Annotated in this window: 48 protein-coding genes, 3 tRNA genes and 1 pseudogene (2 of these 52 running past the window's edge); 17 read left to right on the forward strand and 35 right to left on the reverse strand. The window is 43.3% G+C overall.

Translation table 11 applies throughout. The features are described from left to right. The 6 genes in view from ACYUCY_RS07565 to ACYUCY_RS07590 are tightly spaced (at most 49 nt apart) and all read right to left on the reverse strand, a layout consistent with a single transcriptional unit that may run on beyond the window. Window positions 1-290 carry the start of an alpha/beta fold hydrolase gene (locus tag ACYUCY_RS07565; protein WP_460225862.1) on the reverse strand. Its footprint begins 562 nt before the window's first position, so only the first 290 of its 852 coding nucleotides appear in the window; the start codon lies at window positions 288-290; the stop codon falls past the left edge of the window. After that, the gene (locus tag ACYUCY_RS07570; RefSeq protein WP_460225863.1) at window positions 281-1051 is read right to left on the reverse strand and encodes a serine aminopeptidase domain-containing protein; all 771 of its coding nucleotides are present in this window, start codon (window positions 1049-1051) and stop codon (window positions 281-283) included. The genes ACYUCY_RS07565 and ACYUCY_RS07570 overlap by 10 nt, the downstream gene beginning before the upstream one ends. Window positions 1052-1087: 36 nt before the next feature. Continuing rightward, entirely contained in the window at window positions 1088-2233 is a 1146-nt protein-coding gene (locus ACYUCY_RS07575) for a DegT/DnrJ/EryC1/StrS family aminotransferase (RefSeq protein WP_460225864.1), read from the reverse strand. Then, on the reverse strand, window positions 2230-3378 hold the full coding sequence (locus ACYUCY_RS07580; protein ID WP_460225865.1) for a glycosyltransferase family 2 protein: 1149 nt from the start codon (window positions 3376-3378) through the stop codon (window positions 2230-2232). The genes ACYUCY_RS07575 and ACYUCY_RS07580 overlap by 4 nt, the downstream gene beginning before the upstream one ends. Window positions 3379-3427: 49 nt before the next feature. Then, window positions 3428-4843, reverse strand: coding sequence for a FemAB family XrtA/PEP-CTERM system-associated protein (locus ACYUCY_RS07585; protein WP_460225866.1), 1416 nt, complete (start codon window positions 4841-4843; stop codon window positions 3428-3430). A gap of 10 nt (window positions 4844-4853) precedes the next feature. Continuing rightward, window positions 4854-5750 carry an XrtA system polysaccharide deacetylase gene (locus tag ACYUCY_RS07590; RefSeq protein WP_460225867.1) on the reverse strand — a complete coding sequence of 299 codons (897 nt, stop codon included), beginning with the start codon at window positions 5748-5750 and terminating at the stop codon, window positions 4854-4856. A gap of 394 nt (window positions 5751-6144) precedes the next feature. On the opposite strand from ACYUCY_RS07590, the gene ACYUCY_RS07595 reads away from it, so the two are divergent. Next, window positions 6145-7233, forward strand: a complete 1089-nt coding sequence (locus tag ACYUCY_RS07595; RefSeq protein ID WP_460225868.1) for a glycosyltransferase family 4 protein — start codon at window positions 6145-6147, stop codon at window positions 7231-7233. 18 nt (window positions 7234-7251) lie between these two features. Here the strand turns inward: ACYUCY_RS07595 and ACYUCY_RS07600 are convergent, their stop codons facing one another. The 6 genes from ACYUCY_RS07600 to ACYUCY_RS07625 are packed head-to-tail and all read right to left on the reverse strand — an operon-like array spanning window position 7252 to window position 14143. Next, window positions 7252-8253 (reverse strand): ExeA family protein, encoded by a 1002-nt coding sequence (locus ACYUCY_RS07600; RefSeq protein ID WP_460225869.1) that lies wholly within the window; start codon window positions 8251-8253, stop codon window positions 7252-7254. A 13-nt stretch (window positions 8254-8266) separates the two neighbouring features. Continuing rightward, entirely contained in the window at window positions 8267-9619 is a 1353-nt protein-coding gene (locus tag ACYUCY_RS07605; protein WP_460225870.1) for a porin family protein, read from the reverse strand. A 16-nt stretch (window positions 9620-9635) separates the two neighbouring features. After that, window positions 9636-10469: a CpsD/CapB family tyrosine-protein kinase gene (locus ACYUCY_RS07610; protein WP_460225871.1), complete on the reverse strand. Its 834-nt coding sequence runs from the start codon at window positions 10467-10469 to the stop codon at window positions 9636-9638. A 19-nt stretch (window positions 10470-10488) separates the two neighbouring features. Then, the gene (locus ACYUCY_RS07615) at window positions 10489-12018 is read right to left on the reverse strand and encodes an XrtA system polysaccharide chain length determinant (protein ID WP_460225872.1); all 1530 of its coding nucleotides are present in this window, start codon (window positions 12016-12018) and stop codon (window positions 10489-10491) included. Window positions 12019-12024: 6 nt separating this feature from the next. Next, the gene (locus tag ACYUCY_RS07620; protein WP_460225873.1) at window positions 12025-12660 is read right to left on the reverse strand and encodes an XrtA/PEP-CTERM system exopolysaccharide export protein; all 636 of its coding nucleotides are present in this window, start codon (window positions 12658-12660) and stop codon (window positions 12025-12027) included. 49 nt (window positions 12661-12709) lie between these two features. Further along, window positions 12710-14143: a TIGR03013 family XrtA/PEP-CTERM system glycosyltransferase gene (locus ACYUCY_RS07625; RefSeq protein ID WP_460225874.1), complete on the reverse strand. Its 1434-nt coding sequence runs from the start codon at window positions 14141-14143 to the stop codon at window positions 12710-12712. A 997-nt stretch (window positions 14144-15140) separates the two neighbouring features. On the opposite strand from ACYUCY_RS07625, the gene ACYUCY_RS07630 reads away from it, so the two are divergent. Next, complete coding sequence (locus ACYUCY_RS07630) at window positions 15141-16421, forward strand: nucleotide sugar dehydrogenase (RefSeq protein ID WP_460225875.1); 1281 nt, start codon at window positions 15141-15143, stop codon at window positions 16419-16421. A 27-nt stretch (window positions 16422-16448) separates the two neighbouring features. Beyond that, on the forward strand, window positions 16449-17456 hold the full coding sequence (locus tag ACYUCY_RS07635) for an NAD-dependent epimerase (protein ID WP_460225876.1): 1008 nt from the start codon (window positions 16449-16451) through the stop codon (window positions 17454-17456). Window positions 17457-17802: 346 nt separating this feature from the next. Here the strand turns inward: ACYUCY_RS07635 and ACYUCY_RS07640 are convergent. The 8 genes from ACYUCY_RS07640 to ACYUCY_RS07675 all read right to left on the reverse strand — a co-directional run bounded on the left by ACYUCY_RS07640 (window position 17803) and on the right by ACYUCY_RS07675 (window position 24911). Beyond that, window positions 17803-17879, reverse strand: a tRNA-Arg gene (locus ACYUCY_RS07640). Window positions 17880-18004: 125 nt separating this feature from the next. Then, window positions 18005-18094: transfer RNA gene (locus tag ACYUCY_RS07645), tRNA-Ser, on the reverse strand. A gap of 310 nt (window positions 18095-18404) precedes the next feature. Beyond that, window positions 18405-18599 (reverse strand): carbon storage regulator CsrA, encoded by a 195-nt coding sequence (gene csrA / locus ACYUCY_RS07650; RefSeq protein WP_460225877.1) that lies wholly within the window; start codon window positions 18597-18599, stop codon window positions 18405-18407. Window positions 18600-18863: 264 nt separating this feature from the next. Next, window positions 18864-20087, reverse strand: a complete 1224-nt coding sequence (locus tag ACYUCY_RS07655; protein WP_460225878.1) for an aspartate kinase — start codon at window positions 20085-20087, stop codon at window positions 18864-18866. Window positions 20088-20141: 54 nt separating this feature from the next. Next, window positions 20142-22751 carry an alanine--tRNA ligase gene (gene alaS / locus ACYUCY_RS07660; RefSeq protein ID WP_460225879.1) on the reverse strand — a complete coding sequence of 870 codons (2610 nt, stop codon included), beginning with the start codon at window positions 22749-22751 and terminating at the stop codon, window positions 20142-20144. 678 nt (window positions 22752-23429) lie between these two features. After that, window positions 23430-23780, reverse strand: coding sequence for a histidine triad nucleotide-binding protein (locus tag ACYUCY_RS07665; protein WP_460225880.1), 351 nt, complete (start codon window positions 23778-23780; stop codon window positions 23430-23432). 58 nt (window positions 23781-23838) lie between these two features. Then, window positions 23839-24036 (reverse strand): Trm112 family protein, encoded by a 198-nt coding sequence (locus ACYUCY_RS07670; RefSeq protein ID WP_460225881.1) that lies wholly within the window; start codon window positions 24034-24036, stop codon window positions 23839-23841. Between the two features lie 41 nt (window positions 24037-24077). After that, complete coding sequence (locus ACYUCY_RS07675) at window positions 24078-24911, reverse strand: M23 family metallopeptidase (RefSeq protein WP_460225882.1); 834 nt, start codon at window positions 24909-24911, stop codon at window positions 24078-24080. 104 nt (window positions 24912-25015) lie between these two features. On the opposite strand from ACYUCY_RS07675, the gene ACYUCY_RS07680 reads away from it, so the two are divergent. Then, window positions 25016-26083, forward strand: a complete 1068-nt coding sequence (locus tag ACYUCY_RS07680) for a YheT family hydrolase (RefSeq protein WP_460225883.1) — start codon at window positions 25016-25018, stop codon at window positions 26081-26083. 286 nt (window positions 26084-26369) lie between these two features. Here ACYUCY_RS07680 and ACYUCY_RS07685 read toward each other — a convergent pair whose 3' ends face one another. Beyond that, window positions 26370-26675 (reverse strand): hypothetical protein, encoded by a 306-nt coding sequence (locus ACYUCY_RS07685; RefSeq protein WP_460225884.1) that lies wholly within the window; start codon window positions 26673-26675, stop codon window positions 26370-26372. A 316-nt stretch (window positions 26676-26991) separates the two neighbouring features. Between ACYUCY_RS07685 and ACYUCY_RS07690 the strand changes: the two genes are divergently transcribed. The 3 genes from ACYUCY_RS07690 to ACYUCY_RS07700 all read left to right on the forward strand — a co-directional run bounded on the left by ACYUCY_RS07690 (window position 26992) and on the right by ACYUCY_RS07700 (window position 30908). Next, window positions 26992-27549: a hypothetical protein gene (locus ACYUCY_RS07690; protein WP_460225885.1), complete on the forward strand. Its 558-nt coding sequence runs from the start codon at window positions 26992-26994 to the stop codon at window positions 27547-27549. A gap of 124 nt (window positions 27550-27673) precedes the next feature. Continuing rightward, on the forward strand, window positions 27674-28315 hold the full coding sequence (locus tag ACYUCY_RS07695) for a fimbrial biogenesis chaperone (RefSeq protein WP_460225886.1): 642 nt from the start codon (window positions 27674-27676) through the stop codon (window positions 28313-28315). Between the two features lie 16 nt (window positions 28316-28331). Continuing rightward, window positions 28332-30908: a CS1-pili formation C-terminal domain-containing protein gene (locus tag ACYUCY_RS07700; RefSeq protein ID WP_460225887.1), complete on the forward strand. Its 2577-nt coding sequence runs from the start codon at window positions 28332-28334 to the stop codon at window positions 30906-30908. A 54-nt stretch (window positions 30909-30962) separates the two neighbouring features. On the opposite strand, the gene ACYUCY_RS07705 is transcribed toward ACYUCY_RS07700, so the two are convergent. Both ACYUCY_RS07705 and msrA read right to left on the reverse strand, forming a co-directional pair. Further along, on the reverse strand, window positions 30963-31874 hold the full coding sequence (locus ACYUCY_RS07705) for a DUF4382 domain-containing protein (protein ID WP_460225888.1): 912 nt from the start codon (window positions 31872-31874) through the stop codon (window positions 30963-30965). A gap of 73 nt (window positions 31875-31947) precedes the next feature. Further along, window positions 31948-32571 (reverse strand): peptide-methionine (S)-S-oxide reductase MsrA, encoded by a 624-nt coding sequence (gene msrA / locus ACYUCY_RS07710; protein ID WP_460226226.1) that lies wholly within the window; start codon window positions 32569-32571, stop codon window positions 31948-31950. Between the two features lie 236 nt (window positions 32572-32807). Here msrA and ACYUCY_RS07715 point away from each other — a divergent pair. Beyond that, a tRNA-Pro gene (locus ACYUCY_RS07715) sits at window positions 32808-32884 on the forward strand. Between the two features lie 379 nt (window positions 32885-33263). On the opposite strand, the gene ACYUCY_RS07720 is transcribed toward ACYUCY_RS07715, so the two are convergent. The 11 genes and pseudogenes from ACYUCY_RS07720 to ACYUCY_RS07770 form a co-directional block, all read right to left on the reverse strand. Beyond that, window positions 33264-33623 (reverse strand): GFA family protein, encoded by a 360-nt coding sequence (locus ACYUCY_RS07720; protein WP_460225889.1) that lies wholly within the window; start codon window positions 33621-33623, stop codon window positions 33264-33266. 90 nt (window positions 33624-33713) lie between these two features. Next, on the reverse strand, window positions 33714-34502 hold the full coding sequence (locus ACYUCY_RS07725) for a hypothetical protein (protein WP_460225890.1): 789 nt from the start codon (window positions 34500-34502) through the stop codon (window positions 33714-33716). Between the two features lie 114 nt (window positions 34503-34616). After that, window positions 34617-35027, reverse strand: coding sequence for an ExbD/TolR family protein (locus ACYUCY_RS07730; protein WP_460225891.1), 411 nt, complete (start codon window positions 35025-35027; stop codon window positions 34617-34619). Continuing rightward, a complete protein-coding gene (locus ACYUCY_RS07735; RefSeq protein WP_460225892.1) occupies window positions 35008-35490 on the reverse strand; it encodes a hypothetical protein in 483 nt (160 codons plus the stop codon). Before ACYUCY_RS07735 ends, ACYUCY_RS07730 begins: the two co-directional genes overlap by 20 nt. A gap of 635 nt (window positions 35491-36125) precedes the next feature. Further along, a pseudogene (locus tag ACYUCY_RS07740) lies at window positions 36126-36631 on the reverse strand (cytochrome P450). 61 nt (window positions 36632-36692) lie between these two features. After that, window positions 36693-38333, reverse strand: coding sequence for a carboxylesterase/lipase family protein (locus ACYUCY_RS07745; RefSeq protein ID WP_460225893.1), 1641 nt, complete (start codon window positions 38331-38333; stop codon window positions 36693-36695). 507 nt (window positions 38334-38840) lie between these two features. Beyond that, complete coding sequence (locus tag ACYUCY_RS07750) at window positions 38841-41036, reverse strand: glycoside hydrolase family 3 C-terminal domain-containing protein (RefSeq protein WP_460225894.1); 2196 nt, start codon at window positions 41034-41036, stop codon at window positions 38841-38843. A 143-nt stretch (window positions 41037-41179) separates the two neighbouring features. Then, complete coding sequence (locus ACYUCY_RS07755) at window positions 41180-42211, reverse strand: poly(ethylene terephthalate) hydrolase family protein (RefSeq protein ID WP_460225895.1); 1032 nt, start codon at window positions 42209-42211, stop codon at window positions 41180-41182. A gap of 31 nt (window positions 42212-42242) precedes the next feature. Continuing rightward, window positions 42243-43109 carry an SGNH/GDSL hydrolase family protein gene (locus tag ACYUCY_RS07760; protein ID WP_460225896.1) on the reverse strand — a complete coding sequence of 289 codons (867 nt, stop codon included), beginning with the start codon at window positions 43107-43109 and terminating at the stop codon, window positions 42243-42245. A gap of 62 nt (window positions 43110-43171) precedes the next feature. Then, window positions 43172-44119 (reverse strand): alpha/beta hydrolase, encoded by a 948-nt coding sequence (locus ACYUCY_RS07765; protein ID WP_460225897.1) that lies wholly within the window; start codon window positions 44117-44119, stop codon window positions 43172-43174. Window positions 44120-44176: 57 nt separating this feature from the next. Further along, window positions 44177-46483: a TonB-dependent receptor gene (locus tag ACYUCY_RS07770; protein WP_460225898.1), complete on the reverse strand. Its 2307-nt coding sequence runs from the start codon at window positions 46481-46483 to the stop codon at window positions 44177-44179. Window positions 46484-46851: 368 nt separating this feature from the next. Here ACYUCY_RS07770 and ACYUCY_RS07775 point away from each other — a divergent pair, with 368 nt between their 5' ends. The 8 genes from ACYUCY_RS07775 (at window position 46852) to ACYUCY_RS07810 (ending at window position 55887) form a co-directional block, all read left to right on the forward strand. After that, window positions 46852-47745, forward strand: a complete 894-nt coding sequence (locus ACYUCY_RS07775) for a LysR family transcriptional regulator (RefSeq protein ID WP_460225899.1) — start codon at window positions 46852-46854, stop codon at window positions 47743-47745. Window positions 47746-47957: 212 nt separating this feature from the next. Further along, on the forward strand, window positions 47958-49196 hold the full coding sequence (locus ACYUCY_RS07780) for an amidohydrolase family protein (RefSeq protein WP_460225900.1): 1239 nt from the start codon (window positions 47958-47960) through the stop codon (window positions 49194-49196). Between the two features lie 13 nt (window positions 49197-49209). Further along, window positions 49210-50799: a bifunctional 3-(3-hydroxy-phenyl)propionate/3-hydroxycinnamic acid hydroxylase gene (locus tag ACYUCY_RS07785; RefSeq protein ID WP_460225901.1), complete on the forward strand. Its 1590-nt coding sequence runs from the start codon at window positions 49210-49212 to the stop codon at window positions 50797-50799. Window positions 50800-50857: 58 nt separating this feature from the next. After that, window positions 50858-51289 carry a GlcG/HbpS family heme-binding protein gene (locus ACYUCY_RS07790; RefSeq protein ID WP_460225902.1) on the forward strand — a complete coding sequence of 144 codons (432 nt, stop codon included), beginning with the start codon at window positions 50858-50860 and terminating at the stop codon, window positions 51287-51289. Then, the gene (locus ACYUCY_RS07795) at window positions 51286-52173 is read left to right on the forward strand and encodes a VOC family protein (protein ID WP_460225903.1); all 888 of its coding nucleotides are present in this window, start codon (window positions 51286-51288) and stop codon (window positions 52171-52173) included. Before ACYUCY_RS07790 ends, ACYUCY_RS07795 begins: the two co-directional genes overlap by 4 nt. A gap of 81 nt (window positions 52174-52254) precedes the next feature. Further along, window positions 52255-53088 (forward strand): fumarylacetoacetate hydrolase family protein, encoded by an 834-nt coding sequence (locus ACYUCY_RS07800; protein WP_460225904.1) that lies wholly within the window; start codon window positions 52255-52257, stop codon window positions 53086-53088. A 108-nt stretch (window positions 53089-53196) separates the two neighbouring features. After that, the gene (locus tag ACYUCY_RS07805; RefSeq protein WP_460225905.1) at window positions 53197-54060 is read left to right on the forward strand and encodes an alpha/beta hydrolase; all 864 of its coding nucleotides are present in this window, start codon (window positions 53197-53199) and stop codon (window positions 54058-54060) included. A 171-nt stretch (window positions 54061-54231) separates the two neighbouring features. Further along, complete coding sequence (locus ACYUCY_RS07810) at window positions 54232-55887, forward strand: carboxylesterase/lipase family protein (protein WP_460225906.1); 1656 nt, start codon at window positions 54232-54234, stop codon at window positions 55885-55887. 189 nt (window positions 55888-56076) lie between these two features. Here ACYUCY_RS07810 and ACYUCY_RS07815 read toward each other — a convergent pair whose 3' ends face one another. Next, complete coding sequence (locus tag ACYUCY_RS07815) at window positions 56077-57390, reverse strand: sugar MFS transporter (RefSeq protein ID WP_460225907.1); 1314 nt, start codon at window positions 57388-57390, stop codon at window positions 56077-56079. Window positions 57391-57562: 172 nt separating this feature from the next. On the opposite strand from ACYUCY_RS07815, the gene glk reads away from it, so the two are divergent. Continuing rightward, a protein-coding gene (glk, locus tag ACYUCY_RS07820) for a glucokinase (RefSeq protein WP_460225908.1) crosses the window boundary here: on the forward strand, window positions 57563-57671 show its 5' end (the start). Its footprint extends 932 nt past the window's final position; only the first 109 of its 1041 coding nucleotides appear in the window; it begins with the start codon at window positions 57563-57565; its stop codon lies beyond the right edge, outside the window.

Genomic DNA, 57671 nt, shown 5'->3' on the forward strand with positions numbered 1-57671 from the left:
ATAACTTCCTGAACAACAATGTTATCAAAGTCTACTCCTTTGCTACTTCGAGCTTCACTGTCTCCTATGCCGGAAAAGTCAAAACGAAGGCATTGTAATCCTAAATTCTGAGATATATTTCTAGCGAGGGTTACGGACAAACGGCAAGTCCCAACTTTATGCATAACGCCGGAATTCAAAAGCAAGACCGCAATATCGCTTTTCTCTAATTTTTGAGGTTCAGTTAATACCCCCAAAAGAGGCGAAGGCAATCCAATTTTAACAATACTTTCTCGCATGTCTAAATCCATTCACAAACTGCATTCAGGATATCTTGCGGCAATAATATCCCGCCGATATTATCAACATAGTTCCAGTCATTGGGGGACGGGATATTTTGAAAACTAAATTTTGTATTGACTTCCCAATACTTTTTTAACAAATCGGAATTAAGACTCTCATGTGAGACAATTTCGAGCACTCGACATTCAGGAATATTTTCGTTAAGTAAATCAATCTCAGTCAAATTTTTCTGGTAGTTCGCTGACATAGAAAAACCGTTAAAGTGAATCGTAGTATCAGCATCAATATAATTCGATGCCGATTCAGAATCTCTCGCTTCAGCAATCGACGCCTTTAGTTCGTCTAGATACGATTCACCTGAAATGATGGGATCCCAAACAACTAGACGACTTATATCTTTTCGCTCGCCAGCAACAGAGGCTGCTAATAAGGCGCCAAGTCGCAAACCAATTAAACTAACCCTTTCTACGCCGGCCAAATCCTTCAGCTCATCAATTGCGAAGTGTATATTGGCTTGCCAATCTTTGGGTGTCACTTGATTCAAATCCAATGCTGAATCGCCAGTACCGTGATAATCAAAACGCAAAACATGGAAGCCCTTTTGAGCCAACATTGACGCCAATTGGCGAATCGCCCGATGAGAACGCATGTACTCTTGCCCGAAGGGATAACACAACACCACGCCTTCAAATTTGTCTACGCTGAAGCTGGCGGGATGGTAAACTCCCCACAATGGCGAAGAAGAATCTCCAAATAAAAATGCATCCATTAATTCACAATCCAAATCAAACTTTTTTAAAGAACACTATTTATTGAATTTTTCAATAAATTTAGAAAGTCTATTTATGTACCGAATGCTCACACCGGTATGCACAGGAAAGGTAATCAGGCGCTGTGCGAAAGTAGCGGCGTTAACATAGCTTTGGCTAGCGACTGCGACCTCTTTCACGCCTTCGATCTCTAAAAGAGGTACTTGATACATTTTGGTTACTCCCAAACCTAATTCCTGAAACTTTTCGAAAAAGATATCACGTGACTTACCGTCACGACATAATATGGGGTACCTGAGCTTTTTAACATTTCGCCCATCCATATCACCAGCGATAATGTCGAAATCGGGCGCAGAGGAGAATAATTTTTCGTATTGTTCCGTCACATCGTTACTACTAAACTGAAAATATCGACGTAGATTTATTCCCAATAGCCTCTTCCGCCAACTAGGCATTTTCGTAATCTTACTCAACGGCTTGAACACTGTCGCGCCAATGTGAAGAAAGGGAATTTTAAGCAACCAATAATATATAAATGGGATCAATAATGTATTGTAGATCAGCACTTTAAAAATCATACTAATCGGAGTATTAAAACCCTCATCTTTATTTGCTTCGACATACTCTGAGTAATCTGTTTCTTGACAGTTCAAATCGTTTTTTATCAAGAGAAGCCCACCACCAAGAATACTCGCGGGTTTACCTCGTCCAAAGGAAGTAATGACAAAATCGCCATACAGGCATTGCTCGTTTGGTTCTGGATACCACTGCGCATTGTCTTCTAACAAATACGTATAGCTAGGCAACATCGCTCTAATTTCGTTAAGCCTTTCTCTAATGCCAAGGAAATTAACAGCCAACACCGCTACGGTTTGATGAGTAATTTTGGATTGAAGGTCTTCGAGATTAAAACACGGATCGTCAGGGCAAATATCGACTAAGACTGGCTGTACCTTCGCATAAGTCGCCGCCGCAATTAAATCTGGACAACCGTAAGCAGGGACCAAAACTTGTGGATTCGAAATATCCTTGCTTCTCTCTCGAATTAATATAAGCGCTAAGGCCAAAGCCGATGTTCCGGAATCGAGCCAAACAGGTGAATACGAAGAGAACTTCGGCAGAACCCCTTCTCCAAACAAAGCAATTCTATTACCCACGGGAGGTAGCATAGAAAAATTCATCTGGCTGAAGGAGTCCAGGTTGTCATTCTAGTGCCTGCTAAATATCGGCAACTTGCATCAAACAACGCGATATTAACCTGCACGAAAAAATAAATAATCTTAACCACACTATTATTTTGGAGCTTATGGTTGTAATGAGCAGCAATCGCAACTATATAAAACCCGATCTGAGCGATTAATGCTAACGCGTAAATCGAACCTTGATTTGCGACAATTGCTGTTGTCAAAAACAGAGCAATCAAAAACCAAGGGACTAGCCAACGCATCAGCTTATGGCTAATAACTTGAAATGAAAACACGCCGAAAGTAAAAGGATTAAGGACCTCTGCGTGTCTAGATAAAGCGGTAATCCCACGAATAACGGTTCTGATTTTACGCTGATATTCCTTAGCAGGATCTTTCAAATCCTGATAAAAACCTAAAACATCGGGCGCTGTCACCGCCACTAAACCTAAGCGGGCGCAATTTAGCGCAGTGTTAAAATCGCTTGGCGAATGTATATCCCATTCAGCACAGACCTCTCGCCTCGCCGCGAAAAACGAGCCGCTTAAACCTATCAAACCCGCAAGCTTCGACTCTTCCCCCCGCAACCACATTTCGTATTTTACATAAGCGCCTTCGCCCGCGACTTCCCCAGATTGACTTACGAAGCGATCCTCACTGGATACAGCGCCAATCTTGGGGTCAGCAAAATATTCCACGAGCTTAGTCAAGCCATCTTCCGGTATTTTAGTCGCTGTATCGGAGAAAACGATGACATCACCATTTGATTCTCGAATAGCGGTTAGCTGAGCATTTTCTTTACCTAAGCGCTCTTGTGCTCGAACCAAGCGAACGCCACGATCTTCAAATTGTTTAACAATCTCATCAGTTCTATCAGATGAACAATCAGAAGCAACAATTATTTCAAGTGAGCCAGAGTTGAAATCCAACTCAAGTGTGTTCTCTAGTTTCTCTGCAATTCGCTCTTCTTCATTGTAGGCAGTAATTATCAGCGTCAGCGATGTTGGCGCGTTTTTTTGAGATTCATCTTGCAGCTCTCCACTTCTCTCTCTCAACCACACCAGCAATTTTAAACACAGTGGGTAGAAAAAATAGCTGTACAAGGACAGGAAAGCTAACAACCAAAACAGAAATGTAAACATTATGTTTTCCAGATAAGTAATATTTTTATAAACACTTTTTTATAAACAATTAAGGCAAGTTCTTGACCAACATTGGCCCAAAAAAGTTAGCGATAAATAAGGGTAGTCTCTTCCATACCGCAATTGCCAACTTAAACTTAGGGTTATCAGGGCTCAAGTTTGGCAACGCTTCCCCTGCAGGCATCCAATAATACCAATGATGGTCCACAGCTATCGCACCCCACTGCTTTTTAAAGCGATAAGTTCCTGAATCTCGACTGGAACGACCAAAATCAAAATAACCAAAGTTCTTTTTGATCGCAAAGCCGAGAATCTGCCTATACATCCACATATTTATATTCATTGGGTTAACGCGGCGCAGAGTTGAAGCCCATGGAATTTCCATTAGCTCTTTATGTCCCAATAAAAACGCGCAAGCAACAGGCCGCCCATCTATCTTCACGACTACCAAGGTAGCCGCTTCTTTGAAAGTGCGTAACAGATTCAAAAAAAATGATTTACCATATACCGGAGTACCGAGATCACGCATATTTTCGCTAAACACCCGATAAAAATCGTCTAGCAACTCCGCACCACCAAACCTTACTTGAGGCATACTCGGCAGCGCTTGTTTTATCTGTGCGCGTAATTTGCTACCAATAGCCTCATCCAATTCACTTTCACTTTTCGAAAGCTTCAGGATCATTGATACTTTTTTTGATTGAGAAGGCCAATCATACTTATCTGTAGTCGTTCGTATCTCTAAATGACTCATCCCTTTATCGCGAGCAATTTCAGATGACTTTCTTAATAATGTTTCAGCAATTATTTTGCTGTCAGCCAAAGGGCCGCCATAGTTAAAAAAAGGTACCGATATACCATAGCTACCAAATATTCGGCTATTTAACCAAACTACCGGTAGAACTCCACAGATCTTATTATTTATTTTTGCCGCCAAAAAAATGCACTCGTGTCCGAATGATTTTTCAATAGCTAACTTCCATTCATAATAATGATAGATACTTGCATTCGGCTTTCCGTTGACATAATCGTCCCACTGCGTTTTCTCAGAATATTCAACGAGTCCTACGTCAATATTCTCCTCAGTCGCTTCGGAGCCGCCTTTCACTTCCAAAAATTGAGCCGGCAATAACGATTCTTTCGGAGAATCATCATGTCGATCAAAATAAGCTGAAAATATTTTTGTCTTTTCTTTATAAACACTCTCAAGTTGATTAAGTGTGCTCGACAAGGTTTTCATTTCCAACTTCAAACTGGAAAACTTATCCGGATCATCCTTCGCGTCTTTAAACAATCGGGCACACGATTGCTTTTGGTCTTTCGCCAACTTAATTGTTTTTTTTAATTCAGCAATTTCATCCGATATTTTTTTTATAGCGATGCGATCAGTATCACTATATTTAAACGAGTGCTCTATTTCGTAAGCGGCTATCTTTGCATCGATATTTTTAACAGGCTTTATCACTCTTATCACTTTAACAAGTACTAAAACTAAATTTATTCTCGACGTTGAGCGAATCAAGGCTTTCTTTAACCGTCCCAAAATCAAAATCTTTAAGTAGTTGATCCAACCGAGGAAGGCACCGAGACAAGTTGGTGTAATGTCGAAAATTTGATTTAAGCCCCGCGCCTGGGATGCGTGGCTGCTGAGGATCTATTTCCCAAGGGTGTAAATAAAAAATAACTGGCTTTCGGTTATTTTCACTCGCCCGTTTGAGTAACCAATGAGACAGCAAATAGGGATATTGCCTAAAGTACCCGCCTCCCGCCGCTGGGACAGAATATCCAAACACCTGAGCAGTCGTGAGCGGAAATTCCGTAAGCGTATTATTATTACTTAGTTGAATTTGATAAGGGCTACGCGGACTGCTAGGGACCCCATAGTTATCATGGTAAACCGGAAAAATGCTTGAATCCCAAGTGAAGCCTAGCTCAGATAATATATCCAAAGCCCATAGTGATTTTTTTGTAATCGAGTAGCTCGCCGCTCGATAACCAATAATAGGCTCCTGCACCAAGTCTTCAAGGATTTGCTTTGAACGCTGGGTTTCCTCTTTGAAAACTTCCGGCGTTTGAGAATAAACCAATTGATGAGAATATCCGTGAGATGCGATCTCATGACCTTGCGCAGCAATCTCCTTTATTAAAGTAGGATTACGCTCAGCCACCCAACCTAGAATAAAAAATGTACATTTAATGCCGTGGCTTGCAAACAAATCTAGAAGGCGTTGTGTGTTATCAACCACACGAGAGGGCCATTGCTCCCATTCGCTTGGCTTAATAACCTTATTGAATGCCGCAACATGAAAATAGTCTTCTACATCTACCGTCATCGCATGTTTAATTGGTCCGTTTACATGGCTTGCTGGCACGAGTTGCTTACCTCTTTTAGATCGGCTGGGCACACTGCCCAAGAATTGCCGTATTCTACTATATCTCCGTAAAATCGCGACCTTGGTGTGCGCTGTTGAATCGGCTCAAATGGCTATTCATCTACCCAAACCAAATGACTCATCATCTAACAAAACGATCCACCGTGATTATCGATAAACCTTCTGTCACCAAGCAACGTTAAGGTCAACTTCCCATCATGCCAACGGAATATCACTTACCTAAGTCATTCACTCCTTCGAAATTTTTTATCTAGCATATGACGAACGGCTGTGGAATGTGAATCACGGCAATTGCATAATAGCGCCGCGTTACAAGATGGCTTTGTCGAAATAAGCTAAACACACAACAGCAAAAACTAGGACAATCACCGACATGAGAATAGGACTTTTTATCGATACCGAAAACATCGGTGGCGCAGAAGTGATGGTCTTGGAGCTCGCTTCACTTATAAAGCAATCGAAAAACACGCCTGTCTTATTACATTTTGGTAACGAATATATTAAGAACTACGCCGAGAAACACCATATCGAAAGCCATGTCGTTCCCTTCACTCAACATTACAAAAAGATGAGCGCATTGCCTCTATATGCATTATCAATTAGAGCGTTTTTAAAAAAACTTTCGCTTGACTGCCTCCACTCACATCTTTACGGCCCAATTATCGCCATGGGCCTAGCGAGCTTTTTCGCTGGCATCAAACATGTGGGCACATTGCATGATGTGTACACCATCGAAGAACGCGAATCACGTATCTACCCTCTTAAATTAGTAAGCTTCCTAGGTACAAAGCTCATAGCGGTTTCAACCCCAATGAAAAAATATTATGACGATATAGGCAGGTTTTCGCCTAGAACAATCACTCATATAGCGAATTTCGCACCCTCACTTCAAGCAATAAATGATCGCAGTCAATTAAGAAAAAGTATCGGCTTAGAGGCTCAGCATAAGGTAGTTTTTTCCGTTGGGAGACTCGTCGAACTCAAACAATTTGATATTCTAATTAGAGCCGCGAAAAACCTGTCTTCCGATACTAGAGTTGTTATTGTTGGTAACGGTCCCGAATGCCAGAAATTGGAGAATTTAGTCAAAGAGGAAAATGTTAATGACCGGATAATTTTTCTGGGGGAACGCGATGATGTAGAACAGCTTTTGCAAGTTGCCGATGTGTTTACCTTAGTCTCGCGTACGGAAGGGCTTTCAAGAAGTATTTTGGAAGCTTTATCAGCGGGCCTACCAATAGTTGCTTCAGATGTTGGCGGAAATTCAGATTTAATTGAAAACGATAAAAACGGAGTCTTGATAAAACTAGAACAAATAGACACCGTAGGGAAAGTGATTCAACAACTGTTAGAAAACAATGAAAAACTTCAAACAATGGGATCAATAAGTTTAGAACTTTCTAAAAGTAAATTTAGTAGTGAAAATTTTATTAGGCAACACCTAGCTATTTACAAAAATTAGCCTTTGGATACTTCTACATTATTTTATTTTTTTAACATTATCCTTGTCCGCAGAGAGAGTTCGTAAGCTACCCGCGATATCTGCTAAATGATGTTCAACCAGCGCTAGCAGCTTAGTGAAATCGTGATTTTCTTCTCCGTTTACAGGTCCACCTTTAGGCATTTCAATTACATTATTACGGTAATTAGAATTTTCGTCTTTTTGCGCAGCTGGTGGTGTCGTTTTCCAACCCAATTCACCCCGCGCCTCATCAACTTGTCTCGATGATATCGCATAAAAACCATCGGCGTATCCACATGTTAGCGCCGTATCAGCCAAAATATTAATTAAACGAGGCAAACCTTCGGTGTAGTCATAAATCTTCTTAACCGCATCCAGTGTAAAAATTTCTAACTTTTGACCCGCTTTGTTTACACGAAAAGTTATATATTCCTTGGTTTCATCAAAATCCAAATGCGTTAAATGGAACCTTAATTTAATCCTCTGATTCAGCTGTTCTAAGGCCCCGCTTTCAACAATTTGTTTTAATTCAGGCTGACCACAAAGAATAATATTAATGTTTGATTTAGAATTTAAAATATCGATTCCAGCCAACAACCTGAGCTCCTCTAGCGTTTCTCGCGAGAAACTCTGTGCCTCATCAATCACCAAAACGACATTTTTGTCAGACTTAAGAATATAATCATTCAAAAGTTGAAATAATTTTGGTTTTGGAACTTCCTCACCATCAACCAAGTCTAGCTGCTCAGCAATCACATAAAGCAACTCATAAGGTGATAACTGTGTTTGATAAATGGTTACCACTTTTGCGGTGGTCGGCATTGTTCGCAACAAATGTTGCAGCAGGATAGTTTTACCGGCACCTACGTCGCCAGTCAACATAGTAAAGGTATCTTTGTTCCACAACGCATAGTTGAGATAAGTAAAAGCCTTTTTGTGCGCCTTACTTAAATACAAAAAATCTGCATTTGGTGCGATTTCAAAGGGCTCAATGGCAAACCCAAAATGCTCTAAATACATATCAAATACCTACTCATCTTCCTTTTGGAAAAAACTCAAGCCCAAATATGGCTTTCTTTTCTTCGATTTCATTTTGAGTTTGAGAACCTTCCGCGTTTCTCGATCCAACCGTAAAAGATATCGTCCATTTTTTTGATAAATTATTGTCAATACGAAGACTTATATCATTCACACTGTTTTCTTGGTCGGTAATACGAAACTCATTTTTTTCGTGCTGATAATTCAACGTTAATACGAGCCTATCGCCAAGGAAACGTCGATCAAAGCCCAACTGGGCACCTAAGTTTCTTTCGTCATCCAATGTGATGTTTTGGATCTCGTCTACGGACTCGATATCTTGACCGAAAACCCTGAAATGAACCCCAATGCTTTCCTTCACATAGTCGTATTTAATTTCTAAACGTTCTTCTTTCGCTATTCCATTTGCAAACGCTGACTGATTGTTTGCTTGCAACTGCACAAGGTTATTGCTTACGCTGACATTCACCGCTTCACTAAAACCTTTTCGGTACAACATGGTTAAATCGCTAGTCTTATTTATTTTTCGACCCAACGAGAAGCCAATTAAATTCTGGTACGCATCATCATCATTTGCGTCAATTGCCCTTTGTCGACCGAAATCCAAGCTATAATTTGTCAAAGTGCCAGTTTTAATTACCCGTAAAAATAACGCATCCTGGTCAAACTCTTGGTTAGTGCTATCAAATTCAGTAGTAGCATGGGTCGCGACCAGCGACCAATCTACGAATCTGGATATTTTATTCTGATAACTTAGCTCCGTTGACGACGAGTTATTAGAAGAGTCTAACTGAGTAGCATCTTCAACGTCCTCCTTCAAATCAGTGTAGGTATACTTAGTTGTTATTCTTGATTGCTCGTTCAGCCGAAAAAAATATGACGGCGAAACTGTAAAGACATTTACGTCACTCGTATTATTAACACCTTGGACGTTTGTTCTATCGGCTTTAATCTGTTGTAAAGAATCTAGTATCGACAATCTAAAATTGTTTGTACGCGGCTGGACTAAAATACTAGCATTAATATTTTTAGTGTCGTCATCATCCAAATCAAAGCCTGACTCATTAACACTATATTTTGTTCGACTTAAATCAGCGTCGATTGATGCGGCGACTACTGCTGTTTGTTCCGTTTTCAGATCAAAACGAACGCCATTTTCCCAGGCGTTACCCGATGGAGGCTCGAAGTTTACCGGTCCTTGGATATCAGCTAACTGTGAAACATTATCCGAATACTGATAGTTCGAAAAAAAACTATAACCAATATCAACTCTGTCCGCGTTCGCGCTAACGCTTGAAAAGACAAGAAAACCGGCTACAAATACCTTTTTAAAACTACGTGAGTCCACTGTTGAGGAGTTTCCCTTAGAATTGATTTAACACGACACCCGCGAGCTTATTAGCACCAATTGCATTCGCCGCTTCCTTTATTTCTTCTCGTGTGCACAAACCATAGGGGACAACAAGAACAACCTGGTCACAAAGATCTAGTAGAATTCGAGTATCCGCAGAATCCTGAAGGCTCGGAGCATCTATTATCGGAAAGCGTTCAGGGTACCTGGCACTCACCTCGCTCACGACCTCCCTCATTCTGTCAGAAGTGAAATACTCCGCGGAGTTTTCACGACTTTTACCACTAGGAATAAACCGCAACCGTGGAATTCCCGTTTCATGCAACACATCGCGAACGGAAATTTCATCAGACTCCAAACATTCCATTAGCCCTAAGGAACTTGGATCTAGTTCAAATAATTTGCCCAGTGATGGAGAATGCACATTGCCTTCGATCAAGAGCGCAGTTTTGCCCTCATCAAACGCAAAAGTAGCGGCGATATTTGCGGAAACCAAACTGCTCCCACCACCAGATACAACCGAAGTGACAAGGGTTACAAAATTTCGATTACCAGAAATTGATAACAACTTAGTTCGCAAGTTTCGATAAATATTTAACAAATCCTTATCTTTCATGCGCGGATAAACTAGGCGCTTGTTAGCCAGCTCAATATCTGACAACAAATTACCCTTGTCAGTCATTTTCTTAATCTGGTTACGGACCGATACCAGCTCTTTTAAATCATCGCCGGTTTTTTGAGGAAGGCCGCCAATGTTTCTAGTATTTTCGGAATCAGTATCGCCTTGAGCCCCTTGCGCAGCCTGCTCTTTTAGCGCTTTCGAAAATGCCGTTTCTAATTTACTCATTTAGTAGAGATTCCATTGATTAACTGTTAACACGCAGCCAGGCGGCATAAGCATATAGCCCCCAACTTAACAATATCGCCAACAGAATAACTGACTTTTTAAAAGTATGGATATTGTACTCAGTAGGCGTATTCATGTGATAAACCGACGCTAAGATTGGCAAGCCCAAAGTTTCACTGACAACGCGAGTTGAACGAACTTTTTGGTCAACTAGAGTTAAAGCAAAAATTAACCCTATTGGAAAAACGAAACTGAATACCACCCCAGCAGCCATAAAATGCATCAACCGGATACCCATAGGAGTCAAAGGTAATGCAGCAGGCTCTTGGATCTTAAACGTTAAACCTTGATTTTCTTTATCGATGTTCATTGAAATTCTAGCGGATTCGCGATTTCGAGATAAATCCTGATAAACACCTTCATTCGTTTGATAATCTCGCGTTAACTCAGCTAGCTGAGCTTCAACGCTATTAATTCTTATAATTCTATCTTCTTCTTTGCTTAGTAAAACTTTCGTTTCTTCTAGACGGGCATTTAAGGAAGCAAGCTGAGTTTCCGTATTTGACAATTGGCTTCTCAGCTCTTGATATAACAAACTCGTGGTCGCCGCTCCACTAACACCTGATGCCGCTCCCAATCCCGATTCGGATCGCCTTTGTTCTTCTAATAAAGCCTGTTCGATCGATGCAATCTGGGTCTTAATTTTGACAATGTCCGGGTGCGCATCGAAAAACTGCAATCTTGCATCAGCCAGCTGCTCTTCAAGACCTGCTAATCGTTTTCGATATTGTCCTTCACGAGTTAAATTTTCCGTAATCGCCGCCTCACCAGATAGCTGTTTTTTGAGAGTCTCATGCTGAATTTTTAACTCTCGGATTTCTAGCTTGGTTGCTTCCATTCGGTTTCTTAAATCCAAAATCCTTGCACTAACTTCAGCCTTTGACCCCGGTCTAGCATCAAAATTTGCTGAGTTAAACTCCTCAAGTGCGCTTTCTGCGGCCTGCAATTTTTCAAGATACTCTAAAACTTGGCGATTGATAAACTCGTAGGCTTCACGACTTTCTTTTTGTTTAGCCAACAGGCTTTGGCCAATAAATACCTCTGTCAAATTCTTCGCGACTGTGTATGCATGCTCTGGATCAGTATCACTAAAAGCGATGCGTATTAAATTTGGTCCTGCGCTATTAATCTGAGAAGCACCTTCGATATTAGCGATGACGCGTTCTTTCTCCAAGTCTGTCAATTTGCTTAAGTCCCAACCACTTTTTTCAAGAACTTCGCTCATTGCTTTACGGCTAAAAATCACTTCCCTCGCTAACTTAGCACGATCCTGAACATCGGTAGTCACCGCCGTACCTTGCATCAAAGGCTGAAGAATATTTTGCTGATCTACCAGAATCGTACTTGACGACGCATAAACTTTAGGCCAAAACCAGCCGGCAGCCAAAAACAACACACTCGTTAGCAAGTAAACAACAGCAAAAACCCGTCGCTTTTCCCAGATCTCTCGACGCAATAATTTTAATAAATCAAGAATTTCTGCATTCATATTTTCTTAAAACACTCGCTCTGGAACAGTGAGAACATCACCAGGCAATACCTGTACGTTAGTACTCATTTTGCCCTTGTTCATAATATCGGTAAGCTTAATCGAAATTGTTTGAACACCTTCGTCTGTTTGCCTATACAATTTCGCTCCGTTCCCAGAAGCAAAATCATTTAATCCACCAGCGACCAAAACAACATCTAAGACAGTCATCCCTTGGCGATAAGGCAAAGAAACTGGACTCTTAACCGCCCCTGCAACTCGCACTCTAGACAAAAATTCGTGACTAAGAAGATTCACTAGAATAACCGCTACTTGCGGATCTCTGATAAAGGAGTTCAAGCGCTGCGTAATTTCTTCAGCAACTTCTTCAGGAGTTCTGCCACCCGCCAAGACTTCTCCTACGAGGGGAACTGAGATTTTTCCATCCGGTCGTACCGGCACAGTGATTGATAACTCAGGATTTTTCCAAACGCTTACTTGAACTTGATCATCAACACCGATGCGATATTGATCAACCAGCATACCACTCGATTGTAGCGATTGACTTCCTGTCGCTACCGGAGAACTTGGTGAACTAGAGCAACCAACCATAATCACTAACGAGACCACGATTGACACAAAAACTGTTTTAAATCTTTCCATTATTAATTTCCTACCCACAGATAAGTTTATTTCTCAATACTAAAAATTATCAACGTGCGCCTTTACCAAGGACTACGACCTCAATTGTTTGCAACAAGACCAGCATATCCATAAACAACGTTCGGTTTTTGATATAAAACAAATCGTACTGCAATTTGTTATAAGCGTCTTTTTCACTAGCACCATAGGGGTATTTGATTTGTGCCCAGCCCGCCAAACCTGGTTTAACACGGTGTCTCAATCGGTAATAACGAATATTTTTTTCCAATTGCTCAACAAATTCAGGGCGCTCTGGCCTCGGGCCAACAACGCTCATATCGCCTCGAAGAACATTAAGTAGCTGCGGCACCTCATCGATACGAGTCTTTCGAATGAACGCGCCGACTACAGTAATCCGGTCATCATTTTTACGCGCCCAAATAGCTTTTCCATCCTTTTCAGCGTCAGTCCTCATGCTTCTAAATTTCAACAAATCAAATTCGGTATTGTTCAAACCAACTCTTTTTTGTCTATAGAAAATGGGGCCACTAAATCCGCTTTCCAAGAAAATTGCTAACGCGGTGATCAACAAAATTGGAGAGGTGGCAATCAAAATAACCAAGCTTGCCATCACATCAAAAGAACGCGCCGCAAATGCTCTTAGCCCGCTCGCCCCATAACCTTCTGAGAAAATAATCCAACTCGGCTGTAAAATATCCAGATGCAACATTCCACGCTCTCTTTCGTGAAAAGAAATGAAGTCGATAACATCAATTCCCGAAAGTTTGCAATCTAACAGCGCCGCCGTAGGTAAGGTATTTCGGCGATCTTTAATCGCTACAATAATTTCATCGATGCCATGTGCTTCACAATACGCTAACAGGCCGTCTTCTGGGTTAACGCAGTAATCCTCGGGCACAGCGATGACATCCCCATCCGCTGGCACAAAACCTTCAATGATGTAACTTCCGTTAAAAGGCATCAGGCAATTTTCGCTACCTTTCTCTTGGCACATCAAACCCGCTGCAGGCTCACCTGCACCATAAATAAGTACGCGTCTACGCAGCACACTACTATCCACAGTGCTGTAAAACACCAGACGAATGATCGAGAGAACGACAAAACTGGTACCGAGGCTATAGGCCAAAACACCACGGCCCAAGAGTAAGAAAGGGAAAATATAATAGATAATCATCAAACCCAGCATGCCGATGAATAAACTAATCGCAACACGAAAGGAAATTCCTGCAAGCAAGAATCTATTATTAGGACGCTGAGCCTGGTATTGGCCCATAGCAACGCAACCCAACAATAGGATGGCTGCAGAGACAAAAGCACTGGTGGGGAAATGTTCAAACTGAAGATGAACTGGATTCCATGCAATTTCACGAAATCTCAAGTACAAACCGATGTAACTACTCGCGAATAGAACACCAAACTCAAATATCATTAACAGTAGAAACGGTACGCGAAAATGATATTTTAAAATTTTAACCGTCGTCATGATGGTCGTCTCCTAATGTTCCCCAATTTCCATGCTCAGAAAAAGCGATTATTTGAATAATGCCTGCAAACATCTAGAATGCAGATACCTCCAAAACCAAATTTCAATTTTGCCTAATTTCTCAATTTACGCTACGTTTCTAACTAGCGGCCTTTACAAAAGCCAATTTATTAAGATTCGTATTGGGCAATTTTGCCCCCGTACAAACTAATTTGCTCAGGATCAGGTTGCCACTAACTAACTAATTAACAAAACTACCTGTCACATTCACGCAATTGGCGCCTATTCAGAAAATAATAAAATAGGTTGATTACATAAATATTTACTATCGAAATTCTGAGCGACACTGTCCAAAACAAGCAAATGGACTTACTAAATCTAAGGGGCAAATTTGCTGCCCATATGGTCACGCCAAGGCCCGCGATTCTATCATATTTAGATGAAGCTCACGACACCTATATCGACATTCTTAGCCGCTTATCAACAGATAATTCAAACGTAAATATGCCTTTCTAGCCTGATGGTTTTTTATTCATCAGAAACAGCAAGTAAGGGCAGAGTGATCAGAATCCACATTAACAATTAGAGACGAATCTAAGTTTACGGTCATCACTTTTCTGACGACATAGCTCTTCAAGGAGCTAAACGCACCCAAACTTTTTCAATCGTTTTGTTTTTAGCCAAATCGACTAGATAGCTCTCTTCCACAAAACAAAGAGTGTGCTTGTGGTGAAACTTAACGGAAGGGACCACAACAAATTCCGTCTGACAGTCGCGTCATCCTTAACCTAACGCAGTGGGTGCGAATGCTACCCCATTTTAGCCACTCCAGCAATTATCCATTAGGGATCAAGTGGTTATAATGACATCAAACTTTCATGCCAGCAGGTTAGATTGGTCGGCAATCGCTACAATCTATCGACAAACGATGCGCCAATGAGTACTGGTTATGGCATACTGCGCCGCAATTTGAATCGCCGATCTTAAAGGGAAACTTGTGGACAGAAAAATATCAGTTATTGGGCTTGGATACGTTGGCTTACCGGTTGCCGTTTCATTTGGTCTTTCACATGAAGTCATTGGGTTTGATGTAAACCAAGCCAGGATCAAAGAGCTCAAAAATCATATCGACTCCACTCTGGAAGTCAGCACCAGCGAACTGAAAAAAACCAACATTCGCTTCACCTCAGACCCAATTGACTTAAAGCAAGCTGATTTTCATATTGTCGCAGTCCCAACGCCAATAACAGATTCAAATCAACCCGATCTCACCCCCCTGCTTCGCGCCTCTCAAACGGTAGGAAAACAACTAAAAAAAGGCGATATCGTGGTATTTGAGTCTACGGTATACCCCGGCGCCACTGAAGAAGATTGCGTACCGATCCTGGAAGCTGAATCCGGATTAAAAAGCGGTGTCGATTTCACCGTCGGTTATTCCCCAGAGAGAATTAACCCAGGTGACAAAGAACATACCTTCACGAAAATAACCAAAGTAGTTTCTGGGCAAGATGCGAGAACCTTAGATATTGTTGCCGAAGTATATAGTTCTGTCGTTACAGCGGGCGTTCATAAAGCTCCATCCATCAAGGCAGCGGAAGCAGCGAAAGTTATCGAAAACACCCAAAGGGACTTAAACATCGCTCTGATGAACGAGTTGGCGATCATTTTCAAACGAATGGATATCGATACTCTAGACGTGCTCGAAGCTGCTGGCACCAAATGGAATTTCCTGCCCTTTCGCCCCGGCCTTGTTGGCGGGCACTGCATTGGAATAGACCCCTATTACTTGACGCACAAGGCGCAAAAAGTAGGCTACCATCCCGATGTAATTTTGGCTGGTCGCCGCACCAACGACTCGATGGGGCGCTATATAGTCGGAGAGATTGTTAAGCAAATGCTCCTTAGAGATATTGCTGTATCAAAAGCGAGGATTGCAGTACTGGGACTCACCTTCAAAGAAGATTGTCCAGACCTTCGCAATTCCCGCGTCGCAGACATTATCAAAGAGCTAAAAACTTACGGCCTTGAAGTCCTCGTTCACGATCCTTTAGCCGACCCGAGCGAAGCTAAACATGAATATGACGTGGATTTAGTTAAAGACAACGAGCTCAAGAACCTAGACGCGGTGGTTATAGCTACAGCCCACAAAAGCTACCGAGAATTACCCGCGAGCGACTATAAAGCAATGCTGACGTCCTCGGGCATGCTATTCGATGTGAAAGGTGTTATCGATCGCCAAGCAGCAAATGATTCCGATCTCGCTTTATGGCGACTTTAAAAAATAATTTTCCGCAGAGACATTAAAATGAAAGTACTTGTTACCGGCGCCGCCGGTTTTATCGGTAGCCACCTCTGCCAACGCCTATTAGATCGAGGTGACGAAGTTGTTGGAATTGACAACCTTAACGATTACTACGACGTAAATTTAAAACTTGCTCGCCTCAAAAGAATTGAAGAATCAGAAACTTTTACTTTTATTAAGTTAGATATTGCTGATCGCGACGGTGTCGAAGCGCTTTTCGAAGAACAAAAATTTGATCGCGTCGTAAACTTAGCGGCACAAGCAGGCGTCAGATACTCAATCGAAAACCCTCATGCTTATATCGATGCAAATATTGTCGGATTCTGTAATATTTTAGAAGGCTGCCGCCACAACAAAGTCAAACACCTTGCTTACGCTTCATCGAGCTCAGTGTACGGCGCCAACAAAGCGCAACCTTTTTCAGAACATCATAATGTCGATCATCCAATTGCCTTATACGCCGCGAGCAAAAAAGCCAACGAGCTAATGGCTCACGCCTATTCTAGCTTGTATGAGTTACCAACTACTGGATTGCGTTTTTTTACTGTCTATGGCCCTTGGGGCAGGCCCGATATGGCTTTGTTTAAATTCACCAAAGGAATTCTCGAAGAAACGCCCATCGATATCTACAACAACGGCGATATGATTCGAGATTTCACCTATATCGACGACATCGTAGAAGGCGTTGTTCGGGTCTTAGACAATACAGCGAGCGCCGATAAAAATTGGAACGGAAACGATCCCGACCCCGCAACAAGCTATGCCCCCTATCGCGTATACAATATTGGCAATAGCAGCCCAGTGAAACTAATGGATTTTATCGAAGCCATTGAAAAAACCGTTGGCAAAGAAGCGATTAAAAATTTCATGCCTATGCAAGATGGCGATGTACCATCAACCTGTGCTGATGTATCCGCTTTGCAAAATGATGTTGGCTTCAAACCAAACACCAGCGTTGAATTCGGCATCAATAAATTTGTGAATTGGTATCGAGATTATTTTAAAGCGTAATCCCATAAAATCTTAACTGAAGCTAAAGCTATCAAAAAAGCTCAACTAACGGTTGGGCTTTTTTTGTGGCATAAGACATTTATTGATTATTGAGATTTATTCGAGCAACAACATGATCTAGCGCATTCACCGTATCTAAAAACAAAAACGGACAAAGAAACCGGTTGTTTTATATTTGGCGCACTCGGCAAGGATTAATTCGTGCCGTCCTGGCACTTACCCTTCGGGCGGCTACGCTTCTCTTCGCCGTTCAAAAATGCTCCGGCATTTTTGTCGAACCTGCTCAGTTTCTCAAGCTACCAAATACCACAAACAAAAAAACCGGCAAAAAGCCGGTTGTTTTATTTGGCGCACTCGGCAGGATTCGAACCTGCGACCCCCTAGTTCGTAGCCAGGTACTCTATCCAACTGAGCTACGAGTGCTTTAACTGTGTGTACAGCGAGGCGCGTATACTAGTGACTTGGGAATTTCGCGTCAAGGACTAGATCACCTATCGTTCCTAGAAATAAAAAAGGTCGCAGTGGCGACCTTTTTTATTAATTAAACATGGCGGAGAGAGAGGGATTCGAACCCTCGATCAGGTTTCCCCGATACTCCCTTAGCAGGGGAGCGCCTTCGGCCACTCGGCCATCTCTCCAGGAGGGGCGCGATAATACCACAACCATTTCAAAAACATAGACTTTCTGAGGCAAACAATAACATATCGAAATACAACAGAAACTGAGGAATTATCTTTTGTAAATCAGCGAAATTTTTCGCTCGGTGGCAGGAATAATTTAGGAAAAAAGAGGCTTTTAGGATTTAAAGAAACTACCGAAAGGATGATAACTGAAACAATAATATAGCCGTGTTCGCGTTTGATCTGGCGGCGGTTATCACTTTTGCTAATGAATTTTGAGCTGAGAGATAACCACCGGACCGACTAAAAAATAAATAACTTAATATTATTAGTCAGACTGATTTCCAGACTGATCTTGTTTTTCTCGTTGAATGCGTTGGTAAATCTCTTCGCGATGCACTGCTATTTCTTTCGGTGCGTTAACACCTATTCGAACCTGATTACCTTTCACTCCCAACACCGTGACAGTGACTTCGTCGCCAACCATCAAGGTTTCGCCTATTCGGCGGGTTAGAATTAACATCTCTTTCTCCTTCGTTCATCCTGTGAGTGCAATGTTTACTACGAACTGTAATAAGCATTGTTATATGACCTTTCCTTATCCCAAATTTTGCACAAATCCCCATACGATATAACCGTATTAAGTGTTGCCCAGCCTGGAAAAAGAAAAATCTAGCAGCTTAGTTATTAGAAGTTTTTTATTATGCTGCTTTTAGTTAATTATTATGTAGATCAGCGCATTGTGCTAAAAAATGGCGGCAAAATCCACCTTTTTCAACGAAATCGCTTAATTTTCATCCAGATCAAAGCCGGTGTGTAAACTCCTTACTGCTAACTCTAGATAGCGTTCGTCAATAATGACAGAAATTTTTATCTCCGACGTAGTAATCAATTGTATATTTATGTTGTCGTTTGCAAGAATTTCAAACATTTTGGCAGCAACTCCAGCATGAGAACGCATACCTACACCAACTAAAGAAACTTTCGCAATTTGATCATCGGTAATAATTTCCTTCGCGCCAATTTCTTTAATAGCAGCATTCAATACAGCTGTCGCTTTTTGCAAATCATTTCGATGCAATGTGAAGGTTAAATCGTTTGTATTGTTCGCTGCAGCATTTTGAACGATTACATCTAGCTCAATATTAGCATTCGCAATTGGACCAACAATTTTCGATGCCACACCCGGTGAATCAGGAATTCCAACCACCGTAATTTTTGCTTCATCGCGATTGTACGCTATGCCGGATACAAGCGGTTGTTCCATAGAGTCATCTTCCTCATCTAATGTTATCAATGTGCCCTCACCCTCTCCAAAACTAGAAAGGACTCGTAACGGTACTTTATACTTTCCCGCAAATTCAACAGAACGAATTTGCAAAACTTTTGAACCTTGGCTGGCCATTTCCAGCATTTCTTCGAAAGTAATTTTTTCTAGTCTTTTCGCTTTCGGAACCATACGAGGATCAGTAGTATAGACGCCATCAACATCGGTATATATCTGACACTCATCCGCTTTCAACGCGGCAGCTAAAGCAACACCGGTTGTGTCTGAACCACCACGACCTAAGGTTGTGATATTCCCATCGCAATCGACACCTTGAAATCCAGCAACAACTAAAACTTTTCCGGCTGCGAGATCACTTTGCATAGCTTCTACATCTATGTGCTGAATACGCGCTTTGTTGTAAGAATTATCCGTTAATATTTTTACTTGATGTCCTGTATAGGACTTCGCCTCACAATTGCGTTTGCTTAACGCCATAGCTAACAAGGCAATAGTGACTTGCTCACCAGTGGAGACCAAGACGTCGAGTTCTCGCGGCTCTGGTTGCTCTTGAATTTGCTTTGCTAACTCAATCAACCTATTGGTTTCTCCACTCATCGCCGAGACCACAACGACAACATCATGCCCTTCGGCCTTAAATTTTGCGACGCGATCTGCCACAGCCTCGATCCGTTCAGCTGACCCTACCGAAGTTCCACCAAATTTTTGTACATATAACGCCATTATTTACTCAACTTAAAAATTGTAAAAAATCTTATGACTTAACATTAATAACTTTTAATCGGCTTGCTCTGAAACCCAACTAGCAACTTCCGATAGTACATTTGGCAAAGCTTCAAGATCATTTCCTCCGCCCTGTGCCATATCTGGCCGGCCACCGCCTTTGCCATCTATTTGCTTGCAAACATGCTGCATCAGCGCGCCGGCTTTAATCTTTGCAGTTTCATTTTTGGTTACTCCCGCGACCAGGCTTATTTTGTCATTTGCAACGGAGGCTAGTAATACCACCGACTTCTGAAGTTTGTTCTTCAGCTGATCTACCATATCTCGAAGCGCCTTTGGGTCGACGCCATCAACAACAAGTGCCAATACTTTAATATCGCCAACATCCACCGCTTGCGAAACTAAATCATCTACTGAAGATGATGCTAATTTCGATTTCAATAACTCAACTTCTTTTTCAAGTTTCTTTTGCGCTTTCACTAATTGGTCGACTTTTTCGACGACCTTACTTTTGTTTGATTTTAATATTTGGCTAATTGAATTAAGTTGTTCCTGTTGCTGATCACAATAAGCTAACGCCCGGATTCCGCTGATCGCCTCAATACGACGTACACCGGCAGCAACACCTGATTCCGAAACGATACGAAACAAGCCGATATCACCGGTACGTTTTGCGTGCGTGCCGCCACACAATTCGACGGAAAAACCATCGCCCATGGATAACACGCGAACTTCACTACCATACTTCTCGCCAAACAAAGCCATCGCACCCTTTTGTTTAGCCTCCTCCATTCCACAAAGTTCTGTCTTAACTTCGGTGTTTGCAATAATCTTCTGGTTAACCATGTGCTCAATGGCTTTAATTTCTTCTTCACTCACTGCCTCTAAGTGTGAAAAATCAAAACGCAATTTTTCAGAATCTACTAACGATCCTTTTTGTGTCACATGCTCACCCAACAATTGCCTGAGTGCGGCATGAAGTAAATGGGTCGCTGAATGGTTACGAACTATCGCCTCTCTCACTTCAGCGTCAACTGTTGCGGTAACCGTATCGCCAACGGACAAGGTTCCTGATAACAAACCGCCAACATGTAAATGATGAGTACCACTTTTTTTACAGTCACGAACTTCGAATTTCGCATGGTCAGTGCTAATAACGCCAAAATCACCCACTTGCCCGCCAGACTCACCATAAAACGGTGTACTGTCTAAAACAATTGCGGCATTAATCGTTTCACCGCTACTTGCACACAGGCTTGCAACACTTTCATCGCCCACTATGATCGAAACTATCTTTGCCGCTCCGGAAAGATCGGTGTATCCCGTAAAGTTGGTACTGCCCTCAATCTCAGTTTGCTGGGTATAGTCCACGCCGAATTGGCCCGCTTCTGACGATCGCTTACGTTGCTCCTCCATACACAACTCGTATCCAGGCATATCTAGCTGCAAGCCTCGTTCACGAGCTATATCGTTGGTTAAATCTGTTGGGAATCCATAGGTGTCGTACAAAGTGAAAATCACTTCACCTGGAATGGTGTCTCCGCTTAGCTTCTCCAGCGCGACTTCTAACACGCCCATACCCTTTTCCAAGGTTTTTGCGAATTGCTCTTCTTCCGCTAACAACACTTTTTCGATATGGGATTGTTGCTTGACGAGTTCTGGATAAGCCTCGCCCATTTCTGCCGCTAAAGCTTTTACTAACTGATAGAAAAACGGTTCTCTTTTCCCTAACTTATCGCCATGTCGTACAGCGCGCCGGATAATACGGCGGAGTACATAGCCTCGCCCCTCTTTGGAAGGCACAATCCCATCGGAAATTAAAAATGCACAAGAGCGAATATGATCCGCGATAACCCTTAGCGACTTATTCGCCAAATCTTTGGTTCCAACAACACCCGCAACAGCGGCTAATAGATTCTGGAACAGATCGATCTCGTAATTACTATGGACACCTTGCATCACGGCAGCAATTCTCTCCAAGCCCATACCTGTATCCACAGAGGGTTTTGGCAAATCCTTCAAACTGCCATCGCTTTGCCGCTCATATTGCATGAACACCAAATTCCAGATCTCGATATAACGATCTAAATCATCGTTTTCACTACCGGGAGGACCGCCAGGCACATCTTCACCGTGATCGTAGAATATTTCCGAACATGGCCCACAAGGCCCGGTATCGCCCATTTGCCAAAAATTATCTTCATCAAGGCGTGAAAAACGATTGGGGTCGATGCCAATTTTCTTTTTCCAAATATCCGCGGCCTCGTCATCGGAAACATGCACCGTTACCCACAATTTGTCTGCCGGTATCTTTAAGGTAACGGTTAAGAATTCCCAGGCAAAACGGATCGCGTCTTCTTTGAAATAGTCTCCGAAACTGAAATTCCCTAACATTTCAAAAAAGGTGTGATGACGAGCGGTATAGCCTACATTTTCGAGGTCATTGTGCTTCCCGCCAGCACGAACACAGCGCTGCGAGCTTGCCGCTCGGCTATAGGGGCGCTGATCTCGGCCAAGAAAAACATCCTTAAACTGCACCATTCCGGCATTAGTAAACAAGAGAGTTGGATCGTTTTGTGGAACCAATGAGCTACTAGCGACAATGCTATGTTGATGTTGTTCGAAGAACTGCAAAAACGCAGCGCGAATCTCTGCGCTTTTCATAGGGATTTATCCAATGTTATGCCTGCTTGATCCATTGACAAAAAGTAAGGTCTAGGATTTCAAAAAAAGGCTGCAATGGTAGGGTTTAGCGCCTCTTTACACAAGAGCCTATAAGGCTACAGGCCAGGAAATTGTTGATAATTCTCATTATGCTCATATTTGTAAATCTAGGTGAGTGGTAGCGCGATCATACCGTTCTCCTGGTAGTGCTGGGTCCTGATCTTTACTGGGCTTTAGTAGGAGCGGAAAAGGATTTACCGGGCAGTTTTTAAGATCCGCCATCAGGGGCAAACTCAGGCGTTAAAGTCGCCTAACGTCTTATTCGAAATTCCTATAAAACAACCCTAGATGGAAATAAGGAATGGGCATATGATGACCACCACACGATCTTTCAGTTTTCATTCAATATAAAAATAAATAGAGATGGAGATGCGACATGAGTAGTGGTTTACAGCCTGGTGACGGGCAAACTCTCAAAACCCTTGGACTATTGGTAGTCAGCCTATTAGTGGTAATGACAATATTTATTGGATTGTCGCTAGCGCTTTAAATCCCACCAAACTGACGCTTCGAGACTAACTTCGCCGTATTGCGTGCTTCAATATATCGCCACTCTAGGTTTATTGACCAGGCTTTGCTGTGGCTAAAGATTATTCGGCGACTTGTTATAAATCAGGATTAAAAGCCTAGGCCTGATTCCTCGAATGTCTTGTTTGCCAAGATATGTATATGCAAGTGAAAGACGGTCTGACCCGCGCCACTACCATTGTTGATCACCACTCGAAACGCGTCTTCAATGCCCAGCTTTTTGGCAATGACATTTACCCGCCCCATAAGATACCCAAGCAATTCATGGTCAGCCTCTTCGGCATCGACTAATCGGGGAATGGGTTTATTGGGGATCAGTAACACATGAGTTGGTGCTTGGGGAGAAATGTCTTTTATGCAGATACAACGATCGTCTTCATAAACGATATCAGCAGGAATCTCTTTATTAATGATCTTTGTAAAAAGTGTTGCTTCGCTCATTCGCTGCCCTTTTCTATCGCTGTAAAGCAATTGGTTTATATTCCTTAAATTGGGAATCTTAAGCGCTTCTTCTGCGCTGCTTTTCCTCTTCGGTCAAGGCCCTCGCTTCAGCCTCAATCAAAACAGGAAAACCATTCCGAATTGGGTATACCAAGCCGCTTGCCCAACAAATCAATTCATTATTTTCCTTATCAAACTCTAACGGCGCTTTGCTCACCGGGCAAACCATCAAAGCCATCAATTTTTTATCGATCATAGCCAACTCTTTCCTATTAATTTAATCATTCTCGTTTTTTTCTATTCAGGCATAGGGGCAACGAGTAATTGTGGGTCAATTCGATAATTAAACCAATTCATTCGCCAATCCAGATGCGGACCTGTTGCCCTACCCGTCGCACCCACTTCAGCAATCGGGTCGCCCTGTTTAATTTCGTCACCATCTTTGACCAAAATCTTGCTCAAATGAATAAATGTCGAGGATATGCCGTGGCCATGGTCAATGATCAAGGTACCACCGGAGTAAAACATATCGTCGTATGCAAGACTGACAACACCGTCGATAGGCGCCCGAACTACCGTGCCGGTGGGCGCTGCTATATCGACACCAAAATGTGGCGTGCCTGGCTTGCCGTTATAGACGCGTTGGCTACCGTAGACGCCAGTGATTGGGCCAAGTAAGGGCCATTGAAATTCCTGTAGGAAATGGCGCGCGGGCAAATCCAAGCGTCTCGCCTTCCTGGTTAGCGCGCTTTCTTTATTGATTCTTGCAATTTGTTCCGGTGGAGGATCTACGGTTTGCTGGGGAACACCGTTAACACGTTGAATATTATATTGTCGCTGTTCGACCTTGAACTCATGGGTGCTTGAACTGCCGTCAGGATTCGTTACAGTAATTGCCGCTTTCGGTTTCGCATCGCGCCCAAGCCCAAAAACGAAAGTGCCGTCTTCTCCGACACTCACATCTCGATCTAAAAAACTAACTTTAGAACCCGGCTCGACACTGCCAATCAGCATTCTGCCTTGAATCCAATCCCCTTTAATTTCGAGAGCGATACTCAATTGCGGTATGGATAATCCCATCACGATCGTGACTAGAGTGACGAAAGATAATAGCGCTTTTTTGCAGATCATTATCAATACTTTCCTCAGAAATTAATTATCTTTGGCTTGTTCTGGCCATAGTGGCGAATAATACCCTAAAATCCCCTACGGTTTCATTACGAGCTTCCCGATAAATGAATGCATTAGATCCACTAAAACCATCTTTTTTGCTGCGCAACCCAGATGTGCAGAATATCCTTTCCAGCACTGGGATTAGAAAACTGTTATTAAAACGCCGAATGAAAGCGTTTTTGGATCACACTAGCGATCATTTAATCAATAGTGGCGTCGAAGACCAAGGCGTCGTTAACAAGTTCATCGGCTCCGAATCTAAAATAGATACTAGTACCACTCGCCAAAGTTTTTCACAAAACCAAGACGTACAACTCTCCGGGGAACTCACCTTCGATAGAGCTAACCAGCAAGGCCTTGTCATCCTCATTCATGGTTGGGAGGGCTCGAGTCAATCGGCCTATGTTCTTTCTGCAGCTATGGCTTTATTTACTGCGGGTTACAACGTATTCCGTTTAAATCTTCGCGACCATGGTGACAGTCAACGACTCAATCAAGGTTTATTTAATTCAACTTTAATTGACGAAGTGAACGGAGCTATCAAATCAATTCAGCAACAATGGCCCCACAGCGACAATTATCTTGCGGGTTTTTCTCTAGGAGGAAATTTCGCTTTGCGGGTGGCTTTATCAGCCAGGCGAAATCAGTTGCGGTTTAACAAAGTCGTTGCTGTATGCCCGGTCATTGACCCCGCTAAAACACTGACCGCACTAGAAAACGCAAACTTTTTCTACCAGAAATATTTTGTTAGCAAATGGCGAAATTCCCTGCTAAAAAAATTACGTCACTTTCCCGGTTACGCGTATGGCGATGAGCTAAAAAAGCTTAGGTCCTTAGCCGACATGCACGACTTTTTCGTACCTCGCTTTACACCATTCGATAATCGTAATGAGTATTTTGAGGCTTATCAAATAACACCCGAACAACTAGGTTCGCTAAAATTAAGCACAACCATCATCAATAGTTTGGACGACCCAATCACCTGCGCAGATTTTTTGCCGCAATCACAATCATCAAAAAACCTCTCTTTTTCGATTACTGAATTTGGCTCTCATTGCGCATTTCTTAAAGACCTAAGAATGAATAGCTGGGCCGATGAAGCTTTAGTGAGTATTTTTCAAAACCCATAGAGTCTGACCCACAACAAATAACTAGCGACAAATTTCTGGCGGAATTATTTTTAGCAAGCCACCGATAAAATAAAGTCGCTTTATTGACATACCAATAATTTTTATTTCAAAAGCCCTAGTCAGCTAAAAAACTGTAGCTACACTTTTAATATCGGATCGAAATCCCTCACTAAAAGTAATGAGCGCGCTACATGTTAATCCCTGGTAATTTTTTGTTTCGTTTTTTATCTTTTGGGCTTACACGAATCCATTTCGAATCAGTTGGCATCAGCCTGTTTTTATTTTTTTATGCCGCTGGCTCATATTCCGCACCGGCTATTGACGACAAAAAATCTTCTTTTACATCGCGAAGTACCGCCACCGCATCAACAACAATTGGCATAACTTTGGTCATACCGCCGCGTAAAACGTTGTCCGTTTTGGACCAGGACTTATCTGGAATAGATCTCAACCCACAACCCGCAAAAGGATTCAATTTTGAGTTTAGCGACAGCTTCGGCTCTGCCGCCACCGGCGAGAAAGCTATAAAGTCTTTTTGCGCCAGCGTATCGCCAATTTTGCCGAGAACAATCTCGGCCGGTTCCGCCGACAAATCTATTAGCCTCTTAGCCACAGACAAAACATCTGAGAGCTTAATTAATTACTGTAAACGCCAGCCTTACCAAGGGACAGAGAGCAAAAAAGAGCGCAATGAGGACCTCACAGTAGTTATCGCACCGATATAAGCGCTGCCACTAAAACTGAGAGAGCGCCCCGAAATGAGCAAATATTGAACATCACCACCCTCATTTATAGACCTCTAATCGCTAATTTAAGCCACTACTCAGAAGCTCCCGCCAATAAATGTACATTTCTCGACGCAAAGGTAAACTTGAAAAGTAACTTATTGAAAACACAAGGTTTTACTGATGACAGTCGGGTGCAAGCATAAGAAGACAAGCGGTCTATTCGCGATTACTTCGCTGGTATTTCTGTATTGCTCCCACGCCTTCAGCGCTATTCAAGGTGAAGCCGGTGCTGAATCGTCGACAGCAACCACCACCATCACCTTAACTCTGCAACCTAGCATCCAAATTTCAAATGTCGGTGACATCGTTTTGAATGTGACAGACCGTAGCCAAGATTTAATTGCGGAAGAGCGTATTTGCGTGCGCGGCAATGTAGGTGGACGCTATAGCGTCATTGCAGCTGGCCAAGATGGAGGTAAAAACCCTTTCCAGCTACGCAGTACTTCTGGCGACTCAATCGCTTACCAATTGTTTTTTCGTGGCGATCTTACAGCAATAACCAGCGATGAATTATCACCAGGACAAGCCTCGCCGTTTTACTCGATGAAGACACAAAACCCAGATTGCAATGGAGAAGATAGCGCAGCGTTTTCTTTATTGTTCAAATCGAGTGACTTGCTACCCGCAACACCCGGCACCTATGGTGGGTTCTTGACCCTAACTGTTGCGGCGGAATAAATATGAATAGAAATATTTTATACAACAAACAGACAAGGCAGTCTCATTTGAGTGAGCGTAGACCATGAATTATTTAACTAAATTTCGTTCCACTAGTTTAAGCATTTTGTTTTTGCTTTTTTTTATGCCCTTCGCCACGGCCGATATTTATGTCGATAGAGCCATTGTTCGGCTAGCCGCTGATGAAGAGCCGCGCAAAGACATCAAAGTCATTAACAACGGTGACGATGTTGGCTATGTAGAAATTGAAGTTTTCGAAGTGCGTAATCCTGGAACGGAACAAGAAGAAAGAGTAAAAGTAACCGATCCAGAAGAGTTAAAACTGATTGTGAGCCCAAGCAAGCTGGCGATCCCTGCCAACAACCAAAAACTTGTACGTATTGTTAATTTAGCACCGGGTGAAAACGACGAAAGGATTTATCGGGTCAACGTCACGCCGGTATTGCCGCCGTTACAAGATGACGAAGGCTCAGTCGTTCGTGTTGTCGTCGCCTATCAACTGCTCGTTATTATTGATCCCGCGAACCCCCAGGAAGATTTAGAAATTCGCCGCGAAGCTAATCAACTGTTCGTCAAAAACAATGGCAATACCAATGTATTAATTAGCAATGGAAAACAGTGCGAAGCCAATGAAGAGGCTTGTGTCGATATCGCGGCACATCGAGTTTACCCAGGAAATCTTTGGCAAGTGGAACTTGAAAAAGAATTACCCGCAACCTTAACCCTTACCAACTTCAATGGCGTGCGAGAGTTTCGCACCGAATAATATTGCCGAGCAGTCAATGAATTTGCAGAGAGTGTATTTAAATGTATTTTGCGCTAGCTTTTTATTGCTGGCGCAGCACTCTTTTGCTCAAGATATTGTTGATATAGATACTGCTCCGCCACCGATAATCATTCCTGAATCCACTACAAACCCCTCGATCGACAAGTCTCAGTTTAAAGTTGATCCCGTCGCGCCACCGAAGCCAACATTGGAGCTCTCTCTCACACCATCCGATTCCTTCGTACCACCGGGTTTCGAATCACTTAACGAGCCACAAACGACATTAGTTGATATCTATTTCGCTGGGCAATTTCTAGCCTCACAAATCGCAACCTTTAGTGCTAAAGAAATCACGCTGTCAAAGCCAGAAGAAATCGTTAAAAATATTCCATATTTAAAAAATGGAGACCTGGTCTTAAGCAACTTAACTGGTCCCATCACCACAAACTTGGATTCGCTTTGCCAATACCAAGGCCAAAGGGATTGTGGAAAATTAGCGCCAGAAGTATCCGGTGTTATTTTTGACGAAAATCGTTTTCGCGCAGACCTTTTTATCAATCCAGATTTTTTCACCATTAAAAATGCTGGCATACAAAAATTCCTACCCGCTTCCGATAGTGGTTGGTCGTGGCTACAATCAATGAATGCGGCCTATTCTGGCATTACCGAATCTAAGGATGAAAACTACACCTTAAACAGTAACTCAACATTTGCTTACCAAGAAAACCGTCTGCAAATTATTGGCAGTGTGCAAAACGACGGCATCAACAATATAGACACTGCTGTCATTAGTCGCGACTGGCAGGGAAAAGAATATCAACTAGGATATTTTCGCAGTAACAGCGGCAGCTTCCAATTCATGGGCGACTCACCCATTCGTGGTATTCGCCTCGCCAGCTCTTTAAAAACCCGCGAAGACCTGCGACAAACCGCCGGCAACGAATTAAAAGTGTTTTTGGCTGAACGCAGTGAAGTATTATTATTTAAAGACGGCCGACTCATTAGCTCTCGATTTTACGATCAAGGCAACCAAATTTTAGATACGACGCAACTACCTGACGGCGCCTACGACATCACCATTCAAATTCGAGAAAGTGGAGACCAAACCCGAGAAGAAACTCGGTTTTATGTTAAAACCACACAACTACCACCTACCGACCAAGCGCTTTATTTTTTCGAAGCCGGTGAATTACTTAATTTAAAAAGCAACAGTGGTTTTGCAAACAATACTGGCCTCACCTTACTAAGAGGAGGCTATCATGATCGTTTAAGCGATCAATTTGGTATCCTCGCAGGCCTCAGTCAAGTGGAAGACAATTACTCACTTGAACTTGGTTTGACCCATATCGGACGTTTTCATCAATTCAGTATGGGAGCATTCTCAGGTAACGATTCCAAAATCGGCGGCAGCGTAAATCTTCGAACACAATTTTCGAATTTTTTTGTCAACGCCAACATCCGCAAGGTCACCAATAATAATTATGACCCCAATGACCTAAGTGACTTCATCGGCGAATCTAGCGCTCAATCATCATTAACAGTGTCTACCGCCCTACCCTTTGGCCGATTTGAATTATCTGCGCGTACCAATCGCCGCAACAACGAAACGTTAAAAAATTATTCATCACGATTTGAATTCCCCCGTATGCGCGTCGGCGTGAGTGAAATGTTATCGGGCATCACCTTTAGCCGAGAAAACGGCGTCAATTTTGGCTTAATGACTTTAGAACTCCGTTTAAATGGCAAGCACTTCACAGCTCAGTTACAACCGGAATACGCTATTAATGACAGTAACAATAATAACGCCTCAAATGATTTTCAAACACGAGGCGTTGTGAGCTGGCATGATAGAGACATTTATTCAGATAAAGATCTACGAGTCGATGTACGAGCGCGAAACCAAAGCAATCAAAATAGTTATGGCGCCGAAATGGATTTAGCCACCCAAAGCGGTCGCGCGCGATTACAGGCCGAGCATATTCAAAAGGATGATCAATCATCAACGAGAATTAATGGCAGTGCATTTACCAGCTTTTTATTGAACGACTCGACCGCAAAATTAGGCAGCAGAGACCAGTCGCAAAGTGCCGTTTTGATTAAAGTAAGTGGCGAATTGACTGACGCTAGTTTCGATGTTCTCGTAAACGGTAATCCTCGAGGCATCGCCTATCCGAATAAAACGCTCGCCGTAAATCTACGCCCTTACGAGCGTTATCAAGTGCAATTACGTCCACGGGGCAGTTCGTTTGTCGATTATGATCAGAAAATAAAAGATGTCACCCTTTACCCAGGTAATATCGTAACGCTCGAGTGGGAAGCCTCAGAGCTTGAGGTAGTATTTGGACAGATGTTTGACGAGAATGGATTCCCTATCGCCAACGCATTAATCAGTGGTGTTTCTGGATTTTCAACAACCGACGATGATGGTTTATTTCAAGCGGAGATTCGTCGCGGCACCAAAACAATTAATGTCGAAACTATCGAAGCCAGCTGTGAAGTCGACCTACCCAGTTACAAAAGTAAAAACGGGATCGGTGCATTGGGTAAACTAAAGTGCAGCCTGATAAAAAAACAATTAAATGCAGGTATTTAATTGCACGATTCTAAGATTAACTTCCTTTCTAGTTCTCGTTTTTTTCAAACAATATTAATTAAAGTTAATATTGTTTGAATCACCTTGTACAACCGTTACATTTTCCGGATTAGAAAAACGCATTGCAAAATTATTATCTTCTGCTGGTTCATCTCGCACCGCATTACAGGTAAACGCTGCGGTATAATTTCCGGGCGCTAAAAACCCGATGGTAAACGAGTGATTCGAACTAGAATTAGATCGAGACACAACCCCGGTTGCAATTGGGTCGCCAGCATTGCCTTGAATATCCTGCGCCGTTACTGTGCCATCAAAGAGATAAACAACGTTCCCTTCGTCATTACTGATGCCGTTGTTACATGTTGAGCTGGTGATAAGACTTTCTGCAACAGTACCACGCAATGTGCCAGATTCTTGGGTACGAGCCAAACGCAAGGACGGCCTCAATTCGAAGACATTCGCACCCATATCGAAAACCGACTTACGAAGATCAAAATCAATTGTAAAATCAGTTTCATCTTCATTATCAATGGTAAAATTCAAATTAATTTGTAACTGACTCTCAAAGCCCGCCCCGATCGGCAAATCAAATCGTTGATTATTATTCAACTCAATAAAGGCATTGGCATCGTCAACGATCAAGCGAATATGATCATACTCCCCTTCCGCCAAACTAATATCATCCAATAAAATTTCGCTAAGACCATTTTGAAAATCCAACAAGTTATCTTCAAATGGTGGATCTAAATTAAAAGATATAGCAGCATCATTGCGCGGCTTCACCTCGATTCCGGTAATTGGAATCACCACACTTCTCGCACCTTCAATCGGACCATCGGTGATTGACAAAGTAAAACCACTGGTGTCATTGCCAAAACCGTCATTATCATTGGTACCACGACAGGCGGATAATCCGAGCACGAAGATCAAGACAAATAAAAAACTTTTACTAATCAAATAATTCAAACCACTTTACCTTTACTTATTAATTTCTAAGATTACGCGCTAAAACCTATACTGGGTTAACGTCGTTTTTGCTCTAACACTGCTGATAAGCCACGCCCGTGCCCGCGAGTCCGCAATAACCATTGGGATTTTTTGCCAAATATTGCTGATGATACTCTTCAGCATAATAAAAGTGATCAAGCGTTTTTATTTCCGTGGTGATGCTAGCTTTACTGACGCCGAGAAATTGCTTTGATAGCAAGGTTTCGTACTGCTGCTTGCTGCGCTGAGCCTCATCGAGTTGTAACGCAGTTGTTGTATAAATACCCGAGCGATACTGAGTACCACGATCATTGCCTTGTCGCATGCCTTGAGTGGGATCGTGGGATTCCCAAAAGGTTTTCAATAAATCGCTAAAACCTATCTTCGCGGGATCAAAGACCACCAACACCACTTCGTTGTGACCGGTTCCACCCGTGCACACCTCTTCATAACTTGGATTAGGTGTAAAACCACCTGCATAGCCAACAGCGCTGCTAAAAACACCGGGTTGCTGCCAAAAGCGTCTTTCTGCCCCCCAAAAACATCCCATGCCAAAAGCTGCGGTCTGAAGGTTTTCAGGGAACGGAGCCTTGATCGGATTACTGTTCACATAGTGGCGATTGGTAACAAACATCTCCACTTCTCGACCCGGCAGTGCTGTTTCTTTTGTCGGCATCTCCAATTTTTTTCCAAACACTTTTCTTACTCCAAAGCGACTCTAGCGATCAACACGGATAATTTTAAGAACGAAGCCTAGCGCGAATCCATGGACAAGATCTAGCTCGAATTGCTTCATAAGGAAGGAAGTTTTTTAGACAGTTGTACAGCAATTCACACTTTTGACTGTCTTAACCGGGAATTTGAGGGGTTCTGCTATCTCAGTTATATTATCGGCGAAATTAAATTCATTATCGGAGCGTAGCGCAGCTTGGTAGCGCACCTCGTTCGGGACGAGGGGGTCGGAGGTTCAAATCCTCTCGCTCCGACCAAACATCCGTTTTGTCTCCGCTGAGGATTCCCGGCCTGCTGCGCAGTCGTTCGTAAACGCAAAGCAATACTTTGCTAAAAAACGTTTACTCACCCTCTCGCTCCGACCAAACATCCGTTTGGTCTCCGCTGAGGATTCCCGGCTTGCTGCGCAGTCGTTCGACTGCCAGGACGGCAGGAGTGCAAATAAAGCAGGAGCACTTATTTGCCTAATTGCATAAAGCTGTCGCTTTATAAAACGCTCTTCTCACCCTCTCGCTCCGACCAAGGATGAAACGTATTCAGGATTTAATTCAGATTAATTTTAGTTTCTGAATCATTTACTCTGGTCTTTTAATTTGATGCATATTTATTACTATTTAATATGTTGTAACTCATAAATTAATCCAAGAATTTCCAAGTATCGGCGCCATCAAAGTGGCGAACCCGGATGCCTTTAACTACGTCTCGTTCAAAATTTCTCGTATTGACGCCAAAGATACTATCACTTTTGATTTCTAGCGGTTCCCAATGCGTCGTACACCCGCAACTTCTACAACGAACCGTTCTAAGCGTCTTTTCCCCCCAAATGTATTCGTCTGTATTTTCGGGATGACCAATTATTTTGATCTCCTCTCGTTTGTAATACGCCCAAAGTGCTCCCAAGCGACGATCAATAGAACAATTGCAGTCAGTTACAAAATCAGGCTTTTTTGAAACCTCAATTCTTACTGCTCCGCAATGACATGTCGATTCAATCATGAAGTAAATTTCTCAGCTTTGTCGGAAAAATTCCTATCCATTTATTTACTTTTAGCATGCCGCGCTTTGAGCGTCGCATGTCTGAACTTGTTATGAGTGGTCTTCCACGTACTTTACAGAAGACAACTCTTCTAAAATATTGAGTGCTTCTATTTCTGGAATTACTTTTCTGAGCATCTTCGTAAGACTAGGTTTCAAGTGCTTGAACACATTTTCATAAGTAATATTTTGCAGCTTGATAAATATCGCAAGAGCAAATATATGCTCTTCTTCAGATAGATAACCACTTCGATTGTGTTGCCAGCCTTGTGAGTCTAGATCAGCAAATTGCGAAAAGTTCGATGCAGAATTTGCCATGAAAACTCCAAAACCTAGAAATGTTGCTGCTATATCAGTAGCAAACTCCCAATTTTCCCAGCCGCCTGGAGGTTCTTTTTTACAAGAGCCGGTGAGGTAATGTGCTAGCTCGTGCGCAAATGTTGCTACAAGTTGAGCGGGGTTAGCAACGATGACGGGGTTGTAGGTTATGACTACTTCAGTTTGGTCCTTTGCCTCAAACGTTCCTAATGGATTTGTTGGTACGTTCCTAACAGCTATTGTTGGTGACACCAGAGGATTCACATCTTCCTCCTGTCGCTCAAGCCTGCAAGGCCAATCCTGCATACCGGCGAATCCCTTTACAGTATTGAACGTTTCAACAGCGGCTTCTTCTTCACTTTCTACCTTTGAAGGAAAAAATTCTTTCGTTGGCAAAACTAATTTGGTGTTTTTATAAAAATCTTCCCCACCATAGTTCTTCAATAACCATTTATAGGTCGCCACCTGAAATTCAGCGTCATCAACAGACAATAGTGGCTTCGACTTAAACATTCCTAACATAACCAACTCTGATGAACTCAGAACTCCGCAATGTGCGGATTTGATAAGTGAAGGCAAAGCGGGCGCTTATAAAAGTCAAAACGTTTGCCTTGTTATGCATTTTTACCACAGTATTTACAACCGCTCAAATTCAAGTTGATTCATGCAACCAGCCTTGGAAATTTGACTCATCACCATTTTTAGCTGGTCGTAAGGCAGCCCTTGCGTGGCTTGAAGTTTAATTTTTGTGTCTTCTGAGCAGGAAAGAGACTTCAGTTCACCTTCTAGGTCAACTACTTTTTCGGAGTTTATAAAAACTTCTTCGCGGTGAATCGATATTGTTAATTCTTGAGCTTCCTTTTCGCAGCCAGCAACGAGAATCATAAATGTTGAAATAATTACGATATTGATTTTCATATATCCATAACGCCCGGCTAAGCCGCCGGAACGGAGTTGATTGTTTCGTGCAAGCGTAGCCAAAAAGCACAAAACACGCGACGCAGTGGAGGTCCGTTTGAGCCGTTTATTATGGTTGTACTTTTTCACAAGTTGGATTTACCTTAAAACCACTTTCAATTTCCTTTGGCTCCAAAAGAAGCCTTTCATTTTTGCAAGATAATTTAATATCAGGAGCCCACGCAGGCGTTCTCATGTGAGAAACATACGCCCATTTTTTACTCCCGTCGGGCCCAACAAAACACAAATTAAAATATTCAATTCTGTCTAGTGGTACTGCCCACCGAACCAAAGACCACTTGTACGTGATTTCAAAATTAAAACTACCTTCCTTATCTGTAATAGCAGAATGCGCTTCTTGACCACTGCTAGTAGAACAGGAATCATTAACCCCGTAAGCAAATTGAACATTATAACCTTCAAGTCCTACCCCATCTTCTGTTAACACACCAGAAACATTTGGAGTTTCAATATTCTTTGATGGAAAAGGAACGCATCCTGCTAAGGTACTGGAGATAACAAAAAACGCAGTAATTTTTTGTAGATACTTCATCTCTACCTCAAAAATCATAACAGCTTAATAGATAGCATGGCGAGGTCTAGGCATAAGGTACACATATACCCATGCTGCATACTTCCGACATTCATAGTCAGAAAAAAAATTCTATATTAGGACTGGTTTTATACAAAGGGAATGATTAGAAGCAGAAATATCCTGTCGTGGAAATCGACACAGCCTTTTATGATATTTGTAAGGTCGAATACTACACAAACTGGCGATGAGGGTGAATCTTTTATTTTTCTGGGGGCGTCGCCCCTACTGTTCAGCTGTCTTGAGTTCGATCAGCTGCAACGTATCTTCCTCTCACCCCAAAAAGATCGAATTGTAAGATCAACTGCTGAGTAACATGATGCTGCGTGTTAATTTTGCGGACCGTCTGAGGCACGGATGCCGAAGTCGAGCGGCACATGGATGTGTTTAAGCGTATCTGCAAAATTAACATGAAGCATCATGTTACGGGATTAATCATAGCGCAGACTAATAGATCTAAATTTCGCTTTAAGTTTTAGTTTCTGAATAAGGTAGTTTGGCTTTCCAAATAATATTATGTATTTTTATCTGAATAGCCTTATATCGACATCGCTTTTAAAATCTAGAGCCGGTAGAGAATTTTTTAAAACGATTACTTATACTCGAAGAATCTTCACCGGCAAGGTATTGACACCTACCCGATGAAATCGTGTGCGTTCGACTTGACCATCAACCCAAAAATCAGTCGTCTGTTTTAATAACTCCTCAACTGCAATGCGAATTTCTAGAAGCGCCATTTGGGCGCCGATACATAAATGAATGCCGTGGCCGAAGGTTAAATGTTTATTGAGTTTGCGATCAAGAATACAGCGATCGGGTTCGGGAAATACCGATTCGTCGCGATTGGCTGCGGCCCAAAACATATCAATTTTTCCCCGGTTTCGATTGTTCGTCCGTTCAAGACTAAGGTTTTACCTGCCCGCCTTGGCATTACCTGAACGGGAGTATCAAAAAGTAAAATTTCTTCAATCGCCATGGGAATTGCTGAAGGGTTTGCACGTAATTGTTGTTGATCTTCCAGATTATTTGCCAAATATAAAAGCACATTACCGAGGCCGCTGGTCGTTGAGTTATGCCCAGCACTGATAAGTAGACGTAACATACCTGCAGCGTTTTCATCACTGATTTGTTCACCTTCAATCGTCGCGGCGAGAGTTGAATTTTTATTTTTGAATTAAATCTTGTCTTTCAGATTTAATTTTTTGCTCAAACAATTCACAGGCTGCGCGTCGCAAACCTTTATCGGCATTGGTATTACTTTCAAAACGTGTCGCGAATTGTTGGTAAGCTCTGGTGTCATCGGTAAAACGCGGCCAATAGGGAAGACCAGTGCCATTAGGATTACCCTGCTTGGCAAAATTGGTCCAGTAATTAACCATAAGATCCGACAAAGCGCGATCTTCTTCGGTGTAGGCAGCTCCCATAATGCCCTCGGTTTTAAAAACGCCGAACACATAGGGAAGTTCAAAAGAGTGAGCCGCGCCCATATTTTCTCGGCCAGGAATCGATTGCTCAAACTGATAGGCGTAAACCGGTAGTTTTTTATTGTTGTGCTCCGCTGCAGTAATCACCGCGCCACAACGCAAACTTGTATCCGTGGCCCATTGGGCCGCTGGACTTCCAAGCACAGGGTCTATATCTACCGCTTCCTCACTGGTGAAACCATAAACTGCCAACGCTTTTGCCTCGGAATCCCTGTAGTAATCGCTAAGAATATTGCGAAAATCTGCATCTTGAACACGTGCGAAACCTTCCCGTGCATTATTGCCAATCATTAAGTTAACGGGATGTTGTCGATGGTTTGCGAAAGTAACGACAGGATCTTCAATTAACACATAGTTATCAACGATAGGTCCTAGAGAAGACTGTGGCGGCGCTGAAGCAAAACGGGTCCACGTTTTTAGTAAATCCCCTGCAGACTGTTGACGTAATTGTGCGATGGTTTTATTCGTCGCCAATTCTTCACTTGAAAAATCTTCTTTTGAAAACCCTTCTTTGGAAAACCTACGCCCTAAAGCTTCTGCTTCTTGCAGTGTCGTCATCGGTGTTGGTCGAATTACCGATCCACTTTGAATGATGGCACTTCTCGCGAGATCTTTCGCCAACGGAGAAGTTAATTGTGATGTCACACTCATACCACCTGCAGACTGGCCGAAAATGGTAACGGCTTTAGGATCGCCGCCGAATTGCTTAATATTTTTTTGCACCCAGCGCAGTGCCGCTTGTTGATCCAATAAACCGTAGTTCCCCGATACATTATGTTGTGACTCAGCACTTAATTCTGGATGTGCAAAAAATCCGAAAATATCTAGACGATAATTAAGCGTCACCAGCACAACGCCCCTTGCGGTAATTCGGTCGCCATCAAAAGACGAATCACCACCGGCACCGCCGGTAAAAGCACCGCCATGAATCCACACCATGACCGGTAAATTTGCGGAAGCATCTAGTTTTGGTGTCCACACATTGAGGTAAAGACAATCTTCGCTTGAACTCGCAGCGATCTCGGTATTCCAACCCGCGTTATTTTGTGTGCAAGCGCTACGATAAGAATCAGCTTTTAGCTCGCCTTGCCATTGAGGGACTGATTGCGGTTCGCGCCAACGTAAATTTCCAGTTGGCGGTGCAGCGTAGGGAATACCCAGAAACGCGGCGCTTTCACCCGTAAAGGACACGCCGTGCAGCATTCCCGATTCGATACGTACGACCGTGTCTGCGGCGCATACAGCATTGGGAATAACCGCTGTAAATATTAACGATATAATCGCAAGGTAAATTCGGCGGGAAGCTCTATCAGATTTCATATCTCTCTCACTCGTTTGAATAGATCGTTTGACGCAAATTATTGATGCAAAGATTTGCGTAGGCTCCATCCGCAACTAAAAAAATTCCCAATTAAACCGAAGAATTTTTTTGGTTCGTCTCAACCCAAGCTGAATTTTAGCGGAAATATAAATTTGTCTTGCAGCAATCATCGCAAACAAGAAGAAAAAGACTCCGGCATGCTGACGGCCAACGAAACATCAGCCGCTACAGCGAAGAAATACCGGAGGAAAGTTCTCCAGGGAAGTTACTACATCGAAAAGAGTAAATAGCACCGAGACAATTGCTTTTTTCAATCCGGTTTCACAGGACACAGTTTTTCTGCATAGAAACCGACAATATCGATTCTCGGTATATAAAAATAATTGGACAGCATCTGAAATTTCAACGCACTCCGCTTCAGCAAACTCCAATCGCAATTCACCTAATGCTCGACCAATCTTTTTCGTTCTTATAATGCTAAATCTAAAAGCAACAATCGAAAACAACTATTGAATTTGAACTGTGCTTTGTAATTTAATATCTGAGGATGAAGGCCCGACAAGTAAATTGATTTTTCCCGACTCTACTTCAAACTCTTGCTTTTCTTCATTCCACCAAGCCAATGAGCTCGCCGCCAAAGAAAGTTGAACTACCTTACTCTCGCCCGCTTTAATATTGACTCGTTGAAATGCCTTTAATTCTTTAATTGGCCTACTGACTTTTGAATCGACATGTTGTATGTAGAGCTGCACAACTTCATCACCACCCCTATCGCCGCTGTTTTTAATTTCTACGCTGACATTTATAGAATCGGTTTTATCTATTTCACTATTACTCACTTTAAGATCACTGTAATCAAAGCTCGTGTAACTTAATCCGTAACCAAATGGATACAGCGGCTGCTCTTTCATGTACATATAAGTACGGCCATTACGTAAATCGTAATCCATTAATGGTGGCAATTGGTCAAGAGACTTCGGCCAAGTTTGCACTAAGCGCCCAGCCGGGTTGTAATCGCCAAACAACACATCAGCCAAACCATTCCCCTGTTCTTGCGCGGCATGGGAAATAGTTAAAATGGCGGGAATATTTTCTTCAGACCAATTGATGGCGTAAGGAAAACTGGAAATCAACACCACGATGGTATTTGGATTTGCAGCATAAACTTGTTTAATTAATTCTTCCGTCGGCAAATCGATAGATTCACGATCTCTACCTTCACGGCCATCACCCGCAACTAGACAGGGTTTAGTTGAACCATCAGGATTAAACGCGGCGAAGGGAGGATTTGTAGCCCCACACATTGGATCATTACCCACAACAACCACGGCGTAGTCAGATTTTTTCGCTGCTTCTAGCGCAGCATCGTCAGAATTATCTCGCGCGTAATTGATCTCGATGTCCGTACCTGCCCGATCAGTAATTCCTTGCAAAACACTCACGGCATAAGGCGTTACACCACTGTAGAAATCAAACAAAACTTCATCCGCTCGATCACCAATAACGGCGATGGATTTGGTATTGTTTTTATCAATAGGTAAGAGATCGTTATTATTTTTAAGAAGGACAACCGACTCACGTGCAACTTCGCGAGCCACTGCTTGGTGCTTTTCACTAAGCCAAGGCTCTGCTTCACCGTCAGTGCCGATGACTGAGTAAGGTACATCTTTAGGGTCATCGAGCATCCCTAGCTTTAGCGTGGGTTTTAATTTATTAGCTACAACTTTATTGAGATCGTCCTCGGTGATTTTATTTTCTTTTAGCGCAAGCTCAATCATGTCGGTTGCGTTGTCACTTGAAAAGTCCAAATATTGATTCACACCCGCTTTAACTGCCGCCGCATAAACATCCAATTCATTGTCGAGGTATTTGTGTCCGCTCACTGCATGACGCTGAGCGCCGGCATCAGATGAAACTATCCAATTAGCTCCCCATTTTTCTGCGACAACTTCTGTCAACATGGGATGAACTAACATCGGTACGGAATTCCACGCGTTGTATGCTGTCATGTAAGATTTCGCACCACCTTCCAAAAATCCCATTCGAAACGGCGCGGCGTAGTATTCATACATCAAACGCTCATCAAAATTTGAAGAAGAACTTGATCGGTTTGTTTCATTACTGTTGGCGACAAAATGTTTTAATAACGTCCCCGCTTGCCAATAATTAGGATCATCGCCCTGAATACCTTTAATATAAGCCACGCTCATGGTGCCAGTTAAAAAAGCGTCTTCACCGAAACTTTCATCATTTCGACCCCATCGTGGATCGCGGGCTAAATCAGCTGTGGGCCCCCATAGCATTAAAGTGTTTCTATTATATTTTTCATTTTGCGTAATATAGCGACCTTCATAACCAGCCACACCGCCAGCTCGCTTGATCAAATTTGGATTCCATGTCATTCCCATCCCCACTACTTGAGCAAAGGAAGTCGTTGGGATGGCCTCACCAATGCCTGGCCCACCACGGCTGACCACTTGATGGATACTTTCCGAGCTTCCTGGGTCTGGGATATTTAATCGTGGCACTGCGGAGCTATCAATAACCGCGAGCTTTTCCTGTAAACTTAGCTGCGAAACAATATCGTCGGCGCGCTCATCTATACTGATTTTTAAATTTTTAGAGGAATGTTGATTATCTGGTTTCGATGAACAAGATTGAAATATAAATACAGCACAAACAATAATTAAAAAATTTTTCATTAAACTTCCCATAATATCTATTAGACTAATACACCAAAATATTTTTTAATTCCCGCGATCTTCGATGGTTGCTTCTATAAAGACATAACACTATCCAGAGTTAGCTCTGAACTTTCACTAATTTTATCGAAGACAGCAATTATTTACTGACCCAGCCTTTTACTTTTTACGTCCCAATCAGCATCAACACACAAACCGCAGTTTGGACCAACAAAAAGCTTCGCCGCGTTTTGATCGCCGCGCAGTTGCCAGTTCAACCAGCTCACCGCAACCGGTGCAACACGACCACCATTCTCTTGAATAAAAGTGCCACCATGGCCCACATCAAGATTCGCCATCATTACTGGAACAGTATTTATGCGTTCGTAGTCATCAACAGCGTTCGCGTAGGCAATATCCGTTGGGCCGCCAATTAAATAAATAACCGGTGTATGCAAAGTTTTTAGCGTGTCCTTGCCGATATCCATTCCAGATTCAGAGTTCATCATACCGGGCTTAAAAATTCCGCTGTTATGAACCATCACCGTCGCTACACGCGTGTCTTTCGCAACTTCCAGCGCTTGCAGACCACCACAACTCCAACCGCCAACAGCGATTTGTGAAGGATCGATACGACCATAATAAGGGCTGCCTTCGCGAGCATTTTCAGATAAAGCCCAATCGATTGCCTCGATCAATTGTGAAGACCTTGTCGCCGGTGGCGGAAAATTTCGTGGCGCATTAGGATCTCGTTGTTGTCGCGCTACATTGCGTGCTTGTTCATTCGGTTGATCAGATGATGGTGGCGCACCGGGACCGCTTAATATTTTTCCGTTGGCGATGGCAAGGTAACCATGCGAGGCGATTTCAGTTAGATGAAAACGTCCTCCCGCACCATCGGGAGAACAACCGCCATTACCCCAAGCGAGCACACCTAATTTTTGTTCGCCTAAAGCAGCGAGATTCTGTGGCCGATAAACAACGTGATCCGGCAAAGAAGAATCCATTTCCTTTAATGCTGGGAAAGGCCCAGTACCAACATTGTCAGGTTTACTATGGAACTCTTTCATTGCTGCTTGCATTGCAGCGGGATCAAATTCTGGTGTTTCCGGCTTTGGTTCATCTGCTGCAAAAGCTAATGACGTTGAAAAAAGTAATCCGACCATCGAAAGCTGGCATATAAGTTTGAGGTTCATTTTTAATTCCTTGGGTATTATTTATCGCGGATTATTTCAGGCTTAATACTTCATTAATCGAGCGTAATGCAATGGCTCTCATGGCGGCATAACCTTCTCGATGAGGATGAACACCGTCATTACTCAACGCAGGATTTAATTCTCCGTTTGCGCTTACTGTTACGGCGTAGTAATCGGCATACACAAGCCCGCGTTCTGCGGCAAATTGTTTTAACCAAGCATTGAGCGAGAGAATCAATTGTTCTGGCTTTGATTCCGGTTGCCATGGAAAAGAAGTTACCGGGAGTATACTCGCAAGCACGACCTTAATATTATTTGCCCTAGCTAAATCAACCATCGCGCGAATATTGTTTTTAAAATCTTCCGGACTATTCGGGCCGGTATTTCCTGCTAAATCGTTGGTGCCCGCCATAATATGAACAGCGCGAGGATGCAGAGCGACAACATCTTGATAAAAACGCAGCAACATTTGCGGACTCGTCTGACCACCAATACCGCGATTCACATTCCCATCACTAAACAGTGACCCATCTCCTACTTCCCAACCTGCGGTGATAGAGTCACCAATGAAAACCACTTTGACTGGCTGATTCGCAATACGATTATTTTCTTCTTTGAAGCGACAAAGGTCGGGGAAATCTCTGTTGCGGCTTTCCTCCCTACTCTGCATCATCGCGACAAATTGCGGATCACCGGGCTTTGGCATAGGCGGCATCTTCGCCCCAGGCTCCATCATCGCTTTGAGATATTCTGGAGGTGCGCCAGAAGAAGTTTGCTCAGGGCAAGGATTCTCTGACATGCCTGAAACGATCGAGGATTGTGAATGAGCTATCTTGGTGTTTACGAGAAAAATAAGAATAAGAAGGATAACCGAAGTAATTTTCAAATCGCGTTTCATCGCATTTTTTCCAATAGTCTATTTACGTTAGGTAAAAATATTTAGCAACACCCGACTTGCGCTCATTGTACAAACCCTTGCTGACCGATCCACGCGTAAAAACTCTCTAACCAATTATCAACAGGTAAATTTTGTTTCGCTGCACCAAAACCATGGCGACCTTCAGCGTAAACGTGAAGCTCTGCAGATGCACCAGTTGCTAACCAATTTGAAAACAGTTCAGGCATACGAGTCGCTAGGGGATCGTCGGCCGCAGCAGCAAAAAAAGCCGGCGGGAGATCCGCCGGTAATTCACCAAGCACGAAGGAATAAATAACACCAACAAAATTCGGGCGATCATTAATTTCCGCGCGCACCGTCGCGCCACCAGACACTGCACCGCCGGCAGAAAAACCGATAATGCCAATTTTATTTGGATCAATTCCAAATTCTTTTGCCCGACTGCGCACGAGTTTAATAGACTCCTGGCCATCGCGAATACCAGCAAGTTCCACTTCGCCTAACTCCATGCGCGGCAGTCTAGGCCTAGAATTCGCACCGCTATTGTTTGAACTTGTTGCCGCCATCATAGCTTCGACCGTTTTCCGAATCTCCGCAGGATCATCCGGCATACGGTGTAAACGATATTTTAAAACAAAGGCAGTAAAACCCCGATCAGTCAACCACTGAGCAACATCTAATCCCTCATTTTTATAACTTAACACCCGAAAACCTCCACCAGGCGCGACAATCACTGCGGTTCCATTCCCCGTGCCCGGCTTTGGTTTAAATACGGACAAGGTCGGCTTAACGACATTCCAAACTAAGGTGTCCGTATAGGGTTTGTTTAAGGTTGTATTTTCAATTTCAATCAATCCTTCTTTTTGAGTCCATTGTTCTGACCCTGGCGCAACACCTTGATAGAGCGGTATCACTTGTGAAGGCGTTTGCGCATTGGTCGTAAACGTGGAGAACAATACGAATGTAAACAATATAAGTTTTGAAAAATATTTTTGTTTTATTCTTATCATCTCGTTACTCAATTTGAAATTGATCTTAAAAAAACTTTTAGTGTTTATACAGAAAGTTTAAAAATTAACATCCAAACTCACGCCGACTTGTCGTAGTGACGCCGCTGTTGTCCAACCCGAGAAGCCATGCACGCCGCCAGTTGGGTTACCCGGATTAGGCGGCGTAATTGAAGGCCCACCAAAAATTGTAGCCGGCTCTCGCTCTTCACTTAAATTTCGCCCAAATAGTGAGACGCTCCATTGACCATCCGGTGCTCGCACACCAATACGCGCACTAAAATTCCAATGGGCATCAAGAATGACACGATCATCACCTGTGGGGCCCATACGCATATCGCTTTTATAAACGGTATCGGCTGAGAAGAATGCTTCGACCGTATTAAAGTTATGCGCGTACTCGCCGGATAAAGTGAACTTGGTTTTTGGTACACCCACTAACTGCTCTCCACCCAAATCGGTAAGTACGCCACCAACATCGCGTAAATCGTCGGGGTTGTAACCTGTCCAATCACTTGGATACTCGGCGATGTTGTAAATAATTCCACCGTTTAATGTCAATCCATTTAAGGGCTGTCCGTATAAGCCAATCTCAATCCCTTTTGTTTTAACTGAGTCAACAGATTCCGGCGTACAACCTAGTGCGCCACTCGGCAACAAGCGACACTGTTGTCCTTGATAATCTTGGACATCTGTTAAAAAGATATTGGCATCAAAGCCTAAACTACCATCGAGTAACGAACCCTTTAGCCCTACTTCAAAAGCTAAGGGAATTTCTGCGGCAATTACTGTCGTAGGTTGACCTTGTGCAGCCGGACTCACTTGAGGGCCTTTATAACCGCGAGTAAGTGTCGCATAGCTGCTGATATCTTCGTTGACCACGTATTGCACGCCGAGCTTACCTGACACATTAGTTTCAGATAATGAACCGCGCACAGGTTCTGGATTAGTGAGAGGGTCTCCATCCGTTAGAGTGTTCAAATTGCCACTGCCCTGATCAGACAACTTCTGATCTGTATAGCGAAGGCCAAAAATCAAACCTAAATCATCGTTGACGTGGTAGGTCGCTTGCCCGAAAAGAGCAAAAGATTTGTTAGATGTATTTGTCGTCGAGGCTTCATCTACGGGATGGATGGTAATCATAGGAGCAGGCGGAGGCCCAGTCGGAATTGTGACGAAAACGTCAAAGCCACCGCCAGGAAGAAACCCCGATTCGTCTGTGTATTTAGAATAAAATCCGCCAACGATATATTCTAGCGGGCCATCAACGGGTGAACTGTAACGAATCTCTTGAGAAAAAAGATCTGAATCGCGAGTCACATCAGTATCGAAAATTTGTAAGGGATCGTTAAATAAACCACTGATGTCAACGCTGTTTGGACCGGATTCTACTTTTCGATAGCCGGTAATAGAAGTCAGAATCCCATCCCCAACGTTCACATCAAATTGAGCAGACAAGCCAGTATTTTCAGACTCTCTTTTTTCATCGTTATTTCCACAACGCTCGTTATTATCTAAGTTGGCGACAATGCCACACGCATCCAATTCACTTTGTAAAACGGCATCCGCGATAATGTAGTTAAATTGTGGATCGCTATAGTTCTGTTCGAGCTTGTCATAATCCGCGATAAGATTCATTTCAAAAGATTCGCCTTCATATCGATACCGGGTACGAATACTGTAATCCTCTAAAAGTGTGTCCTCGTTTTTAAAAACATTGCGTTGCACACCTTCTGTCTCATCCCAGGTCGCGCTGACGCGAATAGCGGAGTTATCACTCAAAGGAATATTTACCAAACCTCGCACGGTTGCTTGGCCATAATTGGAACCTAATTGATCCGCATTCGAATAATCGACGTGGAACCGAGAAGAGAAATTGCTGGAGTCTGGCGCAACGGTCACCATATTAATAACACCGGCTGAAGACGTTAATCCGAACAAAGTACCCTGAGGACCACGCAAAACTTCAACTCGCTCGACATCAAAAATATTATTGATATTCACATTACCTTGCGGCACGCCGTCAACCACAATGCCGACCGCACCTTCCGCAGAACGGGTGAAAGAATTAGTCCCAATACCGCGAATCTGACCGCCGCCGCCTGGGCCGCCAAACGCTTCGATCATTTCTAAAGCCGGCGTCGCGCGAGCCAAATCAACAATCGTATAAATACGTTGGTCATCCAACTGGTCCTGGCCAATAACCGTCGTCGCAACAGGGACATCCTTTAGTTTTTGTTCGCGCTTTTGTGCGGTCACAACGATCTCATCTGAATACCCTTGGGTTTGCGCCGTTGCGATTCCAGACCCAAGCGTTCCGCCAATGCCGATAGCTGTTGTTAGCATCGCTAGTTTTTTTACTCTCATAATGGATACCTTTATTTTTTAGATTTTTTTATTGGGTCAACTGCGCAAAGAAAACAAGCTATAAACGACCGTAATGGTGGGAATACTGTGACATCAAACAGAACGGGAGTCAGGTTATTCGTTTTCAAGTCAGTTACCTTCGGGCCGTTTTTGGCCCTTTATTATTTTTATACTCTGTAGCAAACCAACACTGCCAACGCATTTAGCGGTTTAATAACAATCCCCGCAAACACGTAAAACGTCTAGCTATCGGCTTTGTTGTTATGGAATCTAAGGTAACAACCATGATCAAAAATTAAAAATAATATTTTTTCTCAATAGTATAGGTATAAACTATAGATATTTTTAAGTCATAGAAGGTGAAAATCATGAGAATTGATCCACGAGGACTGCGTCTATTTCTAGCCGTTTGCCGGGAGGGCACTATCAGCGGTGGAGCTCGCGCTGAACACCTATCACAGCCTTCAGTTTCCGTTGCGATAAGCCAGTTAGAAAGCGCACTAGGAGCCAAATTATTTGATCGTTTTCGCCAGGGAATTCAGTTAACACCTGCCGGTGAAGCCTTGTTTAAACGGGCCGAAGCCATCGAAAATTTGATGGACACAGCCCATCGAGAAGTTAAATTATTGGGCGAAAACATTACTGGCCCACTCGTTCTTGGTGGCACGCCAGGTGCACTCGCCACTCTCGTCCCACAAGTCATTAATAATTTCACCAAGTCCTTCCCACGATTTGAACTGAGAATATTGGAGAGGCCCGAACCTGAACTCCATCGACTATTGCGCAGTTACGAAATCGACATTGCAGTACTAACGGCTGGAATGAAAGAAAGCCCTAGAGATATGAAGGAATTAGCGGTCATGAGCGATACTTTTGCCATTATCGCCGGCCGCAGTAACGACCACTTACCTAACGAAATATCGTTGGTCGACCTCGAAGATGCTAAATGGGTATTACCGGATGCTGTTGGTGGATTTCGTCGACAAGTCGACGCCTTGTTTGTCAGCGCCAAAGCACCCATGCCGCAAGATGTTATTCGTTGCGATTCCCTGCTCACCACCAAGTCGATCGTTCGTCACACCGAATACATCACCGTTTTACCAAAACAAGTCGCGATGCCCGAACTCGAATCGGGTTCACTCCGCGCAATAAGAATTCGAGAAGCTACTTTCCAACGCAAAGTAGGACTCATCTGGCTTAAAGAAAGAAATTTTTCTCATCTCGCTCAAGCCTTTATCGAGCATGCGAAAACCGTTTCATAAAATTGACTAATCCGTCTTAAAAACACGAGCTAAGAATTAATTTCACGACACTTTATCAAGATCAATTCAGCGCCAAATCAGCTCCAGCCCAGCAATCAGTAAACATATAGGCTGTAACTATACATTTGGTAAAAATAACTATTTGATATTATGCATCTAGCCGCGAAAAATACACCCAAGATCCGAGGTTAGGAGCGAGGAGCCAAGTCCACATGCGAACAATTATAAAAAATGCACTGATATTTGACGGCAGCGGATCAAAGCCTTACCCGGGCACTGTTTGTATCGTCGATGAGCGAATAAGCGAAGTCTCTTCACACTCCATCACTGCACAAGCGGAAGACCATGTTATCGACGCGCAGGGCATGACGTTGATGCCTGGTCTTGTCGAGGCCCATGCCCACATCACCTGGCCTTCGTCGGTCGAAAAATTTGTTCCGGGAATGTACTTGCCTCCCGAAGAGCTCGCGCTTACTGCAGCGCGAAACGCGCGAATATTATTGGATCATGGATTTACCAGCGCATACTCTGCTGGTGCACTTAGCAAAACCTTAGAAATCACTTTGAATGAACACTTTAAAACCGGCGGAATGCCAGGCCCCCGTTTCATTCCCTCCTCGATAGAACGCGAACCACCTAGCGACAATGAATTAAATCCCGGCCAGGTCGAAGAACATGATCGCGGCCCGGAAGGTATGAAAGCGTTCGTAAAAGAATGTGCTGAACTCGGTGCGAAGGCGATTAAATTTTTAATTTCCGGTGAAAGCGCGTTAAAGCCAGGTGCTTCTCATGAATTACTTTACAACGAAGAAGAGTTAATGGCAGCGGGTGAGCAAGCGCGAGAATCGAATGTGTGGTTGACAGGGCATGCCCATGCAGCAGAGGCGGTAAAAATGGGCGTGCGTAGTGGTTTCAGAGTGCTTTATCACTGTACTTACGCAGATGATGAAGCCATCGATTTATTAGCATCGCGCAAAAACGATATTTTTATTGCGCCCACTATCGGCATCGTGCAAGCAACCTTAGATGCGTCCCCTCCTCCGCATATGGATATGACGCACATGAAAGAAGATGCAGCGATTGTCCTCGAACATCAAAAAGCGCTTGTGCCGAAACTTCGCGAACGCGGTTTGCGTTTGTTACCCGGTGGTGATTACGGTTTTCCTTTTAATCCCAATGGCCGCAACGCTCGCGATTTAGAATTATGGGTTCAACATTTTGGCTACACACCCGCAGAAGTTTTACATGCTGCAACGGCATTGGGCGGCCAACTCATGGATATGGGCAATGAGCTTGGACTGATTAAAGAAAATTATTTAGCGGACTTATTACTAGTGGACGGCGATCCAACTCAAGACGTGGCAATTCTCCAAGACAAAAATCGATTAAAAATGATTATGCAAAACGGTCGTTTTTATAAAGCACCGGCGGGTTTCATTAATAATAATTAGTAAGGCAAGATAGATGTTTGATGTAGCAATCATTGGTTGCGGGCCAGTCGGCGCGATGGCCGCTAACTTACTCGGCAAAGCAGGACTTGAAACACTCGTCATAGAAAAAGAAGCAAACCCTTTTCCGCTTCCTCGCGCAGTACACCTCGATCACGAAATGATGCGCCTGTTTCAAGCCGCCAATGTAATAGACAAAGTTAAAGCGGACATGCGCGATACTGAAGGACATCTTCATGTCGGCGCAGATCACGGAGTGATTCGATACATGGGCACCGTTGGTCTCGATAGACCTTTTGGCTGGTCCAATGATTACTTTTTTTATCAACCAGAGCTTGAAGATCATCTTCGCAATGCATTGTCAAAATACGAAAATGTTGACCTTCGCTTGGGCACTGCGTTTATTAGTGCTACACAAAAAGAAAACCAAGTCACACTCACACTCAAAAATTCTAACGACGAATATCAAGAAACTGCCCGCTGGGTTATTGCTTGCGACGGAGCAAGTAGCTCCGTGCGGAATAGCCTCGGCATTCAACTGGATGACCTACACTTTGAAGAACCATGGCTCGTCGTCGACGCCGACGTTGATGGTCCCGTTCAATTTCCCAATTTAACCGGCGTACCCGCCGAAGCCAATTTGCAACAACTCTCAGTTATGATGTGCGATCCATCTAGACCGGCAACAATAGTTCCAGGGCGTGGAAATCTTCGACGTTGGGAATTAATGTTATTACCAGGCGAGGATGACAACGAAATGATGAAGCCGGAAGTCGTTGCCGAACTGCTTAAACCTTGGCTTGAAGGTGTTCCGCATAAAATTGTTCGAGCATCCACTTATCGCTTTCATGGCTTGATCGCGGAACAGTGGCGCGACGGTAATATTTTTTTAGCGGGTGATGCGGCGCACCAGACACCGCCATTTTTTGGCCAAGGTATGTGTCACGGCTTACGCGACGTAGCAAATCTCGCATGGAAAATGTCGATGATTCTCCAAGGTACCGCGCCAGAAAACATCCTCGATACTTATCAAACCGAACGCGACCCGCACGTGCGTGCCGTCATCTCAGCCGCCGTCGAAGCCGGTCGTTATATTTGTATTTTAGACAAAGAAAAAGCTGCACAACGAGATAATGAAATACGTAGCCAAAGCAAAGCGCAATCTCTTGCTAGTACAGCGGCGGAATTAATACCCGCTATAACTAACGGAATCGTTGCCTCGCATACAACTCATGCGGGTGAGCGTTTTATTCAGCCGAAAATGAAGCTAGAAAATAATCATCTAGAAAATAATCGTGAAATACTGCTTGACGACGTAACCAAAAATAGTTGGCGACTATTCGTCAAGGACACAAACATTGCGTCGGGCGCAAAAAAATTCATCAGAGACTATTTATCTGATGTTGATATCAGTGTTTACAATGCATCATCGTTAGCTGACCAAGGTGCAATTCTAAAATGGCTTGAAGATAGTCAACTAACAGGCGTATTGGTAAGACCGGATTTTTATATTTTTGGTACTTGTAGAGATTCCTCAACTCCCCTTCTCAAAGAATTTTCTGAAAAACTGAAAAACCCGAACCCAGAACATAAAAATGTCGCTTAAACTTTTAAGATCTTCAGCACAGATTTGACGACGAAACATTTCAATTCGAGAAACACTTATGAACATCACGCTAGAACAAGCAGACGCGGTAATCGCTGCAACGCTTAACGAAGCACGCAATCGGAATGTCAAACCCTTGGCGGTAATGATTCTCGATTCTGGCGGCCATCCGGTTGCATTTCGTCGCGAAGACCATGCGAGTTTGTTTCGCTACGACATAGCCAAAGCTAAAGCCGCAGGTGCACTTGGCATGGGTAGCGACACAAAAGCACTCGCCGAACGGGCAGCTAAAAACCCCACGTTTTTTAACAGTTTAAGTGCAGTAACTAACGGCAACATCGTTTTCGCACCCGGTGGTGTTTTGGTTCAGAATACGAACGCTGAAATTATCGGTGCCATTGGCATCAGCGGTGATACAGGAGAAGTTGACGAAATTTGCGCACGCGCGGGAATCACTGCTGCCGGATTACAGCATGGGGAATCACTATGAAGCTACGGAGTATCGAATTAGTATTGCCCGATGCACATAAAGCGGCAGATTTTTTGATGAATATATGGCGAGTCGCACCCGCGGCCACTAAAAAACATATTCACTATCTTCGCGGCTCCGGCACCTTTCCTTACCTTGTCGCGCTTGAAGAGGGTACAAAATCTTTTGTTCGCAGCGTCACTTTCGTGTGTAGCGAAATGGAACTAGAGCAAATAAAAAAAAATATTAGCGATAAAAAATTAAATGCCAAACCTGAAACTTCCTCGGACCTTGGTGGAGGAAAAGGAATTATTGTGGAATTACCCGAAGGTGAGTTACTTCGGTTTTTAGTCGGCGCAGAAGAAGTCAAACCCATTGATGATATAGATCTGCCGGTTAAACTCACCCACGTCGTATTTAATGCCGAAGATGCCGAAAAAAGTGGCAATGCAGTTGAGGAAATTCTAAATTTCAAAGTATCTGATCGCACCAAAGCGATGGTTTTTGTACGTTGTAATGATTCTCACCACAGCACCGCCTTTGCTCGGGCCGGATTTAGTTCTCTCAACCATATTGCATTTGAAATGAAAGATGTCGATGCCGTAATGCGCGGCGTTGGCCGTCTTCGTGATTCTGGCATGGCGCCTGCGTGGGGCCCGGGTCGTCATGGTCCGGGGGATAATGTGTTCGCTTATTTTATAGCACCCTTTGGCGCTGTCGTGGAATTCTCAACCGCTGTGAATAAAGTGAAAGAAGATTATCCTGTCGGCGCTCCCGACGATTGGACTTGGCCTCCAAACCGTATCGATCAATGGGGACTATCCGATAAAGATGTCGAAGGCTTAAAAAAAGCAGAAGCGAACTTTCGATTCTATCGAGATTGGGAACCACAAACCCTTGTATAAACTTTATCTGGTTCATGAGGTTTACAAGTGCGCGATTTTTAGAACATACATTTAATTAAAAAATTCAAAGGAAATCATTGAATGAAGTACCTAAGCTTTATCCGTCCCAATGGCTCGAGTGCCTACGGCCGCCTTGAGGGCGATACCGTTTACGATTTGGCTACAAACAACAGTGCTCCGATGGATTTAAAAACGGCGATTCAAAACAATACACTTAGTCAATTAGAAATTGGCGCGGCCTACCCTTATAACGAACTGCGTTTATTACCAGTCATACCCAATCCAAGCAAAATTTTTTGCATCGGTTTAAATTATGAGACCCATCGCCAGGAAACTGGTCGAGCTAAAGCCGATCACCCCGCCATCTTCACACGCTTTGCCGACAGTCTAACCGGACATGGCCAGCCCATCCTAAGACCAAAAGTGTCTACTGATCTTGATTATGAAGGCGAACTCGCCATCATTGTCGGAAAGGGTGGCCGTAACATATCTGAAGCAGATGCAAAGAATCATATTGCCGGCTATGCCTGTTTTAACGACGCTTCAATTCGAGATTGGCAATGGCATACCCATCAATTTATTCCGGGCAAAAATTTTCCCAGTACTGGCCCTCTTGGCCCGTATATGATTACACCCGATGAGGCCGGAGTATTAGACAATGTACATGTGACAACCCGCCTCAATGGTGATGTCGTTCAAGATCAAGCAATTGGCGAGATGATTTTTCCAATTCCCGAAATAATTGCTTATCTTTCAACATTTACGCCGCTGTATCCCGGTGATGTTATCGCTACAGGAACCCCGGGTGGTGTTGGTGCAAAACGAAAGCCCCCTTTATGGATGAAGGCCGGTGACACCATTGAAGTAGAAATTGGTCCGATGGGTATTTTAAAAAATACAATTGTTGATGAATAAATATAAACATTAATTAAAGAACTTAAGACTAACACCCGATTTACAAGCCTAAGCACACTACAAAAAGTATCGTTACCCTAACCGCTACTCTACCTGGACAAATAAGTCATGAAACAGTCGAACATTATTCGCCAAGAAATAGCATCACTAGGTAACGAGCTTGGTCCGCAAGTGCTTTCTAAGGTTCTAGATTTGTATGAAGACGAACAACAAACTTTAGTAAAAAAATTTCCGGCAACAGCAAAGAATATTTCCTACGGCAACCATGAACGGCATGTATTCGATGTCTACGCTCCTTCGAACCCGTCAGACAAACCAGTGCCCGTCATTGTCTTTGTTCACGGCGGCGGTTTTTTAAAAGGAGACAAAGGCTCCGACGAACATTGGCACAATTCCAACGTTGGCAGAATGGCTGCGCAAGCGGGCTTTCTCGGTATTGTAATGAATTACCGTCTCGCGCCCGATTTTATCTGGCCATCCGGTGGAGAAGATGTCGCAGCAGCAATCAAGTATTTAAATACTAAGGTCTCAAAATTTGGAGGAGATCCCGAGCGTATATTTTTGATGGGTACATCCGCTGGTTCCGTTCACATCACAACCTATTTACAACTGTACCCTGAACTTAAAAACATTCGCGCTGCAATTTTATTATCTGGTCTATACGGTTTTACACCTCTAGATGAACGCGACACGCTTTATTATGGCGATCATTTTTTGTATTCCTCTCGCATGCCTCTGAATGCAATTTCCCAAACGCGCATTCCTCTCCTACTAACATGCGCAGAGTTTGATCCGCCACGATTTCAAACTGAGTTCTCCGCCTTGCTGCAAAAGAGAATTATCACTCAGGGACAAATGCCGCGAGCGATGATCGTCTCCGGACACAACCATTATTCACTTAGCATCCATCTAGGAACGCGAGACACTCGTTTGGCGGATGAAATTTTTTCTTTTATTGAGGATAACTCTTAGGTAAAAATAATTTTCACTTTTCCTTAGCAACACGATAACAAATCTAGCTACGACGCTTGTTTAAAATAGTATTCCCGATTTGCAACCGCAATCAATAAGTTATGCTATCTAACCCATAATGAATTTTCCAAAACTCTTATTAAAACACTCTATTAAAATACGGAGATTATAATGACCAAAAGGCAACAGTATTTGTTAACACCCCTCTTAGCCACCGGCTTACTAGTTGCGTCAAATTTCATCTCTACCCTTACTTACGCACAGACGAGTTTGATCGCACAATCTGGCATTGCAGAAGTTAAGACTGATGCAGGAAACATCCAGGGCTTCATTAAAAATGGCATCACTACTTTTCGCGGAATACCTTATGCGACGGCAGAACGTTTCATGCCACCCAAAAAGATAGAGCCTTGGAAAAATACTCGCCGAACCTTGTCTTATGGCAACATCTGCCCACAAACCATCAGCTCGCAATTACGTGAGCCGCAAACTTTCGTTGCCGACACACAATATTGGCCCGCATCAGAAAATTGTCAGAACTTAAATGTGTGGACGCAATCGTTAAGCGACAATAAAAAACGTCCGGTGATGGTTTGGCTTCATGGAGGCGGATTTGTTAGCGGTTCGTCCATGGAATTACCGCTCTATGATGGCGCTAACCTGACAAGGTCTGGCGATGTGGTTGTGGTTTCCGTTAATCATCGTCTCAATGTACTCGGATTTCTCGACCTATCTGCTTATGGCGAAAACTATAAATATTCTGGCAATGTCGGCATGCTCGACATCGTCGCGGCCTTACAGTGGGTTAAAAATAATATTGCGCAATTTGGTGGCGACCCCAACAACGTTACTATTTTTGGTCAGTCCGGTGGTGGCGCAAAAGTGGCGACCTTACTCACGACGCCCTCCGCAAAAGGCTTATTCCATAAGGCGATCGTACAAAGTGGTGCACCCGGCGGTGTGATGCGAACTGGGCCAGATAATACATTGGCTCGCCGTGTTGCCGAACTCACCTTAGAATTTTCCGGTGTAAAAAGCACAGAACTAGAAAAACTAAGTGAAATCTCCTACGACGAATTAACGTCGGCAGCAAACCAAGCATTAGCAGCCGTATCACAAGAACAAAGATCGGGTCCTGGCCTGCTCGGCGGTCCAGGCATCAGTTGGGGACCAGTCATCGATAAGGATTTTTTACCGGTTTCGCCTTTTGAATCGCAAGCGCCGGAAGTATCTAAAGGCATTCCCCTGATGGTAGGCAGCACCTTGTCCGAATTCGAAAATATTAATCCACACGTAGCAGCGAGACGCAATTGGAGTGTTGATCAAGTCAAAGAATTTCTACAACAAATGCGTGGTGAAAATGCAGAAAAAATTTATGCAGCCTACGAAAAAGCCTATCCAGAATTAGCACCCGCTGTTCGCCTGTCAGTCGAGTCTATGTTTCGCTCGGGTGTATTGCGTACAGCGGATCTGAAAGCGAAACAAGGTGATCCTGTTTACAGCTATATTTTTGCTTGGCGCTCTCCGGTTTTGGATTACGCTTGGGCCGCGGGACACTCTGCTGAACTTTCTTTTATCTTTGACAACTTCGAATTGGGAATCCAATCTCACGGTGGTGGGCCTGTCGTGGAAAAATTACATGAACAAATGAGTCAAGCTTGGGCGCGCTTTGCACACACAGGAAACCCAAATCATCCAGGTATGCCGGAGTGGGCAATCTACACGGAGCAAAACCCTGCAACCATGGTGTTTGATGACGAACCGGATTTGCGAATTGATTTTGACACTGAATTAATTAAATTATTGTCGGTTCGACCTGAGCGATAAAAAAACTTACTTCGATTTGAGGCGCGGAATCTAAGGAACTCGAGCGTCTCAATAAAAAGGGTAAAAAAATAAAGCGACATTTCGTTCTAGGTGAGCGAAAGAAAAATACGAAATGCTCGCTTTAGTTTTTCTATCGAGATATCAACCTCAAAACAAGATCCAACATTATGGCCTAGCTCCCAGTCCTAGTTAGTTTAAGCCCCCTGCGTTAACTCTGGGGACCGAACCTTTCAAGCCATAAAAAACGATGTAGAGGTAACAAAATATTGGAAGAATAAATGCAAGCTGAATGCCTAATAGATCAGCGAGCATACCTTGTAACAACGGCACGAGTGCGCCACCGACAATTGCGAGGCATAAAAGACCAGAACCCCTTGAAGTATCTCCGCCAAGTTGTGCAATGGCCAAACTAAAAATTGTCGGGAACATGACTGAGTTAAATAATCCCACTGCTAAGATTGACCACATTGCTATTTGACCGTCGGTGACGATGGTAATTAGAACCAACAAAGCTGAGGCGGTAGCATTAAAACTCAAAACATAAGGTGCGGGCACGCGATGCATTATCGCAGCGCCGATAAAACGCCCCACCATCGCCCCACCCCAATAATAACTAACGTACTTCGCTGCCTCTGCTTCTTCCAATCCCGCGATATTATCTTCACCTAAAAAATTCACCAAAAAACTTCCAATCGAAACTTCAGCACCCACGTAAAGAAAGATACCGAGGGCGCCTAGTACAAGATGAGGATAATCCAGAAGGGACATGTTTTTGTTTTTAGATTCGGGTGCTAGGGTTTGGTTGGTATCGGAAACGCTCGGTAGTCGAATGAAGAGAAAAATTAGCGCTAAGATAAAAAATAAGCCACCCAAAAATAAATACGGCATCTGTACGCTTTGCGCTTCCATCATTCGCGCTGTTTCAGTATCAGTATTCGCGAGCTCGGTGGTAACTATACCTAGAATAAGTAAAGTCCCAAAAATGGGCGCCAAGGTCGTTCCCAAAGAATTAAATGCCTGTGTCATGGTTAAACGGCTTGATGCAGTCTCTGGTTTACCCAGGACCGTGACATAGGGGTTAGCAGAAACCTGTAAAACCGTTATCCCCGTGGCCAAGATAAATAAAGCCATCAAAAATACAATGTATGACAACTGACTTGCCGCCGGATAAAAAACCAAACAACCGATACCTGCAATAACCAATCCCGTGACCAGGCCCTTTTGGTAGCCCACCTTTTTCAAATAAATACCTGCAGGAATGGATGCAATAAAGTAAGCACCAAAAAAACAAAACTGAATCAGCATCGCCTGGGTATAGTTTAAAGAAAATGCATTTTTTAAATGGGGAATGAGAATATCATTCAGGGCGGTCATAAAACCCCAAATAAAAAACAAGGAGGTAAGCATTATCAAGGGGAAAAGATTTGATTGTTTAGCTAAACCAAGGTCGTCCTTAGAAACGCTTTTCGGATTCGCTGCAGAGGGAGTGTTATCTATGGACATATACGCACCTGTTTTTATTTTTTTAAGGGCATGAAATCTGAATTCATACGCTTTAGAAAGCGATTTTATTGAGCTGCCCATTAAAGCCAAAATTGACAACGCTGTCAATTATACCTAGTATTGCCTGTTAAAAAACACCTTTCATTGCCACGATAGAGGCCTCAAAAACACCGTGATAGAACCTATTATCGTCGCCGACATAGGCGGGACTTATGCTCGCTTCGGGATTGCTCGCTTTAACTCCGACTTCGCCTCTTCAACTACGCCAACTGAAGCGCTAT

Source organism: Aurantivibrio infirmus, assembly GCF_054767315.1.

Excerpts from the sequence above, each read along its gene's own strand:
- ACYUCY_RS07570 (WP_460225863.1), bottom strand. The coding sequence starts at position 1,051 with ATGGATGCATTTTTATTTGGAGATTCTTCTTCGCCATTGTGGGGAGTT.
- ACYUCY_RS07575 (WP_460225864.1), bottom strand. The coding sequence starts at position 2,233 with ATGAATTTTTCTATGCTACCTCCCGTGGGTAATAGAATTGCTTTGTTT.
- ACYUCY_RS07580 (WP_460225865.1), bottom strand. The coding sequence starts at position 3,378 with ATGTTTACATTTCTGTTTTGGTTGTTAGCTTTCCTGTCCTTGTACAGC.
- ACYUCY_RS07595 (WP_460225868.1), top strand. The coding sequence starts at position 6,145 with ATGAGAATAGGACTTTTTATCGATACCGAAAACATCGGTGGCGCAGAA.
- ACYUCY_RS07600 (WP_460225869.1), bottom strand. The coding sequence starts at position 8,253 with ATGTATTTAGAGCATTTTGGGTTTGCCATTGAGCCCTTTGAAATCGCA.
- ACYUCY_RS07610 (WP_460225871.1), bottom strand. The coding sequence starts at position 10,469 with ATGAGTAAATTAGAAACGGCATTTTCGAAAGCGCTAAAAGAGCAGGCT.
- ACYUCY_RS07615 (WP_460225872.1), bottom strand. The coding sequence starts at position 12,018 with ATGAATGCAGAAATTCTTGATTTATTAAAATTATTGCGTCGAGAGATC.
- ACYUCY_RS07620 (WP_460225873.1), bottom strand. The coding sequence starts at position 12,660 with ATGGAAAGATTTAAAACAGTTTTTGTGTCAATCGTGGTCTCGTTAGTG.
- ACYUCY_RS07625 (WP_460225874.1), bottom strand. The coding sequence starts at position 14,143 with ATGACGACGGTTAAAATTTTAAAATATCATTTTCGCGTACCGTTTCTA.
- ACYUCY_RS07635 (WP_460225876.1), top strand. The coding sequence starts at position 16,449 with ATGAAAGTACTTGTTACCGGCGCCGCCGGTTTTATCGGTAGCCACCTC.
- csrA (WP_460225877.1), bottom strand. The coding sequence starts at position 18,599 with ATGTTAATTCTAACCCGCCGAATAGGCGAAACCTTGATGGTTGGCGAC.
- ACYUCY_RS07655 (WP_460225878.1), bottom strand. The coding sequence starts at position 20,087 with ATGGCGTTATATGTACAAAAATTTGGTGGAACTTCGGTAGGGTCAGCT.
- alaS (WP_460225879.1), bottom strand. The coding sequence starts at position 22,751 with ATGAAAAGCGCAGAGATTCGCGCTGCGTTTTTGCAGTTCTTCGAACAA.
- ACYUCY_RS07665 (WP_460225880.1), bottom strand. The coding sequence starts at position 23,780 with ATGAGCGAAGCAACACTTTTTACAAAGATCATTAATAAAGAGATTCCT.
- ACYUCY_RS07670 (WP_460225881.1), bottom strand. The coding sequence starts at position 24,036 with ATGATCGATAAAAAATTGATGGCTTTGATGGTTTGCCCGGTGAGCAAA.
- ACYUCY_RS07675 (WP_460225882.1), bottom strand. The coding sequence starts at position 24,911 with ATGATCTGCAAAAAAGCGCTATTATCTTTCGTCACTCTAGTCACGATC.
- ACYUCY_RS07680 (WP_460225883.1), top strand. The coding sequence starts at position 25,016 with ATGAATGCATTAGATCCACTAAAACCATCTTTTTTGCTGCGCAACCCA.
- ACYUCY_RS07690 (WP_460225885.1), top strand. The coding sequence starts at position 26,992 with ATGACAGTCGGGTGCAAGCATAAGAAGACAAGCGGTCTATTCGCGATT.
- ACYUCY_RS07695 (WP_460225886.1), top strand. The coding sequence starts at position 27,674 with ATGCCCTTCGCCACGGCCGATATTTATGTCGATAGAGCCATTGTTCGG.
- ACYUCY_RS07700 (WP_460225887.1), top strand. The coding sequence starts at position 28,332 with ATGAATTTGCAGAGAGTGTATTTAAATGTATTTTGCGCTAGCTTTTTA.
- msrA (WP_460226226.1), bottom strand. The coding sequence starts at position 32,571 with ATGCCGACAAAAGAAACAGCACTGCCGGGTCGAGAAGTGGAGATGTTT.
- ACYUCY_RS07720 (WP_460225889.1), bottom strand. The coding sequence starts at position 33,623 with ATGATTGAATCGACATGTCATTGCGGAGCAGTAAGAATTGAGGTTTCA.
- ACYUCY_RS07725 (WP_460225890.1), bottom strand. The coding sequence starts at position 34,502 with ATGTTAGGAATGTTTAAGTCGAAGCCACTATTGTCTGTTGATGACGCT.
- ACYUCY_RS07735 (WP_460225892.1), bottom strand. The coding sequence starts at position 35,490 with ATGAAGTATCTACAAAAAATTACTGCGTTTTTTGTTATCTCCAGTACC.
- ACYUCY_RS07745 (WP_460225893.1), bottom strand. The coding sequence starts at position 38,333 with ATGAAATCTGATAGAGCTTCCCGCCGAATTTACCTTGCGATTATATCG.
- ACYUCY_RS07750 (WP_460225894.1), bottom strand. The coding sequence starts at position 41,036 with ATGAAAAATTTTTTAATTATTGTTTGTGCTGTATTTATATTTCAATCT.
- ACYUCY_RS07755 (WP_460225895.1), bottom strand. The coding sequence starts at position 42,211 with ATGAACCTCAAACTTATATGCCAGCTTTCGATGGTCGGATTACTTTTT.
- ACYUCY_RS07760 (WP_460225896.1), bottom strand. The coding sequence starts at position 43,109 with ATGAAACGCGATTTGAAAATTACTTCGGTTATCCTTCTTATTCTTATT.
- ACYUCY_RS07765 (WP_460225897.1), bottom strand. The coding sequence starts at position 44,119 with ATGATAAGAATAAAACAAAAATATTTTTCAAAACTTATATTGTTTACA.
- ACYUCY_RS07770 (WP_460225898.1), bottom strand. The coding sequence starts at position 46,483 with ATGAGAGTAAAAAAACTAGCGATGCTAACAACAGCTATCGGCATTGGC.
- ACYUCY_RS07775 (WP_460225899.1), top strand. The coding sequence starts at position 46,852 with ATGAGAATTGATCCACGAGGACTGCGTCTATTTCTAGCCGTTTGCCGG.
- ACYUCY_RS07780 (WP_460225900.1), top strand. The coding sequence starts at position 47,958 with ATGCGAACAATTATAAAAAATGCACTGATATTTGACGGCAGCGGATCA.
- ACYUCY_RS07785 (WP_460225901.1), top strand. The coding sequence starts at position 49,210 with ATGTTTGATGTAGCAATCATTGGTTGCGGGCCAGTCGGCGCGATGGCC.
- ACYUCY_RS07790 (WP_460225902.1), top strand. The coding sequence starts at position 50,858 with ATGAACATCACGCTAGAACAAGCAGACGCGGTAATCGCTGCAACGCTT.
- ACYUCY_RS07795 (WP_460225903.1), top strand. The coding sequence starts at position 51,286 with ATGAAGCTACGGAGTATCGAATTAGTATTGCCCGATGCACATAAAGCG.
- ACYUCY_RS07800 (WP_460225904.1), top strand. The coding sequence starts at position 52,255 with ATGAAGTACCTAAGCTTTATCCGTCCCAATGGCTCGAGTGCCTACGGC.
- ACYUCY_RS07805 (WP_460225905.1), top strand. The coding sequence starts at position 53,197 with ATGAAACAGTCGAACATTATTCGCCAAGAAATAGCATCACTAGGTAAC.
- ACYUCY_RS07810 (WP_460225906.1), top strand. The coding sequence starts at position 54,232 with ATGACCAAAAGGCAACAGTATTTGTTAACACCCCTCTTAGCCACCGGC.
- ACYUCY_RS07815 (WP_460225907.1), bottom strand. The coding sequence starts at position 57,390 with ATGTCCATAGATAACACTCCCTCTGCAGCGAATCCGAAAAGCGTTTCT.